We start from the raw sequence: 57671 nt of genomic DNA, 5'->3' as shown, positions 1-57671 counted from the left end.
GCGAGCTGATGGATATTACGGAAGACTGGGTGGACTACGCGTTCACCATTGAGGAGAAAGATCTGGCCTACATGGAGCGTCTGGTACAGCTGCAAGACCGTCTCAGTTCGCAGCTGCGTAAAGTAAGTTAACAGGATTAATCAGGGCTTGGCAGGACGCTGAGCAAGCCAATGCTCCAGTTTATCTGCGGGCATTGGCTTCGCATAATAGTAACCCTGACGTTCATCTACCTCGTTATCCAACAGAAATTGCTCTTCCTGCTCATTTTCAATCCCTTCAGCGATCACGCGCAGGTTCAACGCTTTAGCCACGGCGACAATAGCGCGCACCAGCGATTGGGCGATCGGCTGCTTATGCACATCACGCACAAAACTTTGATCCAGTTTGATCGCATCGATCGGCACGCGTGCCAGCTGCGACAGCGAAGAGTAACCGGTGCCGAAATCATCCAGATGCACCTCTGCGCCGAGCTCGCGGAACTGATGCATTAACGTCAGCGCCTGCTGCTCGTTTTCAATCAAACAGCTTTCGGTTAGCTCAATATCAATCGGGCTGGCGGTCATGCCGTTAAGCTGCAACGCCTGCTTCAGATCGTTATAGATACTTTGATCGATTAGCTGACGCGCGGAAACATTGACCGCCACGCGCAGATAGATGCCCTGACGACGCCAGTCCACGATCTGCTGCAGCACGGTAAGCATCACCCAGCGGCCAAGCGGCACAATCAGGCCCGACTCCTCGGCATAAGAAATAAATTCATTGGGCGGGATCAGGCCGCGCTCCGGTGAAAGCCAGCGCACCAGCGCCTCTACGCCCGTTACCCGGTTGCCCGCGCTGATTTTAGGCTGGTAATGCAGGATCAGCTGTTGCTGCTCCAGCGCCTTACGCAGATTGGTATCAAGCCAGACATATTCAAAAACGCGCTGATTCATTTCAGCGGAAAACACGCAGGCCTGACCACGACCATTCTCTTTAGCGTGATACATCGCCGTATCAGCATTACGTATCAGGCTTTCACGATCTTCACCGTGCTGCGGCGCCAGCGCGATACCCAGCGAGCAACCGGTATAGACTTCAATCAGGCCGATACGGAAGGGCTGACGCAGGCGCGTCAAAATGCGTAACGCCATCGCTTCCAGCGCCACTTCTGAGCTGTTTTCCGCCAGCACGATAAACTCATCGCCGCCGAGGCGACCCAGCGTTTGCTGCGGATCGAGGCAGGTAAGCACCGCCAACGACACCGCCTGTAACAGCTGATCGCCAAACATATGGCCGTAGGCGTCATTTACCTTTTTGAAATTATCCAGATCCAGATAAACCACGCCGATCTGCTGCTGTTCGCGCTTTTCCAGCACTTCGCTGATGCGCTGATGAATAGCGTTACGGTTAGGCAAGCCGGTAACGGTATCGGTATTCGCCAGGATACGCAGGCGCTCCTGAGCCCGGCGTTCTTCAGTGATGTCGGTGCCGGAACAGATCAGGAATATTTCGTTTTTACCGCTGCCGCTGTGGACGAATTTGTTGCGAAACAAAAACAGGCGCTGGCCTTTGCGCGTTTTAATCCAGCGCTCAACTTCATAAGAGCTGCCGTCACGAAAAAAACCGGTGATATTGCGGCGTGAGGCCACGGCCTCCTGACGGGTCATAAACAGCTGAAAGACATTACGACCAATAACTTCCTGCTCTTTTAGTCCGGTATACTCCTCGCTGAGGCGATTAAAGCGCTGAATATTGCCTTTCTGATCGAGGATCACAATGACCGAGTTGGCTTCAGAAACCACCTGTTCAGCAAAAGAGAGCCCCTGAGTAAGGTCGCGCGCGACAGAAGAGGTATCGCCCCACGCGGACGCGGTGCCCGCCCATTCGCCCTGATTAACTTTGCGTCCGACAAAATGCATGGGCAATTCTTCGCCGCGCAAATTTATCACCAGATTGACGCTGGTGGTCACCACCGTCATGGCGCGCAGCAGCTGCGCCTGAGCGGACGAAAGCGGGACAGCCAGGCTAGTTTCCGCCAGTTCTTCCCGAGAAAGTTTTAGGGCATCACTGTCGGAGGTAAGCTGCCAGTAAGGGCTGCGGGTGCCAAACAGTGTAAAGAGCAATGTTTGACCCTGATCTTCAAGCATACAAACCATCCTGTTAAGCAGATCGCACGACTATCATAAGTTTAGTAATACTTTATGACGGGATACATAAGCATTATGCAGTCGGAGAGCTATTTTTTTCCGTAAAAAATTAACATTACACCCGAATCATCGTTAAACAGGCATCCGATTACGGATGCCTGAATGTTTGCTCTACCTGTTGATACTAACAGTCACAGGGAAAAGGTGACAGCCGCTGAGTGTTAGCAAGGGCATTTCCCTAACTTGCCAGCCTTAGACGGAAAGCGCGCCTCAAGGCAATAGCGATGAAACGCTTTCTCCGACATCGGCTCAGCGGCAGGGTGCTGTTGCCGCATATGACGCAAATAGTTTTGGTAATCCTGCACGCCCACCATCAAGCGAAAACTTTGCGTCAGCCGCTGCCAAAGCAGACGCCAGCCGCGTGCTGGCGGGGCGGTGAACGGTATCAGCGGACGGCAGCGTTGAATTTTCGCCATCTGACGCCGCGCGGTAATCGGGCGAAGCAACTCAGACATGACGTACCTCCTTACGCAGCACCGGCTCGGTTTCATGCGTGGTAGGGCGTGCACTTTTCAGCGCACGGCGAACCACGAAAAAGGCGGCAATCAGCATCGTTACCGCAACCAGCATAAAGAAAGCGCAAAGGGCGGCATTGATTTGGTTGCTCAATACAATGGTCTGCATATCCGCCACGCTTTTCGCCGGGGCGATCACCGTGCCGTTTTCAATCGCCGTGCTGAATTTCTTCGCCTGCGCCAGAAAGCCGATGGCGGGCTTTTCATGAAATATCTTCTGCCAGCCTGCCGTCATTGAGGTAATAAACAGCCAGGCGGTGGGCAGAATCGTCACCCAGGCATAGCGCTGCTTTTTCATTTTAAACAGCACCACGGTACCGAGGATCAACGCCATTGAGGCCAGCATCTGGTTGCCGATGCCAAACAGCGGCCAAAGAGTATTAATGCCGCCCAATGGATCGACCACGCCCTGATAAACAAAGAAGCCCCAGCCCGCTACCGCGACGGCGGTGCCGATCATATTGCCCAGCCAGGAGCGGTTATTGGCAAGGCCAGGGATGAGCGTGCCCGCCAAATCCTGCACCATAAAGCGACAGGCGCGGGTTCCGGCATCCACCGCGGTAAGGATAAACAGGGCTTCAAACAGAATGGCGAAGTGATACCAGAACGCCATCATTGCGCGACTGTTAAAGACGTCGGTAATGATATGTGCCATGCCGACGGCAAAGGTTGGCGCGCCGCCAGCACGCGACAGCACAGAGCTTTCGCCCACATCACGGGCAATCGTGGTCAGCATCTCCGGCGTAACCACAAACCCCCAGCCGTTAATGACCTGCGCGGCGTTTTCCACCGTAGTGCCGATCAGCGCCGCCGGGGAATTCATCGCAAAATAAACGCCGGGATCGATCACCGAGGCGCAGATCAGCGCCATGATTGCCACAAAGGATTCCATCAGCATCGCGCCATAGCCGATAAAACGGATATGGCTTTCCCGCTCCACCAGTTTTGGCGTGGTACCGCTGGAAACCAGCGCATGAAACCCGGAGATAGCGCCGCAGGCAATGGTGATAAACAGGAAAGGGAACAGCGCGCCGGAGAACACCGGGCCGCTACCGTCAATAAAGCGCGATACGGCAGGCATCTTCATTTCCGGCATGGCGAACAGAATTCCCACCGCCAGGCCGACAATCACGCCGATCTTCAGAAAGGTTGAGAGATAGTCACGCGGCGCCAGCAGCAGCCATACCGGCAGCACCGAGGCGATAAACCCATATCCCACCAGCACCCACGTCAGCGTGGTGCCTTTCAGCGTGAAGAACGGCCCCCAGTAAGGATGCTGCGCAATATCGCCGCCATAAATAATCGCGGCCATCATCAGCACAAAGCCGATAAGCGACACTTCGGCGATTTTCCCCGGACGCAGAAAGCGCATCCAGATGCCCATCAGCAGGGCGATAGGAATGGTTGCGGCGATGGTAAACAGGCCCCAGGGGCTATCCGCCAGCGCTTTGACCACCACCAGCGCCAACGCTGACAGGATAATAATCATCACGCCCAGCGCGCCAAGCATCGTGATGACGCCCGCAAACGCGCCCAACTCCTGACGCGCCATCTCACCCAGCGAACGGCCATCGCGCCGCGTAGAGATAAACAGTACCAGGAAATCCTGCACTGCGCCTGCCAGCATCACGCCAACCAAAATCCAGATTGTGCCGGGCAGAAAGCCCATCTGCGCCGCCAGGATCGGGCCTACCAGCGGGCCCGCACCTGCGATAGCGGCAAAGTGGTGTCCAAACAGCACCCATTTATTGGTAGGAACATAGTCGAGACCGTCGTTATAGCGCTCGGCCGGGGTGATACGGTTATCGTTAAGCTCAAATATGTTCCTGGCGATAAACAGGCTATAAAAGCGGTAAGCAATGCTGTAGCAGGCGACAGCCGCCACGACCAGCCAGACAGCATTGACCGGCTCGCCGCGGTTAATTGCCAGCATGGCGAAGGCAAACGCGCCAATCAACGCCACGGCTAACCAGATTAAACCGGTTTTGACGTTTCTCATGACTAACTCCTTGCTGATCCAGAGACGAAGAGGGAAAAAGGGCAAGCAAGGTAAAAGTAATTTAAAGTTTTGTTAGAGAAAGGAAAATTTAAGAAAAGTGTGAGGCGGCAGGCGTTTTAGTTATGAAACGAGGCTGAATGAATAAGTAATATCAGAGGCGGTTAATAAAACGGGGCAGCGCCAGGCCGCCCCGTTAAATGGGTTATCAGGCAGCAGGGCGCGCCACGATATTGCGTGTTTCCATACGTACCTCAGCGATAGTGACATCAATCACATCGGTAACGCGGTAGACCACTTCGCCTTTGATCTGCACCGTGCCGTTTTCCTGGCTGCATACCAGTTCATCACGCACTGCGTGAATAAACGGTGCCGGAATAAAGGCAACGGCGCCGTTAGCCAGCAGGCGTACGCGCATGCCGCCACGGGAGACATCGATAATTTCCGCGCTGAAGCGGGTATCGGTGCCGGCCGCTTTGTTCAGGAAGCGCGCATAGAGCCAGTCGCCCACATCGCGTTCCGCCATACGGTTTAAACGACGACGCTCGCCCATTTTCAGCGTGACGTCATCATTCGGACGTGAAGCGCTTTCGCCGCGAATAATCGCTTTCAGCAGGCGATGGTTAACCATATCGCCATACTTACGAATCGGGGAGGTCCAGGTAGCATAGGCTTCCAGACCCAGACCAAAGTGCGGGCCCGGCTCAGTGCTGATTTCAACAAAGGACTGGAAACGACGAATGCGGCTGTCGAGGAACTGCGTCGGCTGCGCATCCAGCTCGCGGCGCAGCTTGATAAACCCTTCCAGCGTCGCCATTGCGGCCGCATCGGCGGTTACGCCATGGTTAGCCAGCACGGCGGCGGCCTGCTCGGCATTGGTGAGGTCAAAGCCCAGGTGCACGTTATAAACGCCGAAGCCCAGTTTCTCACGCAGCACCAGCGCGGCACAGATGTTCGCGGCGATCATCGCCTCTTCCACGATGCGGTTAGCGATACGGCGCGGCTCGGCAATAATGTCCAGCACTTCGCCTTTTTCGCCCAGCAGGAAGCGGTAATCGGGACGGTCTTTAAACACCAGCGCGTTCTGCTGACGCCATTCCACGCGGGAAAGGCAAAGACGATGCAGCAAACGAATTTGCTGTGCGATCTCATCGCTGCCCGGCTGCCATTCGCCCTGGTTTTCCAGCCAGTCGGAGACTTCGTCATAAACCAGCTTGGCTTTAGATTCGACCCAGGCGGCAAAGAAGGTGATATCAGAGAGGGAACCATCCTGACCTACGGTCACGCGGCACACCAGCGCCGGACGACGCTCATTTGGGCGCAGCGAGCAGACGTTATCGGACAGCTCGCGCGGCAGCATCGGGATATTAAAGCCCGGCAGATAGTTGGTAAAGGCACGCTCAGCGGCGATAGCATCCAGCTTGCTCTCTGCGGGCACGTAAGCGGTCGGATCGGCGATAGCGATAGTCAGGCGCAGCGCGTTATCCGCCAGCTCTTCCACATACAGCGCGTCATCCATATCTTCGGTGCTGGCGCTGTCGATAGTGACAAAATTCAGCGCGGTTAAATCTTCACGCGCCAGCTGCTCATCCAGCATATCGCTGAACGTCTCTGCTGGCGCTTCACGCTCAAGGTTATGGCGTGACAGTGTCACCCACCACGGCGCCAGATGGTCGTCGCCGGTGGTAATAAATTCGGTCAGTTCAGCATAAAAGCTGCGGTCGCCTTTCAGCGGATGGCGGCGCATTTCCGCCACGGCCCAGTCACCGGCCTGAAAATCGTGTTGCAGGCTGCGCACCGGACGGCAGGGAATGGCATCTTTAATTAGCGGATGATCGGGAACGATCGAGAGGCGGTCATCTTTTTTCTGTACCCGACCGACAAAGCGCGTCAGGAACGGCTCAACCAGGCTTTCCGGTTCGGCAATTTCACGGTCTTTATCGGTTTGCACCGCAGCGATAACGCGGTCGCCAGCCATGACTTTTTTCATCTGCGGCGGCGGAATAAAGTAGCTTTTCTGCGCGTCCACTTCTAAGAAACCGAAACCTTTTTCGGTGCCTTTTACCACCCCTTCCACACGCGGTGTCTGGGCGTGGAGCTTCTCTTTAAGCTGCGCAAGCAGCGGGTTATCCTGGAACATAGTTGAATTCAGTTTCGTGGCCTAAGAGCGGCAGACAGTTTTACGCGATTCGCTGGCGCCCGGCAAGGTGTAATAAACGTAAAAAGCCGGACGAACCGGCTTTTTACACAGACTTACAGGCTATCAGGCAATACGTTGCGTGACCACTTCAGCTGTTAAAGAAATTTTCACCGGCACCGATTTAGATGTCGGGGTGCCGCTGCCGTCGCCAAAGCTGGAGAGGGGAACCAGCGGGTTGGTTTCCGGGTAGTAGGCGGCAAGGTTGCCGCGTGGGATATTGTAAGGCACCAGCTTAAAGCCGCTGACACGACGCGTGATGCCATCGTTCCACAGCGTTTCAATATCGACGTTCTGCCCGGCTTCATAACCCATGTCGCTCATATCTTCCGGGTTAATGAACAGCACTTCACGCTGGCCATACACGCCGCGATAACGGTCATCGAGACCATAAATCGTGGTGTTGTACTGATCGTGCGAGCGCAGCGACTGCAGCGTAAATGGCACCTCAACGTCAAGCTGCGGGAACAGCGAAACAGGTAAGGCTGCCGCGCTAAAGTGCGCTTTACCGCCAGGCGTATTGAAACGCAGCTCGGCGGCGGCGTTGCCTAAGTAGAAACCGCCAGGCTGTTCGCATTTCTGATTAAAGTCAGCGAAGCCAGGAATGGTGGCAGCGATATGATCGCGGATTTTGTTGTAATCCGCTGACAGCGCCAGCCAGTCTACTTTTGCATTGCCAAGAACCGCATGCGCGATGCCCGCCACGATAGCGGTTTCTGAACGCTGCGTTTCAGCCAGCGGTTTGCCGACGCCTTCTGACGCATGCACCATGCTGAATGAATCTTCGACAGTAATGAACTGTGAACCAGAAGCCTGCATATCCTGCTCGGTACGGCCCAGCGTAGGCAGAATCAGGCTGTCCTGACCCGGCACCAGATGGCTACGGTTCAGCTTAGTGCTGATATGTACCGTCAGGCCGCAACGCTGCATCGCTTCTTCGGTGCGCGGGCTGTCCGGCGCGGCGGCGGCAAGGTTGCCTCCCAGCGCGATCAGCACTTTGATCTCGTCGCGCAGCATCGCTTCCAGCGCTTCTACCGTGTTATGGCCCGGCGCCCGCGGCGGCTCAAAGTCAAAATGTTGCGCCATGGCATCCAGGAAAGCCTGAGACGGTTTCTCATCGATGCCCATGGTGCGGTTACCCTGCACGTTACTGTGACCACGTACCGGACAAAGGCCAGCGCCTTTTTTGCCCAGCTGGCCAAACAGCAGCTGCAGGTTAACGATTTCACGTACCGTATCCACGGAGTGCTTGTGCTGGGTGATACCCATCGCCCAGGTACAGATCACGCGATCGGCGCTCTGGTAAATTGCCGCGGCTTCACGCAGCTGCTGCTCGCTCAGGCCGGACTGCTGTTCAATCTGTTGCCAGCCGGTGGCGTCGACCGCGGCCAGATACTCTTCCACGCCCTTGGTGGCCGCATTGATAAAGGCTTCGTCGAACAGGCCTTTTTCACCGGCGGCGATGCGCGCGCGATGCGTTTCCGCCAGCGCTTTCACCATGCCGCGTACGGCTGCCATATCACCGCCCAGATTCGGCTGATAATAGGTCGAGCTGATGGTGCCCGCTTTTGACGTTACCACTTCCAGCGGTTTCTGCGGATCGGCAAAGCGCTCAAGGCCACGCTCGCGCAGGGTGTTAAAGGTGACGATTTTCGCACCGTGATCGGCTGCATGACGCAGGCTGTGCAGCATACGCGGGTGGTTGGTGCCCGGATTCTGGCCGAAGACGAAGATCGCATCCGCATGATCGAAATCATCCAGACGAATGGTGCCCTTACCCACGCCGATACTGCGCTTCAGGCCGCTGCCGCTGGCTTCATGACACATGTTGGAACAGTCAGGGAAGTTATTGGTGCCAACCATGCGGCCAAACAGCTGATAAAGCCAGGAAGCTTCGTTACTGGCGCGACCGGAGGTATAAAGCTCCATCTGATCGGCATTATCCATCGCCTTAATATGCTGAGCAATCAGCGAAAAGGCGTTGTCCCAGCTGATCGGCTCATAGTGATCGGTCAGACGGTTGTAACGTAACGGTTCGGTCAAACGTCCCTGATATTCCAGGAAGTAGTCGCTCTGCTGATAAAGTTTGCTGACGCTGTGGGTAGCAAAAAACTCTGCGTCAACGAAGCGGCGGGTTGCTTCCCAGGTGACCGCTTTAGCACCATTCTCACAGAAGCTAAAGGTGCTTTTGTTATCGTCGCCCCAGGCGCAGCCCGGGCAGTCGAAACCTTTGGCTTTGTTCATGCGCATCAGGTTACGCAGGTTTTTCAGCGCTTGTTTGCTGTCAATAACGAAACGGGTGGTGGCTTCAAGTGAGCCCCAGCCGCCCGCCGCGGCCTGGTATGGTTTAATTTGTGATTTGAATTTCATGATTCGTGCAGGCTTATTGTGTTTATGAATTGTTAAGCATTTATTGCTTCTTTTGCCGGGAAGTCTGCTGCCGGTTAAATATTTTGTCTAATTGATTGACTTAATGATGTGATAGCTTTCCTTTATCGTGCAGCGCGAAAAATGTGAGTTTGCTCAAATTTTGCCCGACCTCTGCATGCGCCGGTGCGGTGCTTATCGCCTGAGTGACTAATACTGAAGCTTTCTGACCTGCAACAGAGGCGGTTTATGAAAGATTTCACCAGTAAAGTTCATGCGTTCGGCAAGGCTTTGATGATGCCTATTTCTGTAATAGCCGCAGCGGGTATTTTTCTTGGCGTTGCCGCCGCTATGCAAAATCCGGCCATTACCGGCGATACCTTCGCCAATATGCAAACGCCTCAGCTGATTATTGGTTTTATCCGCAAAGTGGCGGGCGCGCTGTTTGCTAACCTGCCGGTCTTTTTTGCCGTTGCCAGCGCCATTGGTCTGGCAAAAGCGGAAAAGCCGACGGCGGCCTTTGCATCGGTGATTGGCTTTATCGCCATGCATGTCGGGATCAGCGCCACGCTGGCGGCCAGAGGATTGACGGCGCAAACCACGACGCCGGAAGCGCTCCAGCAGGCAGGCATGGATCAAACCACGGCGATGATGACCTCGGCGGAATATATCGAAATGCTTGGCATCTTCACGTTCAATATGAGCGTGCTGGGCGGGGTGATCGCCGGTTTGCTGACGGTGGTGCTGCATAATCGTTTTTATACTCAGCAACTGCCGACGGCGATCAGCTTTTTTGGCGGACGGCGCTTTGTACCGATTGTGACGGTGGTGGTGCTGCCGCTGGTGGGTGTGCTGCTGGCGTTGATCTGGCCGACCATTGGCGCTGGCATCGCCTGGGTTGGCGAGTTTATTGGTAAAAGCGGTCAATATGGCGCCTTTCTGCTGGGCACCTGTGAACGCCTGCTGATCCCAACCGGTCTGCATCATATCCTCAATGAAACCGTGCGCTTTACGCCGATTGGCGGCATCGCTACCGTGGATAATCAAACCATTGTCGGCGCGCTGAATATTTTCAACACCTCGCTCACGCATCCCGGCACCATCCCTGACGAGATCATTCGTGGGGCAACGCAATTTCTGGCACAGGGTAAGATTCCGGTAATGATGTTTGGGCTGCCAGCGGCGGCGCTGGCTATCTACCATACCGCTCGTCCGGAACATAAGCAGCGCGTTAAGGCGCTGGTGCTGGCCGGGGCGCTGACCTCTTTTACCACCGGCATTACTGAACCGCTGGAGTTCTGTTTTATTTTTGTGTCGCCGGTGCTCTATATCCTGCATGCGCTGTTAACCGGTCTGTCGTTTATGCTGATGTCGATGTTTAACCTGATGATTGGCAACGTGCAGGGAGGCGTTATCGATCTGGTGGTATTCGGCATTCTCGGCGGTGAAAAAACCCACTGGTGGTGGACGCTGGTGCTGGGTGCGATTTATGCGCCGCTTTACTATTACGGTTTCAAATTCGTGATCAAACGAATGAATGTGGAAACGCCGGGACGCGAATCAGAAGAGCAGGAAGCGCCCGCGCAGGCGGTGAGCGCGAACGATCGGACTAAAACCATTATCAGCGGGCTGGGCGGTGAAGGGAATATCGAAGAGGTTGACTGCTGTTTTACCCGTCTGCGTGTGCGGGTCAAAGATATGAAAGAGGTGGTGGATCAAACCTTGATGACCACCGGCGCCAATGGCGTTAACCGCGTCAGCGAGCACGACGTGCAGGTGATTTATGGCCCGCAGGTGGAAAAAATTGCCAATGAAGTTAAAACGGCCCTGGGCGTAGCCTGATGCCAGCGGTTAGCCAGTTTTATTTTCCTGACCTGTACTTTAGGGGAGTAGATCCATAAATTAATTTTATAAATAATGGCTGCGTCTACTCAAGCACGGTTCGCCCGGTTTTAGTTAAAACCACTTAAATGCTGCTTGCAGCCCGAAATATGCGTCCGTAAGTGAGTAGACTGCATAGCAATACTGTCACACCAGGGAACCACCTTACTGTAAGGCTTAAGACCTCAGTAATTATATAAATAAAATTAATAGTAATCGAAAGGCTGCCTATTGGCGGCCTTTTATTTTTGCGGCTAAAAAGCACCATGTTTAGCGTAACGAGCAGCAGCGATCAGCCGGGTAAAGCAGCGCAGGCTATCCTCGCCTATACTTCATTAACGTATCCGCGTTGTTAATGTTAATGGAGGAACCTATGTCAGAACGTCCCGATCATAACAAGCCTTACCCGGACGAACACGAACATCATGGCTTGCCTGAAGATGCGCCTCATGCGCCCAATCCTTACGAAGAGGATGATATCGGGGCCAGCGGCGCACCGGACGAGCAGGGCGAGATCCCGCGTAAACGCGATGACAGTACCGATGATGAAGAAAGCCCTTACGATACCGACGGCAAACATTAACGTCGTCGGCACCGTGAACCCAACCCTGACGACGCGATCGCCAGGGTTTTTTTCCTTGATAGCTGAAGCCAGGCCCTGTCAGAGCGCGCTTTGGCTGACTCAAACGCTTAGTAACCCCACAGAATAGCGATTCCCACTGTATTTTTAATTTTTACTGCCGATAACTTATTAGAGCAAACGCATAAGCGTTAATGTGGCCGGGAAAACAGCTTCCCGTCGCGCCCAATAGATATCGCATTGTGAGCTTACGCCAGCCACAATAATCACCCCGAGGTAAAAATGGATAACTTCCAGAAAGATATTGATGAGAGAGCGAATCTCGCCTTATCTAATAAGTTTGAATTGTTATTATTCCGGCTGGGGTCTTCGCTGGAAGGCGAAAAAGCTGAGCTGTTCGGTATTAACGTCTTTAAGCTGCGCGAAATCGTTCCTATGCCCACCATTACTAAAGCGGCGGGCATGCAATCTCCTTTGCTGGGCATGGCTAACATTCGTGAGCAAATCATTCCCGTGATCGATCTGGCCGCCGTTGCAGGCTGTAAACCGGCAACCGGACTTAACCTATTGCTGGTAACGGAATATGCGCGCAGTACGCAAGCCTTTGCCGTTGAGTCGGTAGACAATATCGTGCGTCTCGACTGGAACCAGGTGCATACGGCTGAATCGGGGGTGAGTAGCCGTAATATCACCAGCATTGCCTGCCTCGACAGCGATGGGCAGAGTAACAGCCTGGCCATGGTGCTGGACGTAGAACAGATTCTGTATGACATCGTGCCTTCAGTACGCGATGCCATGCCAAAAGAGATCAAAGAGCGCAGCTTTAAATTCAAGCCTGGCGCCGTGGTTATTGTGGCGGAAGATTCAAAAGTGGCGCGTACCATGCTGGAACACGGGCTGCAATCCATGGGCATTCCGGCGCTCATGCATAACACCGGTCTGGAAGCCTGGGAAAAGATAAAAGTTATTGCGCGCGAAGCGCAGGCGGCAGGGCAGCATATCAGCGAACGTATCGCGATGGTTCTGACCGACCTGGAAATGCCGGAAATGGATGGCTTTACGCTGACGCGCAATATCAAACGCGATGAAACCCTGAAAAAAATTCCGGTGGTTATTCACTCCTCGCTCTCCGGCAGCGCCAACGAAGAACATGTGCGTAAAGTCGGGGCGGATGGCTATGTGGCTAAATTTGAAATCAACGAGCTTTCTGAGGCAATCCAGGCCGCGCTGGAAAAAGTTGCTGACTGAAAAAGGGCGGCCGCGTATTAACCGGCCGCTTTTTTCCTGGCTAAGCGCATTCCCGGCCTTGCCGCTTGTTGTCAAAAACGGGCATGGCATACTGGCAAACTCACCGCCGTTATTCAAAGGCGGTGGGTTACGCCTGCTTATTGTTAATCGCTGGGGCAGAGTAAAGTGGCCACAACGGTTAGCGAGAATTGTGCGTCTTGAGCCGCAAACGTAAATAATCCTCTTTAAATGACTTCATTGTCCATCACAGTGCCCGTTTCCATGGGCAGAATAATGATAGTCAGAGACGTCGGGTTCTGAATAAGGCTTGCATCGACTTGAATAGCTAAAAATATTAAATTAGAATCTTTTGATGATTTTTATTGGCGATCTCATAAAAGGGAATGAAATGAGCGCAAAATACTATGCAACACATTTTATATTTGGTCTGGTAATGTTGGCTGCAGCTGGCGCACCCTGGATTCATAACCCAGGGCATCCAGGGAATCAATTAATTGTATTAGTAGGGTTAGTTAACTGTTTTTTATACCCTTTATCAAAGCTAGCGCTTGAAAGCCTGGCGCTGCAAATAGTAAGTAAAGCGTTTTGGAAAAAAAGATTCTTTGCGATTGATCCAGTAGGTAATAATAAAATCAGAGCCATTTATTGGGTTTTTAGCTTTATCTTTGCTATTCCGGTTTGTGTTTTATCACTATTCTTCATGAAAAAATAGGCGGGGAAATCAGCCTCACTATTCGATTTTATAAGCCTAATTTCGCGTTAATTCTGTTGATTAGTGCATCATTAATCAGACAACTAATCAATGCGGTGAGTACACCAAGCCCAATAATGCCCAGTGGGGTATTTGCAAGTACGGCAAAACTGAAAGCAACTGCAACTGTAGCAACTTTGCCAGCAGTGAGTGTTTGAATTTTAACCAGTGTCGGGCGCCAGTTATCGGTCTGAAATGCTTTAACTACTTCTTTTAATACAGCATAAGTGTCAGTAGCAGCGCCATAATAACCGAACCCTTTGCTAAACTTTGCAAGCTGCGTTGCATATGCCGAATATTTAATTGAATTCAGTGCATTAGCAATGGCTTTTCGGTCTGCCAATCCAAATTTCTTACCGAGAGAGTTTTTGTATTTTTCAAACGCAGCCAAAGACTGATCTATATTACGTAAGGTTTTTCCCTTAGCCTGATTTGCAAGATCATGTGCCAGTAGAGACGCTCGTTTACTATACTTATCAGTGATTTCTGACATAAAATCAGCGGTGAACCTAACGGCATTTTCTACGCTAATATCTTTTTGGGCGCGTTGCTGGATAGTATAGTCAATAACAGCCAGCTCATTTTTAGCAGATATTATTGCCAGTCTTGCTTTTGTAATTCGTCTCCCAGCTTGTTTGCTGGATGCAGTAGCGGCATTATCAGCAATAATTTTTTTTAGCGTAGCCACGCGAGCATCGGAAATATCACCGTTATAGGTGGAAGGGGCATTTGGCGTACCATTCAGGACGCTTATAGTACCATTGGCTGTAGAAGAGGGGGTGGCAAGTCCGAGGTCTACGCCATAAGCATCCCCAAGGCTGTATGTGGTAATGCCAAGAACATGCCCATCTTCTCTTATAATGTAAGACGCAAAATCTTTAGTACTTAAACCAAGGCTACGGGCCATTTTTGCACCCAGCTCTTTTGTTAATACAGAAGAACCAACGAAGCTGCCTGACTTACCACTACTGATACTGCCGCCGATTTCACGATTACCAGAATTGCCCTTACTTCCACCACCGGGCGCTGGACCAGTTCCTCTTTCTGAACTCCAGCTAGTACCATCACCCTGACCACCACCATAGTTGAAACCACCCATAACGCCCTCCATGCCATTAATAAACTTATCGTATTTTAGGTTGATAAATTATATTTAATACGCTCGTAGTAGGAAAATACCAATCTGATGTTTACTGTGTGAATATATTCCATTCCATAAAGTAAAATGATAGTAAATTAGTTAGTTGTCTATATGAATATTGGAAATAAGTATTTTTATTGTAAGTGATCTATTTTAATTTATTGATTTATAACTAAATAATTGATGGTTTAACTATCTGAATTTCTTTGTTGAAATTTTATCGTTACTTCTATAATAAAACCTTTTCCCACCTTCCAAATTGAAACCATCAATTCCGGCAGTGCATGAAGGTAAAGGCTGACACACTCACTGTCTGTAAGATCAGCTGACGTTAGACAGCAATGGCTGAGCAAAACACGCTTATTCAGGCTTAACCAGGTGACCTGACATCATCAGCGCACGCTCCTGACTTGCTTAGCCTCTCTTAACACAAAGAGCGCTCTCCGACTCCCGTCGCGACACCCTTTGCTGTAGCTAATAGTTAGTATGCTAAGATAATCCATCCATAAAGGCACCATAGACCCCTCTGCTCGTGTGATAAGCCGTTAGCGAGGCATGGTAAATTTTAAATTAGTACACCTGCTAGTACATAATTTTCAATCGCCGAGATTTTATCCATCCTAACTCATTGAATTATAATAACTATGGATATAAAGCAATTAATTTATCTGTGTAATCTGGAGCGTGAACGTCACTTCGGGCGCGCGGCGGAGGCCAGCTTTGTTAGCCAGCCCACATTGTCTATGCGCCTGAAAAATCTGGAGCGCGAGCTGGGATTGTCATTGATCAACCGCAGCAATAACTTTGATGGCTTTACCGCCGAAGGGGAAAGGGTGCTGGCCTGGGCGCGGGAAATTGTTTCCGTTTACCAGGGACTGAAGCTGGAAGTGGAATCGCTTAAGCATGGCGTGAACGGCACATTGCGTATCGGCGTGGTGACCCAGTGCAGCGTATCGCTGCCGCTGCTGCTGAAAATGGTCAACGATCGCTATCCTCAGCTCGATTACCGCGTTGCGGTGCTAAGCGCCGATCAGTTGCTTGATGCGCTTAACAGCCATACCGTGGACCTGGGTATCGGCTTTTTTGAACTGGCGACGCTGCGTGAGCTGCATTTCCAGGCGGAATCGCTGACGGATAATGGCGTCGAGCTGGTCTATCATCCGGCGCACTTTCCTCAGTTGGAGAGCTATGAGAACCTGCAGCTGAAAGATATCGCTGCGCTGCCGCTCTGCCTGGCGGAGCCGACGCGCTATTTTCGTCGCTATCTGGATGCCAGCTTTCGCGAAGCGGGTTTAACTCAGCGCGTGATTCTGGAAAGCACCTCGATTTTTCAGCTGATGCAGGGCGTGCAGGTCGGGTTGGGCTGCCTGATTGCACCGGTAGGTCATCTGTTACCTGATATGAGCCCGGATCTCCACAGCCGTCCGCTGAACATTGCGCCGATGGCGCGTCATACCGCTGTGGTGATTGCCGAACCAGGACGCGCTACGCCGCTGGCACAGCACTTTTTTGATGAAGTACGTCGTATCCTGAGCGAAAGTTAATGCTCGCCTAACGCCTGCAGCAGCCGATTATTCCAGTTTGCCAGCGCCACCTGCTGAATCAGACCAAACAGCTGCTGATGCGTGATTCCCTGCTCCAGCAGCGGCTGAATATGCGCGGCGCTAAGGCGGTCCGGCGCGCGCGTCAGCTGGGCGGCCAGCTGCACAATCCCATGATTTAACGGCTCGCGGCGGCAGGCCGTTAGCGCCTCATCAATACCCTTTTGCAACACCGTTGAAAAATGCCCCTGATAGCGCTTAAAGCACAGGGCGCTGCCGTTAATGCGAGCGGTAACTGCCTGAGCCAGCGTACCTTGTCCGATGGCCGATGGCTGAACGTTTTGCAGTTTGCTGCGAGCGTGCAGGGCGGGCGCATCGTGCGCCAATAGCCAAACGATTTCACCGAGTTCGGGTAACGTCTGTGCCGCTTCAATCGCGGCCAGCTGCTGTTCACTGGCGTAACGCGGCTCCAGCGGCGGCAGGCGAAAACGGTATTCGGTTGCCTGTGAAAAAATGTGTGATGGCGCGTCTACGCTCTCATTCAGGCCCGGCAGCCAGCATACCGGCGTACCGAGCAGCGCCTGTAACCCTGCAACCACCCGCGCCTGATAACTCACAAAGCCAGTCATCTGACTCAGGCTGATAATATCCGGCGTCGTCAAACCGACCTCATCCAGCCTTTGCAGCGCTGCGGCATCAATCACCGCCGGTTGGCTGGCAAGTTGCCGCGCGTATTGGGTAAGCTGCGTCAGGCGATTATTGCTTTCGCGTGAAGAGTCGGGGCCGGGCAGGGGATTAAGCCGTGCCGCATAGTGGTTGCACAGGCGCTGGATGCCCGTTACCTGAGCGACCGTCAGGGCCACGGCCAGCCGGTCATACAGCGTTAACGTATGGGTGAGCGTTGGTGTCACGCTGTCAGGAAACAGCAGCAGGCTGAGCGTCTGTCCTGCCCGTAGCACGGCACGAAACTGCTGGAAAAGCGGCGTCAGGATCGAGTCAGATTGCTGAAGTCCCAGCAGGAAGCGATCGTCAATCTCTGCGGCTTCAGGATAGAGCGGGGGCGTTGATTGCGCACGCGCACTGGCCTGCGTTTCATGATACCAGTGGCTGTTGCCGGAATAGCGGCGTGGCTCCATGATCATTCCTTTCACAAGTTAGCTAACCCTGCGGTATAAAATCCCGTAAAACCGGGTCAGAACGGCATGGCTATCCTGCAACAAGGGCGAGGCAGCGGCAAAGAATGTTCGGTGATAACAAATAGCGGAAAGCTATAAGATTAATAATGGGAGCGCGTACGGCGGGAGAGAAAAGGGCGAGACGAATGCCTCGCCCGAAGAACCTTATTTCAGTTCCAGTTCGTTCATTGCAGCGATGCTGAAGCCGCCGTCAACGTGAACCACTTCACCGGTGATACCACCCGCCAGATCGGAACACAGGAAGGCTGCGGAATTACCTACATCTTCAATGGTTACGGTGCGGCGAATCGGCGTAACCGCTTCACAATGCGCCAGCATTTTACGGAAATCTTTAATACCGGACGCGGCCAGGGTACGAATCGGACCGGCAGAAACGGCGTTAACACGCACGCCTTCCGGGCCCATGGCGTTCGCCATGTAGCGCACGTTTGCTTCCAGAGACGCTTTTGCCAGGCCCATAACGTTATAGTTCGGGATAGCGCGCTCGGCACCGAGGTAAGAAAGCGTCAGCAGAGCTGAGTTCGGGTTCAGCATGGCGCGGCACTCTTTAGCCATCGCAACAAAGCTGTAAGCGCTGATATCGTGCGCGATTTTGAAACCTTCACGGGTAACGGCGTTCACATAGTCGCCATCCAGCTGATCGCCAGGAGCGAAGCCGATGGAGTGAACGAAACCGTCAAATTTAGGCCAGGTTTTTGCCAGTTCAGTAAACAGCGCTGTGATGCTCTCATCTTCAGCCACGTCACAGGGCAGAACGATGTCAGAGCCGAGATCTTTAGCGAACTCTTCAACGCGGCTTTTCAGTTTATCGTTCTGATAGGTGAAAGCCAGCTCTGCGCCCTGTTTGTGCATCGCCTGTGCAATACCGTAGGCGATAGAGAGTTTACTGGCAACGCCAGTAATCAGAATGCGCTTACCGGAAAGAAAACCCATAGCTGTAATCCTTATGGTCATTGTTGTTGGCGGCTGCTTAGCTCAAAAAATGTGCAACCGCATTAATCGACCCGGCGATTCTAGCACGACTCTGTCAATAGCGTTAATCCGACCTGTCAGTTGGCGAAAAGCGCCGCAGCCGAAGGCGCACGGGTATTTTAAACCGGCGGATCGCGTCGCCAGGCATCGGCGGTCAATGCCTCGCCAAAGTGGCTGGCGATCATGCGGCGCGTTAAATCATGCAGCGGCGCGGCTAAGACATCGGCAGTGCCGCCGCGCTCAACCACTTCCCCCTGATGCATTACCAGCACCTGATCGCTGATATGTTTCATCATGCCGATATGCTGGGTAACGAAAATATAGGAAAGCCCGTGCTTTTCCTGTAGCTCCAGCAGCAGGTTCACCAGCTGCGAGCGCATCGACATATCAAGTGAAGCCATCGCCTCGTCAGCGATGATTACTTTGGGTTGCAAAATCAGCGCGCGCGCCAGTCCGACGCGCTGCTTCTGGCCTGGCGCCAGCATATGCGGATAGTAAGCGGCATGATCGGGCAGCAGGCCCACCTGACGCAGCGTGAGGTTAATGCGTTTTTCGCGGGCCAAGGCATCAAGATCGCTGTTCAGACGCAGCGGGAAATCAAGAATATGGCCGATGCGCTGGCGCGGATTCAGGGCGGTGGAGGGATCCTGAAAAATCATGCGAATCAACTGACTACGAAAGCCATAATCGCCGTAACGCAGCGGGCGATCGTCAATCACCATTTCACCGGCGCTGGGCTCGACCATACCGCTCAGCATTTTCGCCAGCGTCGATTTTCCCGAGCCGTTTTCGCCGATAATCGCCAGCGTTTGCCGCTCGCGCAGGGTAAAACTGACATCCTTCACCGCCTCGACGTGCTGACGACGAAACAGCCCGGTGCGATAACGGTAAGTTTTACTGAGGTTGCGCACTTCCAGCAGGGTTTCGACCATCAGGGTTTCTCCATATTCAGCGGAAAGTGGCAGGCGAACAGATGGTTTTTCGCTCCCGCCAGACGCGGCGTTTCGATACATTTTTTCTGCGCGTAAGGGCAGCGCGGGCCGAGTCGACAGCCGATGGGCAAATGCTCCAGCGAAGGAATAGCGCCCGGCAGGGTATTCAGGCGGCTTTTATGCGGCAGGGCGCTGCCGAAATCGGGCATCGCGCGGATCAACGCCTGGGTATAAGGATGATGCGGCGTGGTAATCAGATCCTGGCTGGCAGCGGTTTCCACCGTTTGCCCGCAGTAAAGCACGTTGATACGGTTCGCCCAGTGGCTCATGGTGCGTAAATCGTGACTAATCAGCAGAATAGTAGTGTTGTTGTTCTGGTTCAGGCGGCTGAGCAGGCGGAAAATTTGCGCCTGGGTGGTCGGCTCCATGGCGTTAGTGGGTTCGTCGGCAATGAGCAGGCGCGGCTGATTCGCCAGCGCAATCGCGATCATCACCTTCTGGCATTCCCCTTCGGTCAGCTCATAGGGATAGCTGCGCATAATGTCTTTATGATCTTTGATGCCGACGCGATGCAGCAGCTCAATAGCGCGCGCATGACGCCAGCGAAAGCGCTGATACCAGCGGCCTTTCCATGTCCAGCCGGGGATCGCCTGCATCAGCTGACGGCCCACGCGGGCGGAGGGATCGAGACAGGACTGCGGCTCCTGAAAAATCATCGAGACATTATGGCCGATGATGCGGCGGCGTTCGCGTGGGGAAAGGCGCAGCAGATCAATGTCATTAAAGCGCATGCGATCGGCGGTGACCCGCCAGTTGTCTTTGGTGACGCCGCAAATCGCTTTGGCAATCAGGCTTTTGCCCGAGCCAGATTCACCCACCAGCCCGCGAATTTCGCCTTCGTTCAGCGTCAGATTAACGCGATCGACCGCTTTGACCGGCCCGTCGGCGGTCATAAACTCAATCGTCAGGTTACGGATATCAAGTAACGGCATTATTCCACTCCCGCCACAATGGCGCGGCGAATCCCGTCGCCCAACAGATTGATAATTAACACGCTTAGCATAATTGCGGCACCAGGCAGCATCACCGTCCAGGGCGCAACGTAGATCAGTTCCAGTGCGTCGCCCAGCATCGAACCCCATTCAGGCGAGGGCAGCTGCGCGCCGAGATCGAGAAAGCCGAGCGCCGCAATATCCAGAATGGCCATTGAGAGCGCGCGGGTGAATTCGCTCACCAGCAGCGGCAGAATATTGGGCAGAATCGCATGCCAGAGAATGTTCTTGTTGCTGGCCCCGTCCAGGCGCGCGGCCACGATGTAATCTTTTTCCAGCTCATCATGTACGGCGGTATAAATCGCCCGCACCAGGCGCGGCAACAGCGCCAGCCAGACCGCCAGCATCACGTGGCCCAGCCCCGGTCCGATAAAAGCCACCACCACAATTGCCAGCAGCAGGGAAGGAATCGACAGCAGCGTATCCAGAATGTGATTCATCACCGCCGAGCGCAAACCGCGCGTAATCCCCGCCAGCACGCCCAGCACCACCGCGCAAAGGGCTGCGCCCAACGTCACCAGCAGCGCGGAACCCACGGTTGGCGCCGCGCCGCTCAGCAGACGGCTCAGCACATCACGGCCTAAATCATCGGTGCCGAGAAAAAACGACACATCGCCATAGCGTGACCAGGAGGGCGGTAACAGCTGATAACCAAGAAACTGCTGATCCAGGCCATAGGGTGCCAACAAGCCGCCAAACACACAGAGTATCAGCAGAGCGATAAAGCCGTAAAAGCCCACCATTGCGCTGGTATCGTGATAGAAAAGCCGCCACGTATAGCGCAACGGGCTGGGAAGGCGCTTCTCGGCGTAAATATTATCGGAGGGCATACATCCCCACTTGCAAGCGTTTGAGTGCGGTTTGGTTTTCTTGTTTTTTTCTATTCATATCAACTACATAAAAACATACGGATGGTAACGAGATCCACTTCTGTCACTCAGCCAGTGCGTTTTATCTGCCCGGCTGCGTGGTTTTAAGCGGGCAGATAAACACCAAACGCAGGGACCAGCCAGAAGCCACTGTTGATTCTCATGGGCGGAACGTCAAACGATGGCTTACCGAAGGCGTATCGCGGCGAATGAGAGGGTAAACCTGTACAGCTTAGCACAGGTCAATACCCCTCTGTAGCCTTGTCTCCGCGCAGCATTAACAGCCACGCCGGGTTCACTGACGTGCCGCCAGCGTAGCGGTGAACCGGCCACCGCAATCGTGAAACGGCAAAGAGGAGAGCGGAAAGGGGAAAGCCGTGCAGCATAAATCAGCGACGGCGAGAGGGGGTCCCGCTTATCTTTTTTTTATTGGTCACGCGCCAGTGGCAGATAAAAGCGATGATAGCCACAATAATAAGCACTGAAATAATTATCAATTTAACCATATAGTTCAAGCCGTTACGTTAGGTGAAAGAGGTGTTTAAATAGCATTGAATTAACCAAATTAGAATTAACTTTTAGTTAATTCCCGTGAAGCAGCAGGATGCTGGCGCGGCCTTGTCAGTGATAAATAAAGAATTGTTTCAGGCTGGAAAGCGTTAAAAGCAGCGGTCAACGTTGACGGAAAACATTACGGCAGGCAGTAAAAACCCGGCATAAAGCCGGGTTGGTGGTAAGCGCAATCTCTACTGCGCTGCATGCGGCATGCCTTATCGCAGGGCATACCACTCTTTGTGTTTCAGCGGAGTGGTCATCGCGCCGAGAATATCGGATAACACATTGATCAAAATCACCAGGCCACCCACCACCATCACGCCAGCGGAAATGGCGGCATAATCCTGCTGGCGAATCGCATTGATCAGCCAGCGTCCGAGGCCGGGCCAACTGAATACCATTTCGGTTATCATCGCCAGCGTCAGCATGGTGGAAAACTGTAGGCCCAGGCGCGGGATCACCGGCGGTAGCGCGTTATGCAGCACATGACGCCGGATCACCGTAAAACGTGACAGCCCACGGGTAGCGGCCGCTTTGACATAGTTTGCGTCAATCACCTCGCTGGTGCTGTTGCGCAGCAGGCGTATCACCTCGGTTGTCGGCGCAATGGCCAGCGTGGTGACCGGTAATACCATATGCAAGATGACATTGGTCAGCATCTCTCTGCGCCAGGGCGAATCGCTAATAAACACATCAATCAGCGCAAAGCCGGTGACCGATTTCATTTGATACAGCAAATCGATACGCCCACTGACCGGCAGCCAGCCGAGATTCAGCGAAAAGAAGAGCGTCAGCAGCAGCGCCAGCCAAAATACCGGCATGGAAAAACCGAGCAGCGAAAACGCGCCGATCACCCGATCCTGCCATTTATTACGCATGACCCCGGCGATAATGCCCAACGGGATACCCAGCAGCAGCGCCACGCTGAAGGCCAGCAGGCACAGTTCCAGCGTGGCGGGAAACACCTCACGCAGCTGCAAATTGATCGACTGGCCATTAATACTGGAGACGCCAAAATCGAGCTGTAAAACGCCGGTAAACCAGAACCACCAGGCATCCAGCAGCGAAGCGCCCTGCAGCGGCGCATGGGGCGTAAAATAGCTCAGGCTGAATGCCACCAGCGTCAGCATAAACAGCGTCACCACCAGCAGCACCAGGCGGCGCAGCGTATAGATAATCACGGTTTCGACTCCTCACCGTTGTCGCGATGTACGCCTGCAAAAGAGGCATTGCCAAACGGGCTTAACACCAGCCCCTGTATATCGTGTCGGTAGGCCTGTAGACGCAGAGAAGAGGCGAGCGGCAACACCGGCAGTTCGCGCGCCAGCACTTTCTGAGCCCGATCGTAATGTTCAATGCGCGCCGCCAGCTGCTGAGAAAGCAGCGCCTGCTTTAGTTCGCCATCAAATTCAGTATTGCACCAGTGCGCATAGTTAGTCTGGGAATTAATTGCCGCACAGCTAAGCAGCGGTCGGAAAAAACTGTCCGGGTCGTTGCTGTCGGTCGCCCAGCCGGTCAGCGTCAAATCGTGATTCATTTGCATCAGACGCGCCTCCTGAAAACGTCCCTCAACCGCCACGATGTTCACGCTAACGCCTATTTGCGCCAGGTCGGCCTGAATCAGTTCAGCGGTTTTCAACGGGCTGGGATTCCAGGATTGGGAAGCGGAAGGTACCCACAGCGTCAGCTCCAGATCCTCCACGCCCAGCTGTTTCAGCCTTTCCCGTGCTTTATCCGGATTATATTCGGTGATCCTGGCTTCGTTATCATAGGCCCAGGAGGCGCGCGGCAGCGCAGAGGCCGCCGTTTCAGCCGTACCGTAATAGATCGATTCCATCAGACGTTCATTATTGATCGCCAGCGCCAGCGCCTGACGTACCTCAACGCGATCCAGCGGCGGTTTACGGGTATTAAACGCCAGATAGGCGATATTCATTCCCGGGCGCAGCGTCAACCGCAGACGCGGATCGTCACGCAGAATAGTCAGCTGGCTGGCGGCAGGATAGGCCAGCACATCGCATTCGCCGGTCAGCAGTTTCGACAGGCGGCCGGTGCCGCCCGCGCCCATATCAATCACCACCTGCGGCATACGCGGCAGGCCTTTCCAGTAGTGCGGGTTGCGCTCAAGGCGCACATACTGTCCGGCCCGATATTCATTCAGCATAAAGGGACCGGTGCCCACCGGTTGGCGATCCAGCTGTTCCTGACGATCGCGCGCCGTAAGCTGCTGCGCATATTCTGCCGATAATACCGGCGCGTAGTGGGTAGCCAGATGCCATAAAAACGAGGCGTCCGGGCTTTTCAGGCGGATTTCAACGGTATCGTTATCAATTTTTTTGACGCTTTTTACCGCGTCGGCATATTGCAGGCTATCGAAATAGGGATAGTCGCCGCCGTTGATGTTATGCCACGGATGATGGCGATCGAAAATACGCGCAAAGCTGAACACCACGTCATCGGCATTCATGCTGCGGCCAGGGGTAAACCAGGCGGTTTTCTGGAAGGGCACATGATGGCGTAAATGAAAGCGGTACGTAGCGCCGTTATCCAGGGTCTCCCAGCGCTCTGCCAGTTCAGGTATCAGGCGATAGGTATAGGGATCGACATCCAACAGGCGGTCATACAGCTGCGCGGAAAGCGTATCTACCACCAGCCCGCTGCTGGCCAGCTGCGGATTAAAGGTATTCATGACGCCACTAACGCAGTAGACGAAACCGCCGTTTCGAATATCTTCCGGCGTAGCGGCATGGCTGGCCGCACTCACCAGCAGCAGCGCTGACAATAGCCTGGACAGTAATTTCAACATAGGAAGTTAACACTCAATGGATGACAGACTGAGTGTACCGCACTCTGTAAGTTGTCCCAAAGTTTGGCGGGGCAGTCGCCGTTTTTTCCGCCATCCGCCCCTTGCGGCGACACAGTAAGCCCAAAAACTGTGTGGTAATGAGAAAAATTCTCAACAAAGCGCTTTACAAATGATATTGAGAATGATTACTATTCATTTGCGCTTCAGCGGTGGCTCTGCCGAGGAAGAGCACGACATTGCTCACATTGCTTCCAGTATTACTTGCCCGCCGATGCGGGCTTTTTTTTGTCCGCTTTTCCAGGAAATTTCAGATCTGATCGCTTTTTACCGTTCTTTATCGCCGCAGCATGTAGGCTCAGCGCTGAAAACACTTAAGGAGAAGCAAATGAAAATTAAATCAGTTTTACTGCTGGCTGGTCTGGGAATGATGGGAAATGCGCTGGCTGACGCGCCGCGTAACCCAATTAGCGTTCACGTACTGAATACTCAGACCGGGAAACCCTCTTCCGGCGTAAAAGTGGATCTGGAGCAGCAGCAGAGCGGCAAATGGGTGACGCTGGCCAGTAAAACCACCGATACCGATGGCCGCATCGGCGCATTTTATCCGCAAGGTAAAAACTTCACCGCTGGACAGTACCGCGTGACTTTCCATACCGGCGAATTTTTCCAGCAGCAGCATCAGTCAACCTTCTTCCCGGATGTGCCGGTGAATTTCCAGGTGACCAATACGCAGGAGCATTACCATATTCCGCTGCTGCTGAGCCAGTATGGTTTTTCTACTTACCGCGGCAGCTAACCGCAGGCCGTGATAGCGCCACGCCCGGTGGCGCTATCACGTTGACATGGCGCGACGATATTTTTTACCTGTCCGCGCGAAACACGCTAAGTCTCACATCACATGCCAGAACCTGTTTCACTTCGCGTCACTAACTTGTTTCCTTATCGCCTGATGGTTAATTGATAACCATCAAAACAGATAAATAGTTTTGATCTATTTTGGCGCGTAACGGGAACGGCTGGTAAGCAGCGTTAGCCATCGCCATGCCTGTTCTCTAAGGAAAGTGCCTTCGGCACCACAGGTTATCATGGGATGAATCATGCTTATTTCTGTACAAATGCTACGTGCGCTGGCGGCGCTGATGGTTGTGATGCAGCATATCGCTGATAAAGCGGAGCAATACCATAGCGCTGCGCTTACGCATTATCAGGTCGGTTATTTTGGCGTCGATCTGTTCTTTATTATTTCTGGCTACATTATGTGTCACGCGACAAGCCAGAAAAAAGTGGGTTTTACCCACTTTATCGCCAACCGTATCAAAAGAATTATTCCCCTTTACTGGATCGTCACTGCCGTTGCGCTGGTGGTGTATATTGTCGCGCCTGCAATGGTCAACGCGTCGGGCGGCGAAACCAGCATTTTCTCTTCCTGGACGCTAATCCCGACCGGGAAAAAGCTGCTGGTGCACAACGGCTGGACGCTGAGCTATGAATTTCTTTTTTATTTCATTTTTGCGGGCTTTTTGCTGGCTGGCTCGTTGCATAAGCAAATTCTGTTCACCTCTGCGGCGCTGATGGCATTAGTGCTTGTAGGTTTCTGGTTGCAGCCGCAGCAGCCGACCCTGAAGTTTCTTAGCGATAAAGTGTTCATTGAATTTATCTCAGGCATGCTGGCTTTTATTCTTTTACAGCGCGTAACGTTGCCTGCACTGGTTTCTCTGCTGCTGGCGGCGGCAGGCATCGCGCTTCTGCTGCTGCAAAACCACTATGGCATTTATGTCTCTTGTGCGGGCAGGGTGCTAAGCGGCGGCGTACCGATGCTATTGCTGTTTATCGGCTGCGTCGGCCTGGAACCGGTGGTGAAAAAGGCCGTTTTTCCCGGCAAGAAGAGCGCCATTCTGTTGGGAAATGCCTCTTATTCACTCTATCTGATCCATCCCTTTACGCTCTCGCCCGGCGCCTTGATCTTGCAAAAGCTTCAGCTGGTGCAGTATCCAATACTGTTTGTGGCGCTGTTGCTGTTGAGCGCCGTGTTGGCCGGAGTGCTGGCATGGCGCTTTATCGAACAGCCGATTAACCATTACTTTAAACAGAAAAGGATGGCTGCGGCGTCCACGCTTGCGAGCTGAGACTGGCCGCTATCAATCGGGACGCGGGGTTATTTGATGTTTTTTCAGCATCGCGCGCCACTGATGATAGGTAACGTTCAGCAGTTCGGCGGCGCGGCGCTGATTAAATTTGGCCTGCTGTAGGCTCTTTTCCATCAGCGCCTTTTCCTGCTGCTGTTGCCATGCTCTGAGATCGAGCGGAAGCGCAGGAAGCACCTCTGCGCTCTGTAGAGCGGGAAGCGGCGGAGCGGGGCGTTCTGACTCGGCCTGATGCGCCATGACCGCACGCGCTTGCGCCTGAGGCTGAACAGCTCCTCGTGGGGCAAAAGGATTAATAATGATTTCATCCAGCGCTTCGTCAATGGAAGCATGGCGATAAACGGAGCGTTCCACCACGTTCTTCAGCTCACGAATATTGCCCGGCCAGTGGTAATCGAGTAGCGTTTGCTGCGCGCCGGGGGAAAAGCCGGGAAACAGCGGCAGGCCCAGCTCGCGACACATCTGAATGGCAAAATGATCGGCCAGCAGCAAAATATCGCTGCGACGCTCGCGCAGCGGCGGCAACTGCACCACATCAAACGCCAGCCGGTCCAGCAGGTCGGCCCGAAACTGCCCTTGCTGCGCCAGTTCAGGCAGGTTGGCGTGCGTGGCGCAAACCAGCCGCACATTCACCTGCAACGACTGATTGCCGCCGACGCGCTCCAGCTGGCCATACTCAATCACCCGCAGTAGCTTTTCCTGCACCAGCATCGGCGCGGTCGCCAGCTCATCAAGAAATAACGTGCCGCCATCGGCACGCTCAAAACGGCCTAAATGACGCTGCCGCGCGCCGGTAAAAGCGCCTGCCTCATGGCCGAACAGTTCAGAATCAAGCAGGTTTTCGTTTAGCGCCGCGCAGTTAAGGGAAATAAACGGGCCTTGCCAGCGCTCGGAAAGGTAATGCAGGCGGCTGGCAATCAGTTCCTTTCCGGTGCCGCGTTCGCCAATCACCAGCACCGGTTTATTCAGCGGTGCCAGGCGCGAAACCTGTTCCAGCATCTCAAGAAAGTTATTGGCTTCGCCCAGCAGGTTTTCGTTAGCTTCACTCATGGTTAATTTCACCATTAATTGGTTTTATTAGCTAATGTAGGTGATGTGATCAGGAGGGTCAAATTTAAAAAACATTTAAAATCAGTCAATTAAAAGTTGGCACGGAACTTGATAAGTAAAATACAACAGCGTTATTAAGCGCTAAAAACTGGAGGAGTAAATTATGGGTATTTTTTCTCGTTTCGCCGACATCGTAAACGCCAACATCAACACGCTGCTGGACAAAGCGGAAGATCCACAAAAAATGGTGCGCCTGATGATTCAGGAAATGGAAGATACGCTGGTTGAGGTGCGTTCCACTTCCGCGCGTGGCCTGGCAGAGCGCAAACAGCTGCTGCGTCGTATTGAACAGGCGCAAACGCAGCAGAACGAATGGCAGGAAAAAGCCGAGCTGGCGCTGCGCCGGGACAAAGACGATCTGGCGCGTTCCGCGCTGATTGAAAAACAGAAGCTTACCGACCTCGTGGCCTCGCTGCAGCAGGAAGTCACGCAGATTGATGAAACCCTGGCGCGTATGAAAGGGGAAATTGCCGAGCTGGAGAAAAAACTGGGCGAAACCCGCGCACGGCAGCAGGCGCTGACGCTGCGTCATCAGGCCGCCTCTTCCTCGCGTGATGTTCGCCGCCAGCTGGATAGCGGCAAGCTGGATGACGCGATGGCGCGCTTTGAGTCCTTCGAGCGTCGTATCGATCATATGGAAGCGGAAGCGGAAAGCCATCGCTTTGGTAAAAGCAAAACCCTGGATCAAGAATTTGCCGAACTGAAAGCGGATGATGAGATCGGTGAACAACTGGCGGCGCTGAAAGCGAAAATGAACCGCAGCGAATAACGCCGGGCGGTACGCCCTGTTGTGTGCAGGGCGCTATGTTAGCCGTTTCGCCCCCTGGGGCGCCATATTCAAGGAGAGAGAATGAGCTCACTATTTCTTGCCATACCCCTGACTATTTTTGTGCTGTTTGTCGCACCGGTCTGGCTGTGGCTGCATTACAGCAATCGTCAGAACGGCGCCAGCCTGTCCTCCGGTGACATGCAGCGTTTGCAACAGCTGACGGAAGATGCGCGTCGGATGCGTGAACGCATTCAGACGCTGGAAGAGATCCTCGACGCGGAACATCCGCAGTGGAGGCAGCCATGAACAGCAGCCGATTCAGTGGAAAAAAACTGTGGCGTATTCCGCAGCAGGGGAAGGTCAAAGGCGTTTGTGCCGGAATTGCCCGCTATCTGGATGTTCCGGTTACCCTCGTCAGGGTGATTGTGGTGCTGTCGATGGTGTTTGGCCTGTTTATGTTTACGCTGATCGCCTACATCGTGCTGAGCTGCGTGCTGGAATCGATGCCGTTGCACGCCGACCAGCAGGCCGCGCCGCTGCGCGCTGATGAGCTGCTCGATGCGCTAAGCAGTGAAATGGCGCAAAACGAGCATCAGCTGCGGCAGCTTGAGCGCTATGTCACCTCCGAGACCTTTAGCGTCCGCAGCCGCTTTCGTCAGCTTTAATGCCGGGCTGCGTCGGTCACTATCCGACCAGCCTGTTATCTCTTTAAGGAGACGTATGTCTAATTTTCGTCAGCGCGCGATTCGCGCCACGCCCACGCTGAAACGCGCGGGCAAACAGCTTCTGATTCATGGCCTGATGCTGGCGCCCATGGGCATCAGCGGCTGGGCGGTAAAAGCCGTGGCGCGCAGGCCACTGCGTCTGCTGATCGCCTTTGCGCTGGAGCCGTTGCTGAAGAAGGTTGCCAATCGTCTCGCCTCGCGCCTGCGCTGATCCGGCGCACCTCGCAGTACCCCTTCTTTTTACTAATGCATTACACTGATGGTCAACCGGCCGGGATACCTGATGCTATCCCGGTTTATTCTTGATGCAGCAGGGATGAGCCTGATGAAACGAATTCAAAATGAACTGGCGGCATGGGTAAATCGCGGCGTGGATCGTCATTTACGGCTGGCGGTAACCGGCCTGAGCCGCAGCGGGAAAACCGCCTTTATTACTTCCCTGGTTAATCAGCTATTGAACACGCACGGCGGCGCACGGCTGCCGTTGTTCTCGGTGGTGCGCGAAGAGCGTCTGCTGGGGGTGAAGCGCGTGCCACAGCGTGATATGGGCATCCAGCGTTTTACCTACGATGAAGGGCTGGCGCAGCTGTATGGCAATCCGCCCGCCTGGCCGACGCCGACGCGCGGCGTCAGTGAAATGCAGCTGGCGCTGCGCTTCCGCTCGCAGGATTCGCTGCTGCGCCACTTCAAACAAACCGCCACGCTCTATCTGGAGATCGTTGACTATCCCGGCGAGTGGCTGCTCGATCTGCCGATGCTGGCGCAGGACTATTTAAGCTGGTCGCGGCAGATGAACAGCCTGTTGCAGGGCGATCGTGCGCTGTGGGCAGCAGAGTGGCAGCGGCTGTGTGCCACGCTCGATCCGCTGGCTCCGGCAGATGAAAATCAGCTGGCCGCCATCGCCGCCGCCTGGACCGACTACCTGCTGCGCTGCAAACAGGAAGGATTGCATTTTATTCAGCCGGGCCGCTTTGTGCTGCCGGGCGATATGACCGGCGCACCGGCGCTGCAATTTTTCCCTTGGCCGCAGCTGAATGAGGTGGACGAAGCGCGTCTGGTGCGGGCGGATAAAGGCAGCAATATCGCTATGCTGCGCGCCCGCTATGACTATTACTGTCAGCACGTGGTGAAAGGCTTCTATAAAAATCATTTCCTGCGTTTTGATCGGCAAATCGTGTTGGTGGATTGTTTACAGCCGCTCAACAGCGGGCCGCAGGCGTTTAACGATATGCGCCTGGCGCTGACGCAGCTGATGCAAAGTTTCCATTACGGTCAGCGTACGCTGTTCCGTCGGCTGTTCTCGCCGGTTATCGACAAGCTGCTATTCGCAGCGACCAAAGCGGATCACATCACCGCCGACCAGCACGCGGGCATGGTTTCACTGTTACAGCAGCTGGTACAGGACGCCTGGCAAAATGCGGCTTTTGAGGGCATTAATATGGACTGCGTCGGCCTGGCGTCGGTGCAGGCGACGCAAAGCGGCATCGTGGATCATCAGGGCGAGAAAATTCCGGCTCTGCGCGGAAACCGTTTACGCGATGGCGCGCCGCTGACGGTGTTTCCCGGTGAGGTGCCGTCACGTCTGCCCGATCGCGCCTTCTGGCAGCAGCAAGGTTTTCATTTTGAACAATTCCGGCCACAGCAGCTGAATGTTGATCAACCGCTACCGCATATCCGCATGGATGCCGCGCTGGAATTTTTACTGGGAGATAAACTGCGATGAGTCAACCGCCGTTAAAATCACGCATCGATTTTGCGCAGCCGCTGGAAAGCGAGCAGGAAAGCGTGCTGAAACCGGCACAGCATTTCGACGCTGCGGATAATTTACATTTTACCCTGCGTCACGAAGAGGATCCGCTGCCTGAGGCGCAGAGCGGCGAGCAGGCGGTTGAAGCCGCGCTGCGGCCGAAACGCAGCATCTGGCGACGTATCGCCATGACCGGGGTGGGATTGTTTGTCGCCAGCACCGTCGCGCAGGGGGTGCAGTGGATGCTGGATGCCTGGCACAGTCAGGCCTGGTTCTCACTGGGCGCGGGCGCGGCCGGGCTGCTGATTATTCTGGCGGGCGTAGGTGCGCTGATAACTGAATGGCGTCATCTTTACCAGCTGCGCCAGCGCGCCGAAGAGCGCGAAGTCGGGCGGGAGCTGTTAAACAGCCATGCGATGGGGCGCGGACGTGCGTTCTGTGAAAAGCTGGCGCAGCAGGCGGGGCTGGATCAGGGGCATCCGGCGCTACAGCGCTGGCAGGCCTCACTGCATGAAACGCATAACGACCGTGAAGTGGTCGCGCTGTATGCGCAGCTGGTGCAGCCGGTGCTGGATCGTCAGGCGCGGGCGGAAATCGGACGTAATGCTGCGGAAGCGACCCTGATGATTGCCGTCAGCCCGCTGGCGCTGGTGGATATGGCGTTTATCGCCTGGCGCAACCTGCGCATGATCAACCGCATTGCGGCGGTTTACGGTATCCAGCTTGGTTATTTCAGTCGTATTCGCCTGTTTCGGCTGGTGCTGCTGAATATTGCTTTTGCCGGTGCCTCTGAGCTGGTGCGCGAGGTGGGGATGGACTGGCTGTCGCAGGATCTGGCTGCCAGGCTCTCCGCCCGCGCCGCGCAGGGCATTGGCGCCGGGTTGCTGACGGCGCGGCTGGGTATCAAAGCGATGGAGCTGTGCCGCCCGCTGCCGTGGATTGACGATCGCCCTCAGCTCAGCGACTTTCGCCGTGAACTGCTGAGTCAGTTTAAAAAAACGGACGGCCGATAATACAACGTCTCATCAACATGCCGCTGGCGCTCCAGCGGCATAAAACCAGATAAACAGCCTGTTTTACCTGCAACTGCGCTGTCATACGCGGTAGATTTGCTATAAACCTCTAAAAATTGGTGGAAGCGCATGATTATCGCTAACACTTCCGCTACACTCCTTTCCGCCGTTGCCGCACTCTGTCAACTTTTCCTGACAGAACGCTTCTGGCGCATCGCAAGTTGGCGTATTATTTCATAATTCGCTGTTACCAAACTCAATAAGGCCACCCAATGCGTTTGGAAGTCTTTTGTCAGGACCGAATTGGTCTCGCCCGTGAACTGCTCGATCTGCTGGTAGAGCGCAGCATCGATTTACGGGGTATCGAAATTGCGCCGATTGGCCGCATTTATCTCAGTTTTTCCGCCATCGCGTTTGAGCAGTTCAGCCAACTCATGGCGGAAATTCGTCGCATCCCAGGCGTGACGGATGTGCGCACTATCTCTTATATGCCGTCCGAACGTGAACATCGCGCCCTGAGCGCCTTGCTGACCGCCATGCCGGAGCCGGTATTTTCCATTGATATGAAAGGGAAAATTGAGCTGGCGAACCCGGCAGCGCAAAGCCTGTTCGACCTGGATGAGCATAAGATACGCCATCACACCATTACCTCGCTGGTTTCCGGGTTTAATTTTACCCGCTGGCTGGAGAGCGAACGGATTGAAGCACAGACGCAGCGCGTTGTGATTCAGGGCCGTGACTTCTTGCTGGAGGCGCGTCCGGTTTATACCGCCGAAGAAGAGGGCACGACGCTGCCGGTTGGCGCAATGGTAATGCTGAAATCTACCGCACGCATGGGGCGTCAGCTGCAAAACCTGGCGGTCAACGATGACAGCGAATTCCAGCATATTGTTGCGGTCAGCCCGAAGATGCATCAGGTGCTTGAACAGGCGCGCAAGCTGGCGATGCTGGATGCGCCGCTGCTGATTGTTGGCGATACCGGCACCGGCAAAGATATGCTGGCGCGCGCCTGCCATCTGCGCAGCGCACGCGGTAAAAAGCCGTTTCTGGCGCTAAACTGCGCCTCGTTGCCGGACGATGTAGCGGAAAGTGAGCTGTTTGGTCATGCGCCGGGCGCTTACCCCAACGCGCTGGAAGGGAAAAAAGGCTTTTTTGAGCAGGCCAACGGCGGTTCGGTTCTGCTGGATGAAATTGGCGAAATGTCGCCACGCATGCAGACCAAACTGCTGCGCTTCCTCAACGACGGGACTTTCCGCCGCGTTGGCGAAGAGCATGAGGTGCATGTTGATGTGCGGGTTATTTGTGCCACGCAGCGCAACCTCACCGAGCTGGTGCAGCGCGGCGAATTTCGTGAAGACCTTTTCTACCGCCTGAATGTGCTGACGCTGAACCTGCCGCCGCTGCGCGATCGACCGCAGGATATCCTGCCGTTAACGGAACTGTTTGTCGCCCGCTTCGCCGATGAGCAGGGCGTTGCACGTCCGCGTCTGTCACCGCAGCTAAACGCCTTTCTGGCACGTTACAACTGGCCAGGCAACGTACGCCAGTTGAAAAATGCGCTTTACCGCGCGCTGGCGCAGCTGGAAGGCTATGAGCTACGTCCACAGGACATCATGCTGCCGGAGTTTACCGAACAGCTGGCGCTGGATGAACAGGCGATGGAAGGCTCGCTGGATGAAATTACCAGTCGTTTTGAACGTTCGGTACTGACGCGTCTTTATCTCTCTTACCCCAGTACGCGCAAGCTGGCGCGGCGGCTGGGCGTCTCACATACCGCTATCGCTAATAAGCTGCGCGAATATGGGCTGAGCCAGAAAAAGAACGAGCCTGAAAGTTAACGTTATCCGTCTGGTCACGGGCGTGTTGACGCCCGCTGGCCGGCGGTGATTCGCGCGGTCAGGCAAATGCTGGCATCCTGATTCGCCTTCCTCTTGCTTGTAAATCATTCTTTTTTTAATGATCAGGTTATTAATTAGAATTAACCGTAAGCTGATGCACTAATTAAAATGCGTCAGGAAAAAGGAAATTATTAAGAGGAAAGCAGGAGGCGAATAGAATATCGCCCCGGCTGGGGCGATAGCATTAATTCTTGTTTACTTCAGCGCAGCCAGGGCAGCATCGTAATCTGGCTCGGTAGTAATTTCATTGACCAGCTGGCTGTAAAGCACTTTATCGTTTTCATCCAGCACCACAACCGCACGCGCCGTCAGGCCCTGCAACGGACCATCAGCAATCGCTACGCCGTAGTCATCTTTAAAGCTGCCGCCGCGCAGAGTAGAGAGCGTGACCACATTCGACAAGCCATCGGAGCCGCAGAAGCGCGACTGGGCAAAAGGCAGATCGGCAGAAATACACAGCACAACCGCATTCTCCATTTCACCCGCCAGCTGATTAAACTTACGTACCGAGGCAGCACAAACACCGGTATCGATGCTGGGGAAAATGTTCAGCACTTTACGTTTTCCGGCATACTCAGAAAGAGAAACGTCAGCCAGATTTTTGGCAACCAGCGTGAAAGGCTGCGCTTTTTCGCCCGCCTGAGGCAACTGACCTGCTACGCTAACCGGGTTGCCCTGAAAATGAACGCTCTGAGACATAATCTATCCTTTTACTATTGTTTAACGAGATTCACAGTGTAAAGGAACGCGCAAAGCTGAGACAGTGAAATTATAGAGCAGACCAGGCAGGTTAGCGCCCGCGTCGGCCCGATCTTCTCACCGCCTGTGGCGCAGCTGCGCTGTACGTCTCTTCTGATTAATGAGAGAAAAAACATGAGGACGGTTAAAGTTTATCCTGAAGCCTGGCCGCTTAATAAGCCGTTTGTTATCTCACGCGGTGCCCGCGAGCAGGCTGGCGTGGTGGTGGTTGAGCTGGAAGAAGAGGGTGTTAAAGGCACAGGCGAATGTACGCCTTATCCGCGCTATGGCGAAAGCGAGGCCTCGGTGCTGGCGCAAATCAGTTTACTGTTGCCGCAGCTGGAGCGAGGAATGACGCGTGAAGCGCTGCAGGCGGCGCTACCGGCAGGCGCGGCGCGTAATGCGATTGATTGCGCGCTGTGGGATCTTGCCAGCCGACAGCAGCAGCAGACGCTTTGCCAGCAGCTTAGGGTCACGCTGCCTGAGCGCGTGAGCATGGCGCAAACCGTGACGCTGGATACGCCGGAATCGATGGCCAGCAGCGCGCTGGCGCTGTGGGAAAACGGCGCCAGGCTGCTCAAAATCAAGCTGGACGATCATTTGATTACCGAACGGCTGATGGCGATCCGCAGCGCAGTGCCGCGCGCGCGGTTGATTGTCGATGCCAATGAGTCCTGGCACAGCGAAGGGCTGGCGGCGCGTTGTCAGCTACTGGCGGATCTGGGCGTTGAAATGTTGGAGCAGCCGTTACCGGCGGGCGAAGATGAGGCGCTGGCTAACTTTATTCATCCTCTGCCTCTCTGCGCTGATGAGAGTTGCCATACACGCAGCAGCCTGCCAGCGCTGCGCCAGCGTTATGAAATGATTAACATCAAACTGGATAAAACCGGCGGCCTGACCGAAGCGCTGGCGCTGGCGGACGCGGCGCAGGAGGCGGGTTTTACGCTGATGCTGGGCTGTATGCTTTGCACTTCGCGCGCGATTAGCGCCGCGCTGCCGCTGGTGCCGCGCGCCAGCGTTATCGACCTTGACGGCCCGACATGGCTGGCGGCGGATGTGGAGCCAGGCCTGCGCTTTAGCAGCGGTGAAATCGATCTGAGCGCGACCGATTAACGATTTTCCCAGTGAAGCAGGCCGGTAAGCGCGGGCAGGTAACGTTCCGTCGCCTCATCGGCGGAAATGGGCGGCAGTTCGGCAGTGATACAGGGCAGGCCGATATCCGCGCACCAGCTGCCGAACGATCCCGGCGTGCTGTAGCCGACGCTGGAAACCAGCGGCAGGCCCATCTGTTCTGCCAGCCAGCGGGCAGGCTCGCTGTGCTGCGGATCTTCAATACAGGCCAGCGGCTCGTGCAGGGAGACCACCCAGGCGGGACGCAACGCATGGATCAGCTGACACAGCGCCGCCGTTTCCGGCTCCGATGCCGCGCGCGCACCGGTAGAAAGCCGCACGTCGCGCTGTTCGGCGATGCTGTTCCAGCGGTATACCGTTTCGCCCGCCTGCCAGTTCGCCGCCGGGAAGTTGCGGTTAAGATCGACGCCGTTGGCATTAGCGCGTAATCCCAGCTGGCAGCCGTCGGGATTGACCGCCAGAATCACATGATGCTGCCGCAGCGGCGCGGGCAGGGTACGCAGGGCACAGGAAAGGGTCACAACGGCGGCGCTTTCATCGCCATGCGTACCGGCTAAAATCAGGCCGCTGTCGCGTGCCGCCAACGGTGCCGGGAACCAGAGCAGCGGTGCGCCCAGCGCTGAGTTACCGTACTGTTTCCTTTCTGCCGTTAGCGCGCCACGTTGTGAACGCGGTTGTTGCATAGTCATCATTCGCTCCTGTGAAAAAAGTCGCAAAACCGGCGACGCGGCAAGCGCAATAAGCAAAACAGCTGGTTCAGGATCAATAATTTGCGTTAAAGTGCCGGTTAGCATAAGCCACTAACCGCTTTTGCCACACCGGCAGTTTTAAGGGTAGGACAAGATGAAATCATTTCGCATTGCGCTGGGTAGCTTTTTAATCGCCTCGCTGTTAACCACGGCGCAGGCGGCGCAGGTGCCGCCTGGCACCGCGCTGGCAGAACGTCAGGATATCGTGCGTCATATTAAAGATGAACCGGCGTCGCTCGATCCGCTGAAAGCCGTTGGCCTGCCGGAAATCCAGGTAATGCGCGATCTGTTCGAAGGGCTAACCAATCAGGATGCGCAGGGGAAAATTGTGCCGGGCGTGGCGCAAAGCTGGCAGAGCGTTGATAACCAAAGCTGGGTGTTTACGCTGCGCGCGGATGCGCGCTGGTCAAACGGCGACCCGGTGACGGCGCAGGATTTTGTCTATAGCTGGCGGCGGCTGGTGGACAGTAAAAATGGCTCGCCTTTCGCCTGGTTTGCCGGGCTGGCGGCGATTCACAACGCCGAAGCGATTACCCAGGGGAAACTGCCGCCGGAAAGCCTGGGCGTCACCGCGCTGGATAACACCCACCTCAAAATTACGCTTGACCGGCCGGTGGCCTGGTTTCCCAGTTTAACGGCGCATGTCAGCCTTTATCCGGTGCCGCAAAAGGTGATTGCGCAGTGGGGCGATGCCTGGACCAAACCGGGCAATCTGGTCGGCAACGGCGCCTATCAGCTACAGAACCGCGTAGTAAATGAAAAAATCGTGCTGGTGCGTAATCAACATTACTGGGATAACGCCCATTCGGTGCTGAACCAGGTCACCTTTGTACCCATTAATGAAGAGTCCAGCGCCACCAAACGCTATCGCGCCGGGGATATCGATATCACCGAATCCTTCCCGAAAAATCTCTATGGCATGTTGAAAAAAACGATCCCGGACGAAGTCTACACGCCCGATCAGCTGGGAACCTATTATTATGCCTTTAATACGCAGCGCGGTCCGACCGCCGACGCGCGCGTGCGCAGGGCGCTCTCCTGGAGTATCGATCGCCGCATCATCGCCGAAAAAGTGTTGGGCACCGGCGAGAAACCTGCCTGGCACCTGACCCCGGCAGCCATGGCCAGTTTTAAGCCGAAGCCCTCTATTTTGCAGCAGCATTCGCAGGCGGAACTGAACGCACAGGCGAAAGCGCTGCTGGCGGCGGCGGGCTATGGGCCGAACCGGCCGCTGAAGCTGTCGCTGCTCTATAACACGTCTGAAAACCATCAAAAGATCGCCATCGCCGTGGCTTCTATGTGGAAGAAAAATCTTGGCGTAGAGGTGAAGCTGCAAAATCAGGAGTGGAAAACCTATATCGACAGCCGCAACAGCGGCAATTTCGATGTCATTCGCGCCTCCTGGATCGGGGATTATAACGAGCCTTCCACCTTCCTGAGCCTGCTCACCTCCAGCCACAGCGGTAATATCGCTAAGTTCCATCATGCGGATTACGACGCGGCGCTGGCAAAGGCGAGCCGTGAAAACAACCTGCAAAAGCGCAACGAAGATTACGATCGCGCGGAGCAGATCCTTGATGAACAGGCACCCATCGCCCCTATTTATCAATATACCAACGGGCGCTTAATCAAGCCCTGGGTGAAAGGCTATCCCATTAACAATCCGGAAGATGTCGCCTACAGCCGCCAGCTCTATATCATTAAGCATTAAGCATTAAGCGTGGCGCGCTTCCTTTTGCAACCAACCTGTTGTACCAAAGGATTGCTTCTGCCTGGCGTCAGGCTAGACTGTACCGTTTGAATTCAGCAGATGTTGAGGCATGACGTGAACGTCATTGAAGGAAAAGCGCTACAGGTTTCTGATGCGATTATTGCCTGTCAGCTTGACGGGCAGGGCGGACTGATCCCGATTGAAGATAAAGATGTGATTCATTGCGAACGCCCGTGCTGGCTTCACCTGAATTATACCCATCGCGAAAGCGCCGAGTGGCTTGCTTCCACGCCGCTGATCCCGGATGCGGTACGCGATGCGCTGGCCGGAGACAGCCTGCGTCCGCGCGTTAACCGCCTGGGCGACGGCTTTATGATTACGCTACGCAGCGTTAACCGCAACAGCGACGCGCGGCCTGAACAGCTGGTGGCGGTGCGGGTTTTCATTAACGATAAACTGATTGTTTCCACCCGCCGCCGCAAGGTTAATGCTATTGATGAGGTGCTGGTCGAGCTGCAAAACGGCAACGGGCCGGTTGATGGCGGCAGCTGGCTGGTCGAGCTGTGTGATGTGCTGACCGATCACACCAGCGAATTTATCGAAGATCTGCAGGATAAAATTATTGAGCTGGAAGAGGCGTTGATGGATCAGCGCGTACCGGCGCGCGGCGAGCTGGCGCTGCTGCGTAAGCAACTGATTGTTATGCGCCGCTATATGACGCCGCAGCGTGATGTCTATGCGCGGCTGGCCAGTGAAAAGCTGGGCTGGATGGATGACGACGAACGCCGTCGCATGCAGGAGATCGCCGATCGCCTCGGGCGCGGGCTGGACGATCTCGCCGCCAGCGTGGCGCGTACTGCGGTGCTGGCGGATGAAATTGCCTCGATAATGCAGGAGGCGATGAACCGACGCACCTATACCATGTCGCTGCTGGCGATGATTTTCCTGCCTACGACTTTTCTTACCGGCCTGTTCGGCGTGAACCTTGGCGGCATTCCGGGCGCGGAAAACCATTATGGCTTTGCGATTTTCTGTTTGATGTTAGTGCTGTTGGTCGCGGGCGTTGCCCTGTGGTTACACAAACGTAAGTGGTTATAGCAAAAGCAGTCGGACAAGCGGAAAAGCGGGAAAAAGCTGATCGACGTCAATAAACCCAGGGTAGGGCTGGGGCAAACTCTTTCTCGCAGGTGAATGCAACGTCAAGCGATGGGCGTTGCGCTCCATATTGTCTTACTTCCTTTTTTTGAATTACTGCATAGCACAATTGATTCGTACGACGCCGGCTTTCAAGCCGGCCTTTTTTTTGCCGCTTCGCCACCCCGGCTAATTTCTTCTAAGCTTAATAAACCAGGTAACCCGAGGAAGAAACTATGTCGACGTTGAGCATGACCAATCAGATTTCCGCTTCCGACCCGATTCCAACCGATCCGGTTCCCATTCCTGAACCTATCCCACAGCCGCAGCCAATCCCGGACCCGCTACCGGATCCCGAGCCGATTCTCGATCCGCCGCCGCATATGAAATAGTCACCGACTGACGCCATACCGGTGTTTTCCGCTATGGCGCCAACAGGCTATTTTATTTCAAGAATATCCAGGCGCTGTCCCGCAGGCGCATCATCATCTTCTTCTGGCTGCCAGCCAACCGGCTGTAGCGGTAGAGATTCGCGGTCAAAGGCGAGATCGCCGCCGTCCACCACTTCGCTACCGTGTTGAATCGCTTTGAAATCAAACAGCGCCTTATCCGCCAGATGCGAAGGCACCACGTTTTGCATCGCGCTGAACATGGTTTCAATCCGGCCCGGATAGCGTTTGTCCCAGTCGCGCAGCATATCAGCAATCACCTGACGCTGAAGATTAGGCTGCGAGCCGCAAAGGTTGCACGGGATAATCGGATACTGGCGGGCAATGGCGAAGCGTTCGATATCTTTTTCACGGCAGTAGGCCAGCGGGCGGATCACGATATGCTTACCGTCATCGCTCATCAGCTTCGGCGGCATCCCTTTCATTTTTCCGCCGTAGAACATATTTAAAAACAGCGTTTGCAGGATATCGTCGCGGTGATGCCCCAGCGCGATCTTGGTGCAGCCGAGTTCCGTGGCGGTACGGTACAAAATGCCGCGGCGCAGGCGTGAACAGAGCGAGCAGGTGGTTTTCCCTTCCGGGATTTTTTCTTTAACGATGCCGTATGTATTTTCTTCAACGATTTTATACTCGACGCCAATCGATTCCAGATACTGCGGCAGCACATGTTCCGGGAAGCCAGGCTGTTTCTGATCGAGGTTAACCGCAATCAGCGAGAAATTAACCGGCGCGCTCTGCTGCAGGTTGCGCAAGATTTCCAGCATGGTGTAGCTATCCTTACCGCCGGACAGGCAAACCATAATGCGATCGCCTTCTTCAATCATATTGTAATCGGCAATGGCTTCGCCCACGTTACGACGCAGACGTTTTTGCAGTTTGTTAAGGTTGTACTGCTCTTTTTTGTTTGTTGATTGATTTTCTTGCATTTTTTGTCTCAGGAACCAAAAGAGGCGTTTAAGGGGCAACGTTTTTACCGCGCCGGTCGGGCGCTCAGCCGGTTAACCCCGCCGCCGCGTATCTTGCCAGGCCAGACGGCGCCAATGCGCTATGCGCATTTTTATGCTCCATCAGCTCGATAAATAACGGATTAGCATCAGGCAAAGGCCAGCATGCGAAAGTATGCCGCGTATGGTACGGATTACGTCGCCGAATGCCAGCACGTTTTGCAGCTGTGTTCCATTGCGCGCCTTTGCTGGACAGAGAATAGGGCGTTTTTTGTACATCGTTTGCTGACACGGCATAAAGACGAAATGCCCGCGCTGCTTTTCAGTCAGCTCGTACTCTCTGTAATGGAAGACTCTATCTGCTTTTGGCTGTTTCGCCCGTTAGCACCCATTGTGCTTTCAGGGCTTCAAAGGCTGGCCATCACAGGTGCTGGCTATAATGACTGCGAATCGCCCAGCACTTTTTTCAGTTCATCCAGATCTTCCTCAACTGCCGTCTTCAGGCCACGTCTTTCCAGCCACTGCCGACCCCAAAGGCTCAGATCCAGCACCAGTTTATTCAGTTCACGACCCTCTTCGCTAAGCGAGTATTCAACCCGCGGCGGCACAACCGGAAACACCTCCCGCACGATAAGGCCATCTTCTTCCAGTTCGCGCAGCTGCTTGGTCAGCAGTCGTTGATTAATGCTGGTAAGAAAACGCTGAAGCTCACTGAACCGGAGCGTGCCATCTTTAAACAAATGATAGAGGATCACGCCCTTCCACTTGCCTCCCATAATATGGAGCGCGGCCTCCATGGAACAGCCGGGTGCCGAATCATAGTTACGTAATTTTTTCATTTTCTTCTCTAGGTTACCTTTTGGTAAGTATGTGCATTTTTTTAGCGTATAAACAAAATATAACTATATGGTACTTTGAGCGGGTCAAATATGAAACACTTTCTGGAGAAGAAATGTCAGCTTTACTTTTTGAACCTATCACTATTAATGGTGTTGAATTCCGTAACCGTATCGCGATGTCCCCGATGTGCATGCACTCTGCATCTGACGACGGGCACATCAATGATTTTCACGTTGTACATTACGGCTCGCGCGCCCTGGGCGGCGCTGGCCTGATTATGCTGGAAACCGCAGCCGTACTGCCGAACGGCCCAATTGGGCCGGGCGACATCGGTATTTGGGCTGACAGCCACATTGAAGGCCTGATGCGCGTAACTGACGCTATCCACCGCTTCGGCGCCAAAGCCGGCGCGCAGATTGGGCATGCAGGCCGCCAGCTGGGTATTGATTTGCCGTCCATCGCTCCTTCAGCCATTCCGTTCACGTCGGAGTCTCGCGTGCCGCAGGCAATGAGCATTGAGCAAATTAAGGAAGTCGTTGAAGCATTCCGTCACGGCGCCCGTCGCGCACGTGAAGCCGGTTTTGATGTGATTGAAATTCACTGTGCCCACGGCTACCTGCTGAACCAGTTCCTGTCTCCGCTCGCAAACAAGCGTACCGACGAGTACGGCGGTAGCCAGGAAAACCGCTACCGTATCGTGCGTGAAGTGATCGATGTGGTGCGCAGCGAGTGGGATGGCCCGCTGTTCCTGCGTATCTCTTCTACCGACTACGCCGAAGGCGGCAACCGCCCCGAAGATTTTCTGGTATATGGTAAATGGATGAAAGAACAGGGTATCGACCTGATTGACTGTTCAACCGGCGGTATTGCCATGGTGCAGGTAAATACCTATCCGAACTACCAGGTGCCGGCGGCCGAGCTGCTGCGCCGTGAGCTGGACATTAAAACCGGCGCGGTTGGCCTGATCGAAACCGGTCGTCAGGCAGAAGAAATCCTGCAAAACGGTCGTGCGGATATCGTTCTGGTGGGTCGCGACATGCTGAAAGATCCGTTCTGGGCGCGTACTGCGGCGGACGATCTGAACGTGAAAATCCCTGTACCGGCTCAGTACACCCGTTATGGCTCAGGCTGGCAGCGTTCACAGCCACGCCTGCCTGCCGCGCCGCTGGATATTACCGTAGAGCGCTGAGTCGCCGCCCTGGGGCCGGTGGTGAAACCGGTCCCGAGGTCAGATGTGCCTGATTTACCCCCTTTAAAACCACTATAAAACGTTACCTGCTTGCTGTTGCCTCTGCCCGCTCCACGGACAGGGGCTTTTTTTATTGCTGTCAGTCAGCCTGTTATCCCCCGGTTCATTACGCTGTCTGTTCGGCTGGCCCCCTCCTGTCTGTATTTTTCTGACGTCCGTTCAGCGCTTCCTGTTATACGAGCAAAAAAAAGACCGCCCCGAGGCGGCCTTGCGCAGCTGTGCGTTAAATATCAGTACAGCTTAGCGGTCATATGAACACGATTACGCATATTCGCTTCAGTAATTTTGTACTGCGCGCCAAGCTGACGTGCCTTTTCTGCAATTAATGCTTCTGCCGCCTCAAGCGTGTCTGACGTGACGGCAATACTGCGCGCCAGGCTGGGTGCGGACATCGTTAATAAGATCGTTGAAGCAGCGACAAGCATAAATTTGTTTTTCATTTGTTTTTTCCGGGGTTCTGTTAATAAGTCGGCAGGGGTAGCCACCGATGCATATTATTTTACGGTGGCGGTTACTGTTTATTGTTAGCAGTAAATGCGCTTGATTTCGTCGCGAAACTAATCGCTTTAACTGGCGAAACCTATGATGTCTGACAGGGGGGTTATTTCCGGAAAAAAACCTGTTTTTTTGCATCCTTTTCTCGTAAAGACTTTCGCTTTTTTTATTATTAACGCTCCCCCTTTTTTAACGCCAGCGGGTTTAACCTTTTATGCTTTTTTAGCGTCCTTGCTTTTTCGTCTCAGGGAGGTTTTTTTCTTTGTTTTGTTCTGGAAATTATGAGTGCCCTTGCCGTGATCGGTGATGGGTTAGCAATCAAATTATTGATAAATAAGATATTTTATTCAGGGCCATTTCAAAAGCCCACTAAGTTTCACCCTGTTTTTTAGCGGGTAACTACGTTACCTTTTATATCCTCACTAAACAAATGTTCACTGGCGTATAAAATATACCGTACTTGCTACAATAATCAGTTCCGCTTAGGATGCTTCCACTGCAACGAAACGGGGGGCGTTATTTTTCCGCGAGCGCCTGGTAAAGGATGGTTATATCCCACCTTCCTGTCGGGCGGGGGAAGTAATAAACAACCCACATTTTAGTAATAAAGTCCGATCCGGTTTTAACCGCCTCACCTGCCCGGAACGGATTTATTTAATAACACAATGCCTTATTAAAGGCCGGAGTTAAAAGTGAACGAGCATTTCAAACAGAGCGTTGATAACGTATTTGCATCGCAGAAAGCCAGCTTCCTGAGCGGCAATACCCAAGGCCATGATTTTAAAGTTACGCAGCTGAAAAAATTGAAAGCCGCTATTCTGGCGCATAAAGAGCAGATTTATGACGCGATGGAAAAAGATCTTGGCCGCAGCCACGAAGGCGTGGACATGGGCGAAATCAATCCTATTATTGATGAAATCGACTTCGCCATTGAGCACCTGGCGGAATGGGAAAAAGAAGAGCGTGTGCCGAGCCCCGCCGTACTGGGCGACACCGAAAGCTCAATTACCCGTGAATCCTTTGGCGTGACCTACATCGTGGTGCCGTTCAACTATCCGGTTTACCTGTTTGCCGGCCCGCTGATTGGCGCCATCATTGGCGGCAACACGTCCATCATCAAGCCGTCGGAAGCCACTCCGGAAACTTCCCGCGTGATTGAGGATATCGTCAACAACACTTTTGACGCCTCTTACATTCACGTTTTTCAGGGTGCGCGTGACGAGAACGAGTATTTGCTCTCCCTGCCGTTCGACATGATTTTCTTCACTGGCAGCCCGCAGGTCGGCAAAATCGTGATGCAGGCGGCGGCGAAAAACCTGACGCCGGTTGTCCTGGAGCTGGGCGGTAAGTCGCCAGCGATTATCATGGAAGACGCAGACCTGGACAACGCGGTAGAGGAACTGGTGTTTGCCCGCATGATGAATAGCGGACAGACCTGCGTGGCCCCCGATTATATTTACGCGCACGAAAGCATCAAAGACAAACTGGTCACGAAGCTGCGTGACACGCTGGCGCCGCGCTACACAAAGGCCGGTAATAATGGAAAAATCATTACCACCCGTCAGTTCGACGCGCTGGAAGAGATGCTGGGCAAATCCCGTGGCAACATTGTGTTCCGTGGTGAATCCAACCGTGACAGCCGCTACTTTGGCCCAGCCATCGTGGACAACGTGGATTTCCAGGACAGCCTAATGGAAAGAGAGCTGTTTGCCCCAATCTATCCGGTGCTGAGCTACAGCGACATCCGTGAGGTAGCGGCGAACATCAATAAGTATCATCCGAAGCCGCTGGCGACTTACGTATTCACCGCAGATGTCGAGGCTGCGCGCGAAGTAATTGACCAGATCCCGTCCGGCGACGCGGGCGTGAACGCCATGATGCTGCATGCGTTCTCTCCCTACCTGCCGTTTGGCGGCGTGGGTACATCCGGTCTGGGCCACTATCACGGTAAATACTCTTATGAGGCATTTACCCATCCGAAATCTCTGCGCGTGAAGCGCACCGCCTGATTCTGTGACGGGCCGGCAGCCTGATGTCACCGGCCCCGCCAGCGGAACGCCGCGCCCATTGCACCTTTTTCAAAGGCCCTTTGCGGGCCTTTTTTTCGTTCATTCCTGGTACGGTTGATGCTCAGATTTGCGCTGATCCGCCATCAACAAACAGTTCGCTGCCGTTAACGAAGCTGCTTTCATCTGAAGCCAGGAACAGTGCAGCGGCAGCAATCTCTGAAGGCTCCGCCAGACGTCCCAGCGGCGTGGTGGCTTCTACGGCGCGTATCATTTCACTGTTAAATTTCTCGTCAGGAGAAAGACCATGCCAGCCCGGTGTTGAAGTGGCGCCAGGCACCAGGACGTTAACCCGAATTTTCCGTGGAGCCAGCTCAAGGATCCAGGCACGGGCAAAACTACGCACGGCCGCTTTACTGGCGCTATAGACGCTGAATTCCGCTACGCCGGTGGTTGCGCTGGTTGAGCCGGTCAAAATGACGGAGGCGCCATCTTTCAGCAAAGGTAGCGCTTTCTGTACGGTAAAAAGCGTTCCTTTAACATTGGTATCAAAGATGCGGTCGTAATGCTCTTCGGTCACCGTCGTCAGGGGGGCAAAATCTCCGCCTCCGGCGTTGGCAAACAGGACATCAATGCGTCCAGCCTTACGCTGAACTTCATCAAACAACCTATCCAGTTCGTGTAATTTTGAGATGTCGCAGGGTATACCGATTGCGTCAGACCCTACTTCAGCAACGGCTGCTTCCAGCTCACGTACACGTCGTCCCGTCATAAAAACCTGCGCACCCTCAGCCGCAAAACGTTTAGCCGATGCCAGACCGATTCCGCTGTTAGCACCGGTAATCACAACCACTTTTCCTTCAAGCTTACCCATATTTTTATTTCCTGATAAAGGAGGGAAAAATCATGGTAACGTTATACTTTCATATATAATAGTACCTACCAAAAGGTATGTGTAAGAGGAGAAGTAAATGGAACCCGTTTGTGGTCTTGATGTGGCTCTGCGTTATATCGGTGGTAAATGGAAACCTATCCTTTTGTTTCATCTGCAATTCAGTCCACGCCGGTTTGGTGAACTTAAACGTCTCGCTGAAGGCATTAGTGAAAAAGTATTGATACAGCAACTCAAAGACTTAACAGAAGATGGCATCGTGTTAAGACACGATTTCAGGGAAGTGCCGCCCAAAGTGGAATACGCCATCACCGATTTTGGAAAATCGCTTGCGCATGCTCTACAGCCTCTCTGCGAGTGGGGAAATGCTAACCGCGAATACGCGCGCAGTAGAGAAACTCAGCGTGATGGTACCCACTGAATATCTGGCGATGAGTTTTGTCTTATCAGCGCAACGGCGGTACCTATGCTCTGAGTCATCGCCATTGCCTTACGAAGGAGCTGGTATGTCCTGTTAACTTCACGTTCGCATGCCATTTTGACGCTTTTTTTCAGGCGCAAATGGAACCAGATGTAACACCCGCTTACTTTTTATGTTATGTTATAACGTAAATTAAGCCAAGGTGGATTTACATTTATGAAAATTAAAGGTTGTTTGGTGCTGCTCGGGTTAGCTTTTAGTTCACAAGCCTTTTCACATGGTCATCATTCGCACGGTGTTCCCATGACTAAGCAAGAAGAAAGTGCCGCAAATGGCATTTTTGCTACGGCCGATGTCAAAGATCGACAGCTTTCTGACTGGGATGGCGTGTGGCAGTCTGTTTACCCGTATGCCAAAGACGGGAGTCTGGATGTTGTTTTTCAAAAAAAGGCTGAAGCGGACAAAGAAAAATCCTTTGAAGATATTAAAAATTATTATTTAACAGGCTATGCCAGTGATATTACCGACATCGGCATTGAAGACGGCGTGATGGAATTTACCGTGAACGGGAAAGCCAGTTCCTGTAAATATGACTATAAAGGGTACAAAATTCTCAATTACGTGTCAGGTAAAAGAGGTGTTCGCTATTTGTTTGAATGCAGCGATAAAAAAAGCGAGGCACCAAAATTTGTCCAGTTTAGCGATCACATTATCGCCCCGCGTAAATCAACGCATTACCATATTTTTACTGGCAACGTATCGCAAGAGGCTCTCTTTACCGAGCTGGAAAACTGGCCGACATTTTTCCCTTATCAAATGACAAAAGAAAATGTCGTTCATGACCTTCTTCATCATTAATAGCGCGTAATTCATTGATTCTCCGGTAATCCGAAGAACCGAATGTAACAGGCTAACGTCCGCTTCTGGCACAAGCTGTCTGCTGAGGCAATAGGGCGCAGAACAAAGAAGGCCGACAGGTTGCTCTGTCGGCCTTGGCGCTGGTTAGACCAGAGAGGCGATTAGCGCACAACGTGTAAAAAATGCAGATGCTTTTCGTACTGGTCGAGAATATCGTGCAGTAGGTAACGGCTTACACTTGATATTTCGGCTAATTCTTTAAGCGAAACGAGACAATTCCTGGTGACTTTCTAACGGGGAAATAACGTAAAAAGATGTTTCAACACTCGACGCATGGATAAACGTCGCTTATGCTGGCGAAGCCTTCACCCCTACAATGCCCGGAGCCCAACCCATGAAAGCCGCCACTTTTCTGCTTGCTGGCGCTGCTCTGCTGCTTAGCGCATGCAGCAACAGCGATAACGAACCGCCGCAACAGGCCACCGCCGCGCACGTTCCGCCCAGAGTCAGCATGTCTTCACTGGCGGAAAGCAACTGCGCCAGCGCAGGCGGAACGCTGGCGTTTTCACGTCAGCTGGATGGCAGCAGCGCGGGCATGTGCCAGTTAGCCAACGGGCGTCGCTGTAATGAAAGCGCGCTGGAAAGCGGCAGCTGCGCACGCTTTTAAACGGCTGGCGCGCATAACTCACCAGCCGACAGCATTACGCACTGACCTCGTTTGGGCAGGCCTCGCCTTTTGCCAGCTGCTGCAGGTTTGAGAGCGTGGTTTCAGAAATGGCGGTCAGCGCCTCTGCGGTTAAAAATGCCTGATGGCCGGTGAACAGCACGTTATGGCAGGCGGAAAGACGACGGAAGACATCATCCTGAATCACGTCGTTGGATTTATCTTCAAAGAACAGATCGCGTTCGTTTTCATACACGTCCATGCCGAGCGAACCGATTTTCTGCTGCTTTAACGCTTCGATCGCCGCCTGGGAATCCACCAGCTTGCCACGGCTGGTGTTGATGATCATCACGCCATCTTTCATCTGGTTAAAGGCGTTGGCATCCAGTAAATGATGGTTATCTGCCGTTAACGGACAGTGCAGGGTAATCACGTCGGACTCTTTAAACAGCGTTTTAATATCGACATATTCCGCCCCCAGATCCAGCGCCTGCGGATTCGGGTAAGGATCGAACGCCAGCAGCCGCATACCGAAACCTTTCAGAATACGCAGCGTCGCGATACCGATTTTGCCGGTGCCGACCACGCCAGCGGTACGGCCATGCATATTAAAGCCGATTAATCCTTCCAGCGAGAAGTTGGCGTCGCGGGTGCGCTGGTAAGCGCGATGAATACGGCGGTTAAGCGTCATCATCATGCCCACCGCATGTTCCGCCACCGCTTCCGGCGAGTAGGCCGGCACACGTACCACTTTCAGGCCCAGCTCGGCCGCTGCCGCTAAATCCACGTTATTAAAACCCGCGCAGCGTAACGCGATAATTTTGACACCCTGGGCGCTAAGGATCTCCAGCACCGGACGGCTGGCATCATCGTTAACGAAAATACAAACCGCTTCACAATCGTCGGCGTTAATCGCGGTACGCTCGGTAAGCAGAAAGTCAAAATATTCAATCTCGAAACCAAAGCGTTCATTAACGTGATCGAGATATTTTTTGTCGTACTGTTTAGTGCTGTAGACCGCAAGCTTCATTATCGACTCCTTATTATTGTCTCTTCATTCATTCTAGACGGAGAGACCTGCGGCGTAACCTTTAATCTACTGGCTACGCGCCGGGCGCTGCACGCACATAGAAAAGCGTAGCGAAACCTTCACCCGCGTTAATGAACATGCCATCATAGCCGCCAGGATTTTTCTACAGAACAGGACCGTTATGGCAATGCGTCGGCGCTTCTCTTTTGCTCTGGCCTCGCTGCTGACGCTGGTTCTGCTGGTGCTGGCGCTGCTGAGTAGCGTAACGCACTGGCTGCCGCGGCTGGCAGGGATTTGGCTGCCTGCGGGCACGCGGATTGCGCTGGACGCCGCGCCGCGCTGGCGCAACGGGGTGCTGCACTTTCCGGCGGTGCGCTATCTGGCCGCGGATTGCCAACTGGCCGAACTCCAGCAGCTTTCGTTAGGCCATCAGCGCGGGCGCTGGCAAGCGCAGGCGCAGCGGATGACGCTGGATAGCGCCTGTCTGAGCCGTTTGCCCACCGCTACGCCATCCGCCAGCGCGCCGCGTTCACTGGCCCAGTGGCAGGCGTTGCTGCCGCCCGCCGATGTCGCGATTGAACGGCTCATTATTAATCCTTACCAAAGCTGGGCGGGCGCGCTGCGTCTGACGCTGAACTCTGACGTGCAGCGGCTTGATTATCAGGGCGATAACCTGCGTCTGCTGGCCGAGTTAAACGGACAGAAACTGGCGCTGCGTCAGCTGACGCTGCGCACGCCCGTGCTCAGCGAGCCGGTTAGCCTGCATGGTTCGCTGATGCTGACAGAATTTGCCAACGGCGTGCCGGAAAGCGGCGAGCTTGGCGGCGATTTCACCCTGGCGCAGGTGCCGCATCCGCTGCGCTTTACGCTGGCGTGGCAGCAGCAGCAGGGGCGTCTGCTGCTGCAAACGCCGCAGGATGCTGAGCCGCTGGTGACGTTGCCGTGGCGGGTTACGCCTGAGCAAATCCATATTGAAAATGGCCGCTGGCGCTGGCCGTGGGCGGCGCAACCGCTGGCGGGCGGCGTGGCGCTGACGCTTGATCGCTGGCAGCAGGGCTTAGAGGCGACTGAAATCAGCGGACGGTTAAATATGCTGACGGAAGGGCGCGGCGGCAAAGGTAACATTGTCCTGACGCTGGGGCCGGGGCGGTTATCCCTGACCGACAGCCAGCTGCCGCTGCGCCTGACCGGCGAGAGCAAGCTGGAGGCGCTGCAGTTTTACGCCTCGCTACCCGGCACGTTGCAGGGCTCGCTGCTGAATCCGCAGTTGCATATTGCGCCGGGCGCGCTGCTGCGTATGCGCGGCCGTCTGCTCTCCACGCTGGACGTGGACGAAGCACGCTGGCCGCTGGCGGGCGTTAGCCTGTCGGCGTTAGGCATTAATGGCCGCTTGCAGGCGATTCTGCGCGCGCACGACAGTGAAAAAGGGCGTTTTACGCTGCATCTGGATGGGCGCGCCAGCGATTTCTGGCCCGATAGTGGGCGCTGGGCGTGGCGTTACTGGGGCGATGGCTATCTGGCGCCGCTGAAGGCTAAATGGGATGTGCAGGGCACCGGTGACTGGCAGGATAGTGCGCTCACGCTGGCAACGCTCTCTACCGGTTTTGATCGGCTACGCTACGGCATGACCACGGTAAATCAACCGCGGCTGCGGCTGGCGCAGCCGCTGGTCTGGCAGCGCGCTGCCGATCGCGCCGCCTTTAACGGTGAACTGACGCTGGATGCCGCCGCGACGCGTTTTGACAGCGGCGGTTATCTGCCGCCGTCGCGCCTGACGCTGGCGCTGACGGGCCGCGACCCGGGGCATTTCCTGTTTAATGGCAGCCTGCAGGCGCAGGCGATCGGGCCGGTACGTCTGAATGGGCGCTGGGACGGCGAACGGCTGCGCGGGCAGGCCTGGTGGCCGGAACAGTCGCTGACGGTTTTCCAGCCGCTGCTCAGTCCCGATCTGAAAATGAAGATTACCGACGGCACGCTGCGGGCGCAGGTGGCCTTTTCCGCTGCCGAACAGCAGGGCTTTACCGCCGGCGGACACTGGGTAGTGCAAAACGGCGACCTGTGGATGCCGGATAACAGTATTGAAGGCGTTAACTTTTCTCTGCCGTTTCGTCTGCATGAGAGCCGCTGGTCGCTGGGCACGCACGGTCCCGTTTCGCTGCAGATCAACAGCATCCATAATCAGTTTTTGATCCATGACGTCAGCGCCCAGCTGCAGGGCAGCTGGCCATGGCAGGAAAATAACCCGTTGACGCTAAGCGATGTCAGTCTGGCGCTGCTGGGCGGCACCCTGAGCCTGCAACGGCTGCAATTGCCGCAGCATCAGCCCGCGGTGATCCGTCTGCGCGACATCAGTCTCAGCAAGTTGATTACCGCGCTGAAGCCCAAGCAGATCGCCATGTCCGGGCGCATCAACGGTGAACTGCCGCTGTGGCTGGATAATTCGCCCTGGCTGGTAAAAGATGGCTGGATCGCCAACAGCGGCAACCTGACGCTGCGGCTGGATAAACAGATGGCTGATGCCATTACCCAAAACAATATTGCCGCTGGCGCCGCGCTGGACTGGCTGCGCTATATGGACATTTCCCGCAGCCGCGCCACGCTGAACCTCAATACCATCGGCGATCTCATCATGCAGGCGGAGGTTAAGGGCACCAGCCGTTTCAGCAATCGCGATCAGCATGTCAACCTGAACTACCGTCATCAGGAGAATCTGTTCCAGCTATGGCGTAGCCTGCGCTTCGGCGATAATTTGCAATCCTGGGTAGAGCAAAACGCGGCTCTGCCTTCACAGAAGGACTCCACGCATGAGAATTAATCGGATGCTGCTGCTGGCCGGTTGTTTGAGCCTGGGCGGCTGCGTACCGCGTATTGAGGTCACCGCGCCGAAAGAGCCGATCACCATCAATATGAATGTGAAAATCGAGCATGAAATCCATATCAAAGTTGATAAAGATGTGGAGGCGCTGCTGAAGGATCAGAATCTCTTTTGAGGAGCGGCAGAATGAAAGGCTGGGTGAAACTCTGTGTGCTGGGCATGCTGGCGGCGTCACCGGCGCAGGCGCTGACGCTGGATGAGGCGCGGCAACAGGGGCGCGCGGGCGAAACGCTAAACGGTTATCTGGCGCCGCGTCAACAGGACGCAGAAACAGCGGCGCTGATCGCGCAAATTAATCAGCAACGGGAACAGCGCTATCGGGAAGTGGCGCAGCGTAATCGTTTAACAACGGCTGAAGTGGCGCGCATTGCGGGTGAAAAGCTGGTGCAGCGTGCCGCGACCGGGGAATATGTGCAGGGCATTAACGGCCAATGGATAAGAAAGCCCTGAGCTGGCGGGTGCCCAGGGGCAGGCTGGCCGCGATGACAGCGGCCAGCGCAAACATCAGGCGGTAGCCAGCTGTTGCAGCGCTTCTTTCGCTTCTGCGGTGGCTTTGGTCGCCACTTCCGGACCGTAAGCGATGCCTTCGGCGAAGACGAAGTTCACGTCAGTAATGCCGATAAAGCCCAGGAACAGCTGCACATAAGGCGTCAGCAGATCGGAAGCAGTATCTTTATGGATGCCGCCACGGCTGGAGATAACCACCGCGCGTTTGCCTTTTACCAGGCCTTCCGGGCCCGCTTCGGTGTAGCGGAACGTCACGCCAGCACGGGCGATCAGGTCGAAATAGTTTTTCAGCTGAGTGGGGATGTTGAAATTGTACATCGGCGCCGCAATAACAATCACGTCATGGGCGTTCAGCTCAGCGATCAGCTCATCAGAGAGCGCCAGCGCGTCCTGCTGACGCGGCGTCAGTTGCGCATCGGAAGGACGCATCGCGCCAACCAGTTCGCCATCCAGTACCGGAATTGGATTTGCAGCCAGATCGCGTACCGTGACCTGATCGCCGTTTGCGCTCGCTTCAGCGGCATAAAAATCGGCCAGCTGACCTGACTGAGAATAACCGGCAAGGATACTGGATTTTAAAACTAATACTTTGCTCATGATTTTTTCCTGTCTGCTAATACGGAAGTCTGCCCGCTCAATGGTTTACACTGTAGGGAGTTTGCCACAACAGTGAAAGCGCAATATTTCGAGTCCGATGTTCAAAATTCCTGAATAAGCCGTGAGGCGATCGTTGTCCATTCGCGGCCTGTGTTACCATACGCCGCAGAAAATGAATGTCATGTCGGCCAGCGCCGACCACGCGGCGGCCATAACAGCAATCAACAGCCGCCGTGTCAATAAGGTAATGAATATGTCTGTTGAATCAAACACATCGCCGCTGGCGCCTTTCTGGGCGCGGCTGGATAACGTCACGCTGCGCGACCGCCAGCGTTTACAGCGTCGCCTGCACGGCGCGAAAAAAGTGAAAAGCCCGGCGTCCCGGCAGAGTATCGCCGAAGAGCTGGAGAAAGAATTCGCGCTGGCTGAACAGCGTTTGCAGCAGCGCCAGGCGGCGACGCCGACCATCCGTTTTCCTGAGAATCTGCCGGTTAGTCAGAAACAACAGGAAATTGCCGATGCCATTCGCGATCATCAGGTGGTGATCGTGGCGGGGGAGACCGGCTCCGGTAAAACCACCCAGCTGCCGAAAATCTGCCTGACGCTGGGGCGCGGCGTAAAAGGGCTGATCGGCCATACGCAGCCGCGCCGTCTGGCCGCGCGTACGGTCGCCAATCGTATTGCCGATGAGCTGGAAACCTCACTCGGCGGCTGCGTCGGCTATAAGGTGCGCTTTAACGATCAGGTCAGCGATAACACGCAAATTAAACTGATGACGGACGGTATTCTGCTGGCGGAAATTCAGCAGGATCGGCTGTTAATGCAGTACGACACCATCATTATCGATGAAGCGCACGAACGCAGCCTGAACATCGATTTTCTGCTCGGCTACCTGCGTGAACTGCTGCCGCGTCGTCCCGACTTAAAAGTCATTATTACCTCGGCGACCATCGATCCGCAGCGCTTTTCACGCCACTTCAACCATGCGCCGGTGGTGGAAGTTTCCGGACGCACTTATCCGGTTGAAGTGCGCTATCGGCCGGTGGTTAACGACGTCGATGACAGCGATCGCGATCAGTTGCAGGCGATTTTTGATGCGGTTGACGAGCTGGGCCAGGAGAGCAGCGGCGATATCCTGATCTTTATGAGCGGCGAACGCGAAATCCGCGACACCGCCGACGCCTTAAGCAAGCGCGACCTGGCGCATACGGAAATTTTGCCGCTCTATGCGCGCCTGTCGAACGCCGAACAAAATCGGGTGTTCCAGTCGCACAGCGGACGCCGTATCGTGCTGGCGACCAACGTGGCGGAAACCTCGTTAACGGTGCCCGGCATTAAATATGTGATCGATCCCGGCACGGCGCGCATCAGTCGTTACAGTTTCCGCACCAAAGTGCAGCGTCTGCCGATCGAGCCGGTGTCGCAGGCCTCGGCGAATCAGCGTAAAGGGCGCTGCGGACGTGTCTCTGAAGGGATCTGTATTCGTCTCTATTCCGAAGAGGATTTTCTGAGTCGCCCGGAATTTACCGACCCGGAGATCCTGCGCACCAACCTGGCCTCGGTGATCCTGCAAATGACCGCGCTGGGACTGGGCGATATCAGCGCCTTTCCGTTTGTGGAAGCGCCCGATAAGCGCAATATTCAGGATGGCGTGCGCCTGCTGGAAGAACTGGGCGCGATTACCGAAGAGGAACATGGCCGCTATCGTCTGACGCAGCCGGGCCGCCAACTGGCGCAGCTGCCGGTCGATCCGCGTCTGGCGCGTATGGTGCTGGAAGCGCAGAAATATGGCTGCGTGCGTGAAGTGATGATTATCGTCGCGGCGCTCTCTATTCAGGATCCGCGCGAGCGGCCGGTAGAAAAACAGCAGGCCGCCGATGAGAAGCATCGTCGCTTCGCTGACAAAGAGTCCGATTTTATCGCCTTTGTTAACCTGTGGAACTACCTGCAAGAGCAGCAAAAAGCGCTCTCCGGCAACGCTTTCCGTCGCCAGTGCAAAACCGATTATCTTAACTATTTGCGCGTGCGCGAATGGCAGGATATCTATACCCAGCTGCGCCAGGTGGTGCGTGAACTGGGCATGCCGGTTAACAGCGAACCCGCGCCATACCGTGAAATCCATAGCGCGCTGCTCACCGGTTTGTTGTCGCATATCGGTCAGAAGGATGCGGAAAAACAGGAATTCAGCGGCGCGCGCAACGCCCGTTTCTCTATTTTTCCCGGCTCGGCGCTGTTTAAAAAGCCGCCGAAGTGGACCATGGTGGCGGAGCTGGTGGAAACCAGCCGCCTGTGGGGGCGCATTGCTGCCCGCATCGATCCGGAATGGATCGAGCCGCTCGCTCAGCATCTGATCAAACGCAGCTACAGCGAGCCGCACTGGGAAAAAGCGCAGGGCGCGGTAATGGCGATGGAAAAGGTCACGCTGTATGGGTTGCCGATCGTCGCTGCCCGTAAGGTGAACTATGGTTCAATCGATCCGCAGCTGTCGCGCGAGCTGTTTATTCGTCATGCGCTGGTTGAAGGCGACTGGCAAACGCGCCACGCTTTCTTTAAAGCGAACCAGAAGCTGCGCAGCGAAGTGGAAGATCTGGAACATAAATCACGCCGCCGCGATATTCTGGTGGATGATGAAACCCTGTTCGCTTTCTACGACAGCCGCGTAGGGCATGAGGTGGTTTCCGCCCGTCACTTTGATAGCTGGTGGAAGAAGGCCAGCCAGCAAACGCCCGATCTGCTCTCGTTTGATAAAGAGATGCTGATCAAACAGGGCGCGGACAAGGTCAGCAAGCTCGACTACCCCAACTTCTGGCATCAGGGCAACCTGAAGCTGCGCCTGAGCTATCAGTTTGAACCAGGCGCGGATGCCGACGGCGTCACGGTGCATATTCCGCTGCCACTGCTGAACCAGGTAGAAGAGGCGGGCTTCGAATGGCAGATTCCCGGCCTGCGTCGCGAGCTGATTGTGGCGTTGATTAAATCGTTGCCGAAGCCGGTGCGCCGTAACTTTGTGCCTGCGCCCAACTATGCTGAAGCCTTTTTAGGTCGCGTCACGGATACCGCAGTGCCGCTGCTGGATGCGCTGGAGCGCGAGTTCCGCCGCATGACCGGCGTCACCATCGATCGTGACGCCTGGCAGTGGGATTTGGTGCCCGATCACCTGAAAATCACCTTCCGCGTGCTGGATGAACATAACCGCAAGCTGCAAGAGGGCAAAGATCTGACGGCGCTTAAGGCGGCGCTGAAAGGCAAAGTTCAGGAGACGTTGTCGAAAGTGGCTGACGATGGGCTGGAGCAGAGCGGCCTGCATATCTGGAGCTTTGGCGATCTGCCCAGTCAGTTTGAACAGAAGCGCGGCAACTATAGCGTGAAGGCCTGGCCTGCGCTGGTGGATGAAAAAGAGAGCGTGGCGATTCGCCTGTTCGACAGCCAGCACGAGCAGCAAAAAATGATGTGGCGCGGCCAGCGTCGTCTGCTGCTGCTGAATATCCCGTCGCCGATCAAATATCTGCATGAGAAACTGCCGAATAAAGCCAAGCTGGGACTCTACTTTAACCCTTATGGCAAGGTACTGGAGCTGATTGATGACTGCATTACCTGCGGCATCGATAAGCTGATGGCGGAAAACGGCGGGCCGGTCTGGGAAGAGCAAGCGTATCAGCAGCTGCATGAGAAAGTGCGTGCCGGGCTGAACGATACGGTAGTGGAGATCGCCAAGCTGGTCGAACAGATCCTGACGGCGGTATTTAATATCAACAAGCGGCTGAAAGGGCGCGTGGACATGACCATGGCGCTGGGGCTGTCTGATATTAAAGCGCAGATGAGCGGGCTGGTTTACCGGGGTTTCGTGACGCAGAACGGCTGGAAACGCCTGCCTGATACGCTGCGTTATCTGCAGGCGATTGAACGTCGGCTGGAGAAGCTGCCGGTGGATCCGCACAGTGACCGGGCGCGCATGTTGAAAGTGGAGCAGGTGCAGCAGGCGTGGCAGAGCTGGCTGAACAAGCTGCCGCCCGCCCGCCGTGACGATGAGGATGTGCAGGCGATCCGCTGGATGATTGAAGAGCTGCGCGTTAGCTATTTCGCTCAGCAGCTGGGCACGCCATATCCCATTTCCGATAAGCGTATTCTGCAAACCATGGAGCAGATCGCCAGCTGATCAACGCTAGCCGCCGCGTTATTCGGCGGCCAGC

Annotated in this window: 51 protein-coding genes and 1 pseudogene (2 of these 52 cut by a window edge); 28 read left to right on the top strand and 24 right to left on the bottom strand. The window is 54.6% G+C overall.

The genetic code is table 11. From position 1 onward, the window contains the following. A protein-coding gene (locus tag J2X14_RS04825; RefSeq protein ID WP_352410043.1) for a crotonase/enoyl-CoA hydratase family protein crosses the window boundary here: on the top strand, positions 1–131 show its end. 736 nt of this gene lie to the left of the window's left edge; 131 of the gene's 867 nt are visible here — the last part of the coding sequence; its start codon lies off the left edge, out of view; its stop codon occupies positions 129–131. A gap of 9 nt (positions 132–140) precedes the next feature. On the opposite strand, the gene pdeR is transcribed toward J2X14_RS04825, so the two are convergent. The 5 genes from pdeR to J2X14_RS04800 all read right to left on the bottom strand — a co-directional run bounded on the left by pdeR (position 141) and on the right by J2X14_RS04800 (position 9264). After that, on the bottom strand, positions 141–2126 hold the full coding sequence (gene pdeR / locus J2X14_RS04820; RefSeq protein ID WP_352410042.1) for a cyclic di-GMP phosphodiesterase: 1986 nt from the start codon (positions 2124–2126) through the stop codon (positions 141–143). 221 nt (positions 2127–2347) lie between these two features. Then, positions 2348–2641 (bottom strand): YbdD/YjiX family protein, encoded by a 294-nt coding sequence (locus J2X14_RS04815; protein ID WP_502889950.1) that lies wholly within the window; start codon positions 2639–2641, stop codon positions 2348–2350. After that, a complete protein-coding gene (locus J2X14_RS04810) occupies positions 2634–4700 on the bottom strand; it encodes a carbon starvation CstA family protein (RefSeq protein ID WP_352410041.1) in 2067 nt (688 codons plus the stop codon). Before J2X14_RS04810 ends, J2X14_RS04815 begins: the two co-directional genes overlap by 8 nt. Before the next feature lie 205 nt (positions 4701–4905). Further along, a complete protein-coding gene (locus tag J2X14_RS04805; protein WP_352410040.1) occupies positions 4906–6837 on the bottom strand; it encodes an exoribonuclease II in 1932 nt (643 codons plus the stop codon). A 123-nt stretch (positions 6838–6960) separates the two neighbouring features. Beyond that, complete coding sequence (locus J2X14_RS04800; RefSeq protein WP_352410039.1) at positions 6961–9264, bottom strand: FdhF/YdeP family oxidoreductase; 2304 nt, start codon at positions 9262–9264, stop codon at positions 6961–6963. Between the two features lie 246 nt (positions 9265–9510). On the opposite strand from J2X14_RS04800, the gene J2X14_RS04795 reads away from it, so the two are divergent. The 4 genes from J2X14_RS04795 to J2X14_RS04780 all read left to right on the top strand — a co-directional run bounded on the left by J2X14_RS04795 (position 9511) and on the right by J2X14_RS04780 (position 13682). Next, positions 9511–11103, top strand: coding sequence for a PTS transporter subunit EIIC (locus tag J2X14_RS04795; protein WP_352410038.1), 1593 nt, complete (start codon positions 9511–9513; stop codon positions 11101–11103). 412 nt (positions 11104–11515) lie between these two features. Further along, positions 11516–11725 (top strand): hypothetical protein, encoded by a 210-nt coding sequence (locus J2X14_RS04790; RefSeq protein WP_352410037.1) that lies wholly within the window; start codon positions 11516–11518, stop codon positions 11723–11725. Between the two features lie 279 nt (positions 11726–12004). Beyond that, positions 12005–12970 (top strand): chemotaxis protein, encoded by a 966-nt coding sequence (locus J2X14_RS04785; RefSeq protein ID WP_352410036.1) that lies wholly within the window; start codon positions 12005–12007, stop codon positions 12968–12970. A gap of 388 nt (positions 12971–13358) precedes the next feature. Beyond that, on the top strand, positions 13359–13682 hold the full coding sequence (locus J2X14_RS04780; RefSeq protein WP_352410035.1) for a colicin E1 family microcin immunity protein: 324 nt from the start codon (positions 13359–13361) through the stop codon (positions 13680–13682). A 28-nt stretch (positions 13683–13710) separates the two neighbouring features. Here J2X14_RS04780 and J2X14_RS04775 read toward each other — a convergent pair whose 3' ends face one another. Continuing rightward, positions 13711–14820 (bottom strand): colicin-like pore-forming protein, encoded by a 1110-nt coding sequence (locus J2X14_RS04775; protein WP_352410034.1) that lies wholly within the window; start codon positions 14818–14820, stop codon positions 13711–13713. Between the two features lie 686 nt (positions 14821–15506). On the opposite strand from J2X14_RS04775, the gene J2X14_RS04770 reads away from it, so the two are divergent. Continuing rightward, positions 15507–16406, top strand: coding sequence for a LysR family transcriptional regulator (locus J2X14_RS04770; RefSeq protein WP_352410033.1), 900 nt, complete (start codon positions 15507–15509; stop codon positions 16404–16406). Here J2X14_RS04770 and J2X14_RS04765 read toward each other — a convergent pair. The 7 genes from J2X14_RS04765 to sapA all read right to left on the bottom strand — a co-directional run bounded on the left by J2X14_RS04765 (position 16403) and on the right by sapA (position 24785). After that, the gene (locus tag J2X14_RS04765; protein WP_352410032.1) at positions 16403–17539 is read right to left on the bottom strand and encodes a CMD domain-containing protein; all 1137 of its coding nucleotides are present in this window, start codon (positions 17537–17539) and stop codon (positions 16403–16405) included. The genes J2X14_RS04770 and J2X14_RS04765 overlap by 4 nt on opposite strands. Positions 17540–17743: 204 nt before the next feature. Further along, complete coding sequence (gene fabI / locus J2X14_RS04760; protein WP_352410031.1) at positions 17744–18532, bottom strand: enoyl-ACP reductase FabI; 789 nt, start codon at positions 18530–18532, stop codon at positions 17744–17746. Between the two features lie 158 nt (positions 18533–18690). Next, a complete protein-coding gene (gene sapF / locus J2X14_RS04755; protein ID WP_352410030.1) occupies positions 18691–19503 on the bottom strand; it encodes a putrescine export ABC transporter ATP-binding protein SapF in 813 nt (270 codons plus the stop codon). After that, entirely contained in the window at positions 19503–20495 is a 993-nt protein-coding gene (gene sapD, locus J2X14_RS04750) for a putrescine export ABC transporter ATP-binding protein SapD (protein WP_352410029.1), read from the bottom strand. The genes sapF and sapD overlap by 1 nt, the downstream gene beginning before the upstream one ends. Then, positions 20495–21385: a putrescine export ABC transporter permease SapC gene (gene sapC / locus J2X14_RS04745; protein ID WP_352410028.1), complete on the bottom strand. Its 891-nt coding sequence runs from the start codon at positions 21383–21385 to the stop codon at positions 20495–20497. The genes sapD and sapC overlap by 1 nt, the downstream gene beginning before the upstream one ends. Positions 21386–22194: 809 nt before the next feature. Then, complete coding sequence (gene sapB / locus J2X14_RS04740; RefSeq protein WP_352410027.1) at positions 22195–23160, bottom strand: putrescine export ABC transporter permease SapB; 966 nt, start codon at positions 23158–23160, stop codon at positions 22195–22197. Further along, positions 23157–24785 (bottom strand): ABC transporter substrate-binding protein SapA, encoded by a 1629-nt coding sequence (sapA, locus tag J2X14_RS04735; RefSeq protein WP_352410026.1) that lies wholly within the window; start codon positions 24783–24785, stop codon positions 23157–23159. Before sapA ends, sapB begins: the two co-directional genes overlap by 4 nt. Positions 24786–25170: 385 nt before the next feature. Here sapA and uraH point away from each other — a divergent pair, with 385 nt between their 5' ends. Together uraH and J2X14_RS04725 are read left to right on the top strand one after the other, a co-directional pair. Beyond that, positions 25171–25581, top strand: a complete 411-nt coding sequence (gene uraH, locus J2X14_RS04730) for a hydroxyisourate hydrolase (RefSeq protein WP_352410025.1) — start codon at positions 25171–25173, stop codon at positions 25579–25581. 301 nt (positions 25582–25882) lie between these two features. Further along, positions 25883–26911 (top strand): acyltransferase family protein, encoded by a 1029-nt coding sequence (locus tag J2X14_RS04725; protein WP_352410024.1) that lies wholly within the window; start codon positions 25883–25885, stop codon positions 26909–26911. A gap of 12 nt (positions 26912–26923) precedes the next feature. On the opposite strand, the gene pspF is transcribed toward J2X14_RS04725, so the two are convergent. Next, the gene (gene pspF / locus J2X14_RS04720) at positions 26924–27979 is read right to left on the bottom strand and encodes a phage shock protein operon transcriptional activator (protein ID WP_352410023.1); all 1056 of its coding nucleotides are present in this window, start codon (positions 27977–27979) and stop codon (positions 26924–26926) included. Between the two features lie 163 nt (positions 27980–28142). Here pspF and pspA point away from each other — a divergent pair, with 163 nt between their 5' ends. From pspA to tyrR, 7 genes are all read left to right on the top strand, one after another. After that, positions 28143–28808, top strand: a complete 666-nt coding sequence (gene pspA, locus J2X14_RS04715; RefSeq protein ID WP_352410022.1) for a phage shock protein PspA — start codon at positions 28143–28145, stop codon at positions 28806–28808. 81 nt (positions 28809–28889) lie between these two features. Further along, complete coding sequence (gene pspB / locus J2X14_RS04710) at positions 28890–29114, top strand: envelope stress response membrane protein PspB (RefSeq protein ID WP_352410021.1); 225 nt, start codon at positions 28890–28892, stop codon at positions 29112–29114. Further along, positions 29111–29473, top strand: a complete 363-nt coding sequence (gene pspC, locus J2X14_RS04705; protein WP_352410020.1) for an envelope stress response membrane protein PspC — start codon at positions 29111–29113, stop codon at positions 29471–29473. Before pspB ends, pspC begins: the two co-directional genes overlap by 4 nt. A 55-nt stretch (positions 29474–29528) precedes the next feature. Beyond that, a complete protein-coding gene (pspD, locus tag J2X14_RS04700) occupies positions 29529–29744 on the top strand; it encodes a phage shock protein PspD (RefSeq protein ID WP_352410019.1) in 216 nt (71 codons plus the stop codon). A gap of 114 nt (positions 29745–29858) precedes the next feature. After that, the gene (locus J2X14_RS04695) at positions 29859–31256 is read left to right on the top strand and encodes a YcjX family GTP-binding protein (protein WP_352410018.1); all 1398 of its coding nucleotides are present in this window, start codon (positions 29859–29861) and stop codon (positions 31254–31256) included. Beyond that, the gene (locus tag J2X14_RS04690) at positions 31253–32293 is read left to right on the top strand and encodes a YcjF family protein (protein WP_352410017.1); all 1041 of its coding nucleotides are present in this window, start codon (positions 31253–31255) and stop codon (positions 32291–32293) included. The genes J2X14_RS04695 and J2X14_RS04690 overlap by 4 nt, the downstream gene beginning before the upstream one ends. Before the next feature lie 272 nt (positions 32294–32565). Beyond that, on the top strand, positions 32566–34131 hold the full coding sequence (gene tyrR, locus J2X14_RS04685) for a transcriptional regulator TyrR (RefSeq protein WP_352410016.1): 1566 nt from the start codon (positions 32566–32568) through the stop codon (positions 34129–34131). Between the two features lie 255 nt (positions 34132–34386). On the opposite strand, the gene tpx is transcribed toward tyrR, so the two are convergent. Then, complete coding sequence (gene tpx, locus J2X14_RS04680) at positions 34387–34890, bottom strand: thiol peroxidase (protein ID WP_352410015.1); 504 nt, start codon at positions 34888–34890, stop codon at positions 34387–34389. Between the two features lie 174 nt (positions 34891–35064). On the opposite strand from tpx, the gene ycjG reads away from it, so the two are divergent. Beyond that, positions 35065–36042: an L-Ala-D/L-Glu epimerase gene (gene ycjG / locus J2X14_RS04675; protein WP_352410014.1), complete on the top strand. Its 978-nt coding sequence runs from the start codon at positions 35065–35067 to the stop codon at positions 36040–36042. On the opposite strand, the gene mpaA is transcribed toward ycjG, so the two are convergent. Further along, positions 36039–36749 (bottom strand): murein tripeptide amidase MpaA, encoded by a 711-nt coding sequence (gene mpaA / locus J2X14_RS04670; RefSeq protein ID WP_352410151.1) that lies wholly within the window; start codon positions 36747–36749, stop codon positions 36039–36041. The genes ycjG and mpaA overlap by 4 nt on opposite strands. Before the next feature lie 154 nt (positions 36750–36903). On the opposite strand from mpaA, the gene J2X14_RS04665 reads away from it, so the two are divergent. From J2X14_RS04665 to ynaL, 3 genes are all read left to right on the top strand, one after another. Beyond that, positions 36904–38520 carry a peptide ABC transporter substrate-binding protein gene (locus J2X14_RS04665; protein WP_352410013.1) on the top strand — a complete coding sequence of 539 codons (1617 nt, stop codon included), beginning with the start codon at positions 36904–36906 and terminating at the stop codon, positions 38518–38520. 114 nt (positions 38521–38634) lie between these two features. After that, positions 38635–39618 (top strand): zinc transporter ZntB, encoded by a 984-nt coding sequence (gene zntB, locus J2X14_RS04660; RefSeq protein WP_352410012.1) that lies wholly within the window; start codon positions 38635–38637, stop codon positions 39616–39618. 272 nt (positions 39619–39890) lie between these two features. After that, complete coding sequence (gene ynaL / locus J2X14_RS04655; protein WP_352410011.1) at positions 39891–40046, top strand: proline-rich small protein YnaL; 156 nt, start codon at positions 39891–39893, stop codon at positions 40044–40046. A 47-nt stretch (positions 40047–40093) separates the two neighbouring features. On the opposite strand, the gene ttcA is transcribed toward ynaL, so the two are convergent. From ttcA to J2X14_RS04640, 3 genes and pseudogenes are all read right to left on the bottom strand, one after another. Next, on the bottom strand, positions 40094–41029 hold the full coding sequence (ttcA, locus tag J2X14_RS04650; protein WP_352410010.1) for a tRNA 2-thiocytidine(32) synthetase TtcA: 936 nt from the start codon (positions 41027–41029) through the stop codon (positions 40094–40096). Between the two features lie 124 nt (positions 41030–41153). Beyond that, positions 41154–41465, bottom strand: a pseudogene (locus J2X14_RS04645) (site-specific integrase); the annotation flags it as partial. A gap of 16 nt (positions 41466–41481) precedes the next feature. Further along, the gene (locus tag J2X14_RS04640) at positions 41482–41886 is read right to left on the bottom strand and encodes a winged helix-turn-helix transcriptional regulator (RefSeq protein WP_352410009.1); all 405 of its coding nucleotides are present in this window, start codon (positions 41884–41886) and stop codon (positions 41482–41484) included. A 113-nt stretch (positions 41887–41999) separates the two neighbouring features. On the opposite strand from J2X14_RS04640, the gene namA reads away from it, so the two are divergent. Next, positions 42000–43076 (top strand): NADPH dehydrogenase NamA, encoded by a 1077-nt coding sequence (gene namA, locus J2X14_RS04635; RefSeq protein WP_352410008.1) that lies wholly within the window; start codon positions 42000–42002, stop codon positions 43074–43076. 290 nt (positions 43077–43366) lie between these two features. On the opposite strand, the gene J2X14_RS04630 is transcribed toward namA, so the two are convergent. Beyond that, positions 43367–43576 (bottom strand): DUF1471 domain-containing protein, encoded by a 210-nt coding sequence (locus tag J2X14_RS04630; protein WP_352410007.1) that lies wholly within the window; start codon positions 43574–43576, stop codon positions 43367–43369. 747 nt (positions 43577–44323) lie between these two features. Between J2X14_RS04630 and mdlD the strand changes: the two genes are divergently transcribed. Continuing rightward, on the top strand, positions 44324–45640 hold the full coding sequence (mdlD, locus tag J2X14_RS04625; RefSeq protein WP_352410006.1) for an NAD(P)-dependent benzaldehyde dehydrogenase MdlD: 1317 nt from the start codon (positions 44324–44326) through the stop codon (positions 45638–45640). Positions 45641–45761: 121 nt separating this feature from the next. Here mdlD and J2X14_RS04620 read toward each other — a convergent pair whose 3' ends face one another. After that, positions 45762–46511, bottom strand: coding sequence for an SDR family NAD(P)-dependent oxidoreductase (locus J2X14_RS04620; RefSeq protein ID WP_352410005.1), 750 nt, complete (start codon positions 46509–46511; stop codon positions 45762–45764). Positions 46512–46608: 97 nt separating this feature from the next. Here J2X14_RS04620 and J2X14_RS04615 point away from each other — a divergent pair, with 97 nt between their 5' ends. The 3 genes from J2X14_RS04615 to J2X14_RS04605 all read left to right on the top strand — a co-directional run bounded on the left by J2X14_RS04615 (position 46609) and on the right by J2X14_RS04605 (position 48475). After that, on the top strand, positions 46609–46950 hold the full coding sequence (locus tag J2X14_RS04615; protein ID WP_352410004.1) for a winged helix-turn-helix transcriptional regulator: 342 nt from the start codon (positions 46609–46611) through the stop codon (positions 46948–46950). Between the two features lie 216 nt (positions 46951–47166). Further along, positions 47167–47808: a metal-binding protein ZinT gene (zinT, locus tag J2X14_RS04610; RefSeq protein WP_352410003.1), complete on the top strand. Its 642-nt coding sequence runs from the start codon at positions 47167–47169 to the stop codon at positions 47806–47808. Positions 47809–48202: 394 nt separating this feature from the next. Further along, positions 48203–48475: a putative hemolysin gene (locus tag J2X14_RS04605; RefSeq protein WP_352410002.1), complete on the top strand. Its 273-nt coding sequence runs from the start codon at positions 48203–48205 to the stop codon at positions 48473–48475. Positions 48476–48509: 34 nt separating this feature from the next. Here J2X14_RS04605 and J2X14_RS04600 read toward each other — a convergent pair whose 3' ends face one another. Next, a complete protein-coding gene (locus J2X14_RS04600; RefSeq protein WP_352410001.1) occupies positions 48510–49502 on the bottom strand; it encodes a 2-hydroxyacid dehydrogenase in 993 nt (330 codons plus the stop codon). A gap of 187 nt (positions 49503–49689) precedes the next feature. Between J2X14_RS04600 and J2X14_RS04595 the strand changes: the two genes are divergently transcribed. The 3 genes from J2X14_RS04595 to J2X14_RS04585 are packed head-to-tail and all read left to right on the top strand — an operon-like array spanning position 49690 to position 52827. Then, complete coding sequence (locus J2X14_RS04595) at positions 49690–52317, top strand: YdbH family protein (protein ID WP_352410150.1); 2628 nt, start codon at positions 49690–49692, stop codon at positions 52315–52317. After that, positions 52307–52492 (top strand): YnbE family lipoprotein, encoded by a 186-nt coding sequence (locus tag J2X14_RS04590; protein ID WP_352410000.1) that lies wholly within the window; start codon positions 52307–52309, stop codon positions 52490–52492. Before J2X14_RS04595 ends, J2X14_RS04590 begins: the two co-directional genes overlap by 11 nt. Positions 52493–52503: 11 nt before the next feature. After that, complete coding sequence (locus tag J2X14_RS04585; protein ID WP_352409999.1) at positions 52504–52827, top strand: YdbL family probable chaperone protein; 324 nt, start codon at positions 52504–52506, stop codon at positions 52825–52827. Positions 52828–52881: 54 nt separating this feature from the next. Here J2X14_RS04585 and azoR read toward each other — a convergent pair whose 3' ends face one another. Then, positions 52882–53481 (bottom strand): FMN-dependent NADH-azoreductase, encoded by a 600-nt coding sequence (azoR, locus tag J2X14_RS04580; RefSeq protein WP_352409998.1) that lies wholly within the window; start codon positions 53479–53481, stop codon positions 52882–52884. A gap of 253 nt (positions 53482–53734) precedes the next feature. Here azoR and hrpA point away from each other — a divergent pair, with 253 nt between their 5' ends. Beyond that, positions 53735–57637: an ATP-dependent RNA helicase HrpA gene (gene hrpA, locus J2X14_RS04575; RefSeq protein WP_502889948.1), complete on the top strand. Its 3903-nt coding sequence runs from the start codon at positions 53735–53737 to the stop codon at positions 57635–57637. An 18-nt stretch (positions 57638–57655) separates the two neighbouring features. On the opposite strand, the gene J2X14_RS04570 is transcribed toward hrpA, so the two are convergent. Beyond that, positions 57656–57671: the 3' portion of a trypsin-like serine peptidase gene (locus tag J2X14_RS04570; protein WP_352409997.1), read on the bottom strand. Its footprint extends 800 nt past the window's final position; only the last 16 of its 816 coding nucleotides appear in the window; its start codon lies off the right edge, out of view; its stop codon occupies positions 57656–57658.

It is taken from the genome of Mixta sp. BE291 (assembly GCF_031457955.1).
GTDB lineage: Bacteria > Pseudomonadota > Gammaproteobacteria > Enterobacterales > Enterobacteriaceae > Mixta.
The sequence above is the reverse complement of the archived record's forward strand: the minus strand, read 5'-3'. Positions and strand labels throughout refer to the sequence as shown.

Coding starts and splice junctions, on each gene's coding strand:
- ttcA (WP_352410010.1), bottom strand. CDS start 41,029: ATGCAAGAAAATCAATCAACAAACAAAAAAGAGCAGTACAACCTTAAC.
- pspF (WP_352410023.1), bottom strand. CDS start 27,979: ATGAGTGAAGCTAACGAAAACCTGCTGGGCGAAGCCAATAACTTTCTT.
- J2X14_RS04595 (WP_352410150.1), top strand. CDS start 49,690: ATGCGTCGGCGCTTCTCTTTTGCTCTGGCCTCGCTGCTGACGCTGGTT.
- J2X14_RS04790 (WP_352410037.1), top strand. CDS start 11,516: ATGTCAGAACGTCCCGATCATAACAAGCCTTACCCGGACGAACACGAA.
- J2X14_RS04585 (WP_352409999.1), top strand. CDS start 52,504: ATGAAAGGCTGGGTGAAACTCTGTGTGCTGGGCATGCTGGCGGCGTCA.
- J2X14_RS04615 (WP_352410004.1), top strand. CDS start 46,609: ATGGAACCCGTTTGTGGTCTTGATGTGGCTCTGCGTTATATCGGTGGT.
- J2X14_RS04725 (WP_352410024.1), top strand. CDS start 25,883: ATGCTTATTTCTGTACAAATGCTACGTGCGCTGGCGGCGCTGATGGTT.
- J2X14_RS04815 (WP_502889950.1), bottom strand. CDS start 2,641: ATGTCTGAGTTGCTTCGCCCGATTACCGCGCGGCGTCAGATGGCGAAA.
- J2X14_RS04805 (WP_352410040.1), bottom strand. CDS start 6,837: ATGTTCCAGGATAACCCGCTGCTTGCGCAGCTTAAAGAGAAGCTCCAC.
- J2X14_RS04780 (WP_352410035.1), top strand. CDS start 13,359: ATGAGCGCAAAATACTATGCAACACATTTTATATTTGGTCTGGTAATG.
- J2X14_RS04630 (WP_352410007.1), bottom strand. CDS start 43,576: ATGAAAAACAAATTTATGCTTGTCGCTGCTTCAACGATCTTATTAACG.
- tyrR (WP_352410016.1), top strand. CDS start 32,566: ATGCGTTTGGAAGTCTTTTGTCAGGACCGAATTGGTCTCGCCCGTGAA.
- J2X14_RS04810 (WP_352410041.1), bottom strand. CDS start 4,700: ATGAGAAACGTCAAAACCGGTTTAATCTGGTTAGCCGTGGCGTTGATT.
- pspB (WP_352410021.1), top strand. CDS start 28,890: ATGAGCTCACTATTTCTTGCCATACCCCTGACTATTTTTGTGCTGTTT.
- mpaA (WP_352410151.1), bottom strand. CDS start 36,749: ATGACTATGCAACAACCGCGTTCACAACGTGGCGCGCTAACGGCAGAA.
- sapA (WP_352410026.1), bottom strand. CDS start 24,785: ATGTTGAAATTACTGTCCAGGCTATTGTCAGCGCTGCTGCTGGTGAGT.
- sapF (WP_352410030.1), bottom strand. CDS start 19,503: ATGGTCGAAACCCTGCTGGAAGTGCGCAACCTCAGTAAAACTTACCGT.
- J2X14_RS04775 (WP_352410034.1), bottom strand. CDS start 14,820: ATGGGTGGTTTCAACTATGGTGGTGGTCAGGGTGATGGTACTAGCTGG.
- uraH (WP_352410025.1), top strand. CDS start 25,171: ATGAAAATTAAATCAGTTTTACTGCTGGCTGGTCTGGGAATGATGGGA.
- J2X14_RS04695 (WP_352410018.1), top strand. CDS start 29,859: ATGAAACGAATTCAAAATGAACTGGCGGCATGGGTAAATCGCGGCGTG.
- hrpA (WP_502889948.1), top strand. CDS start 53,735: ATGTCTGTTGAATCAAACACATCGCCGCTGGCGCCTTTCTGGGCGCGG.
- pspD (WP_352410019.1), top strand. CDS start 29,529: ATGTCTAATTTTCGTCAGCGCGCGATTCGCGCCACGCCCACGCTGAAA.
- J2X14_RS04795 (WP_352410038.1), top strand. CDS start 9,511: ATGAAAGATTTCACCAGTAAAGTTCATGCGTTCGGCAAGGCTTTGATG.
- pspA (WP_352410022.1), top strand. CDS start 28,143: ATGGGTATTTTTTCTCGTTTCGCCGACATCGTAAACGCCAACATCAAC.
- J2X14_RS04770 (WP_352410033.1), top strand. CDS start 15,507: ATGGATATAAAGCAATTAATTTATCTGTGTAATCTGGAGCGTGAACGT.
- J2X14_RS04765 (WP_352410032.1), bottom strand. CDS start 17,539: ATGGAGCCACGCCGCTATTCCGGCAACAGCCACTGGTATCATGAAACG.
- J2X14_RS04605 (WP_352410002.1), top strand. CDS start 48,203: ATGAAAGCCGCCACTTTTCTGCTTGCTGGCGCTGCTCTGCTGCTTAGC.
- J2X14_RS04665 (WP_352410013.1), top strand. CDS start 36,904: ATGAAATCATTTCGCATTGCGCTGGGTAGCTTTTTAATCGCCTCGCTG.
- zinT (WP_352410003.1), top strand. CDS start 47,167: ATGAAAATTAAAGGTTGTTTGGTGCTGCTCGGGTTAGCTTTTAGTTCA.
- J2X14_RS04785 (WP_352410036.1), top strand. CDS start 12,005: ATGGATAACTTCCAGAAAGATATTGATGAGAGAGCGAATCTCGCCTTA.
- azoR (WP_352409998.1), bottom strand. CDS start 53,481: ATGAGCAAAGTATTAGTTTTAAAATCCAGTATCCTTGCCGGTTATTCT.
- J2X14_RS04620 (WP_352410005.1), bottom strand. CDS start 46,511: ATGGGTAAGCTTGAAGGAAAAGTGGTTGTGATTACCGGTGCTAACAGC.
- J2X14_RS04800 (WP_352410039.1), bottom strand. CDS start 9,264: ATGAAATTCAAATCACAAATTAAACCATACCAGGCCGCGGCGGGCGGC.
- J2X14_RS04590 (WP_352410000.1), top strand. CDS start 52,307: ATGAGAATTAATCGGATGCTGCTGCTGGCCGGTTGTTTGAGCCTGGGC.
- sapD (WP_352410029.1), bottom strand. CDS start 20,495: ATGCCGTTACTTGATATCCGTAACCTGACGATTGAGTTTATGACCGCC.
- pspC (WP_352410020.1), top strand. CDS start 29,111: ATGAACAGCAGCCGATTCAGTGGAAAAAAACTGTGGCGTATTCCGCAG.
- sapC (WP_352410028.1), bottom strand. CDS start 21,385: ATGCCCTCCGATAATATTTACGCCGAGAAGCGCCTTCCCAGCCCGTTG.
- ynaL (WP_352410011.1), top strand. CDS start 39,891: ATGTCGACGTTGAGCATGACCAATCAGATTTCCGCTTCCGACCCGATT.
- ycjG (WP_352410014.1), top strand. CDS start 35,065: ATGAGGACGGTTAAAGTTTATCCTGAAGCCTGGCCGCTTAATAAGCCG.
- tpx (WP_352410015.1), bottom strand. CDS start 34,890: ATGTCTCAGAGCGTTCATTTTCAGGGCAACCCGGTTAGCGTAGCAGGT.
- pdeR (WP_352410042.1), bottom strand. CDS start 2,126: ATGCTTGAAGATCAGGGTCAAACATTGCTCTTTACACTGTTTGGCACC.
- namA (WP_352410008.1), top strand. CDS start 42,000: ATGTCAGCTTTACTTTTTGAACCTATCACTATTAATGGTGTTGAATTC.
- fabI (WP_352410031.1), bottom strand. CDS start 18,532: ATGGGTTTTCTTTCCGGTAAGCGCATTCTGATTACTGGCGTTGCCAGT.
- J2X14_RS04690 (WP_352410017.1), top strand. CDS start 31,253: ATGAGTCAACCGCCGTTAAAATCACGCATCGATTTTGCGCAGCCGCTG.
- J2X14_RS04600 (WP_352410001.1), bottom strand. CDS start 49,502: ATGAAGCTTGCGGTCTACAGCACTAAACAGTACGACAAAAAATATCTC.
- J2X14_RS04640 (WP_352410009.1), bottom strand. CDS start 41,886: ATGAAAAAATTACGTAACTATGATTCGGCACCCGGCTGTTCCATGGAG.